This window comes from Candidatus Bathyarchaeota archaeon (genome assembly GCA_026014725.1).
In the GTDB taxonomy this organism is placed as follows: Archaea; Thermoproteota; Bathyarchaeia; order Bathyarchaeales; family Bathycorpusculaceae; genus Bathycorpusculum.
This window is the reverse complement of record JAOZHV010000029.1, coordinates 114,674-166,710: the sequence shown is the minus strand read 5'-3', so window position 1 is coordinate 166,710 and position 52,037 is coordinate 114,674. Positions and strand designations below refer to the sequence as shown.

53 protein-coding genes and 1 pseudogene (1 of these 54 cut by a window edge) are annotated in these 52,037 nt (G+C 43.8%); 26 read left to right on the top strand and 28 right to left on the bottom strand.

Annotated elements, in window-relative coordinates:
- The coding region (locus NWE95_06890; protein ID MCW4003619.1) for a hypothetical protein at positions 1 to 693 on the bottom strand (693 nt) is incomplete at its 3' end.
- Between the two features lie 263 nt (positions 694 to 956).
- On the opposite strand from NWE95_06890, the gene NWE95_06885 reads away from it, so the two are divergent.
- The 7 genes from NWE95_06885 to NWE95_06855 all read left to right on the top strand — a co-directional run bounded on the left by NWE95_06885 (position 957) and on the right by NWE95_06855 (position 5,496).
- On the top strand, positions 957 to 1,652 hold the full coding sequence (locus NWE95_06885) for a DUF4386 domain-containing protein (protein MCW4003618.1): 696 nt from the start codon (positions 957 to 959) through the stop codon (positions 1,650 to 1,652).
- 1 nt (position 1,653) lies between these two features.
- Positions 1,654 to 2,145, top strand: coding sequence for a hypothetical protein (locus tag NWE95_06880; GenBank protein ID MCW4003617.1), 492 nt, complete (start codon positions 1,654 to 1,656; stop codon positions 2,143 to 2,145).
- Positions 2,142 to 2,606 carry a hypothetical protein gene (locus NWE95_06875; GenBank protein ID MCW4003616.1) on the top strand — a complete coding sequence of 155 codons (465 nt, stop codon included), beginning with the start codon at positions 2,142 to 2,144 and terminating at the stop codon, positions 2,604 to 2,606. Before NWE95_06880 ends, NWE95_06875 begins: the two co-directional genes overlap by 4 nt.
- Positions 2,603 to 3,007: a hypothetical protein gene (locus tag NWE95_06870; GenBank protein ID MCW4003615.1), complete on the top strand. Its 405-nt coding sequence runs from the start codon at positions 2,603 to 2,605 to the stop codon at positions 3,005 to 3,007. The genes NWE95_06875 and NWE95_06870 overlap by 4 nt, the downstream gene beginning before the upstream one ends.
- Positions 2,997 to 3,953: an NAD(P)-dependent alcohol dehydrogenase gene (locus NWE95_06865; protein MCW4003614.1), complete on the top strand. Its 957-nt coding sequence runs from the start codon at positions 2,997 to 2,999 to the stop codon at positions 3,951 to 3,953. Before NWE95_06870 ends, NWE95_06865 begins: the two co-directional genes overlap by 11 nt.
- Before the next feature lie 90 nt (positions 3,954 to 4,043).
- Positions 4,044 to 4,454 (top strand): DUF6326 family protein, encoded by a 411-nt coding sequence (locus NWE95_06860; protein MCW4003613.1) that lies wholly within the window; start codon positions 4,044 to 4,046, stop codon positions 4,452 to 4,454.
- A 61-nt stretch (positions 4,455 to 4,515) separates the two neighbouring features.
- Positions 4,516 to 5,496 (top strand): NAD(P)-dependent alcohol dehydrogenase, encoded by a 981-nt coding sequence (locus NWE95_06855; GenBank protein MCW4003612.1) that lies wholly within the window; start codon positions 4,516 to 4,518, stop codon positions 5,494 to 5,496.
- A gap of 369 nt (positions 5,497 to 5,865) precedes the next feature.
- Here the strand turns inward: NWE95_06855 and NWE95_06850 are convergent, their stop codons facing one another.
- From NWE95_06850 to NWE95_06805, 10 genes are all read right to left on the bottom strand, one after another.
- Entirely contained in the window at positions 5,866 to 6,819 is a 954-nt protein-coding gene (locus NWE95_06850) for a hypothetical protein (GenBank protein MCW4003611.1), read from the bottom strand.
- 142 nt (positions 6,820 to 6,961) lie between these two features.
- Positions 6,962 to 7,165, bottom strand: a complete 204-nt coding sequence (locus NWE95_06845; protein MCW4003610.1) for a hypothetical protein — start codon at positions 7,163 to 7,165, stop codon at positions 6,962 to 6,964.
- 165 nt (positions 7,166 to 7,330) lie between these two features.
- Positions 7,331 to 7,456, bottom strand: coding sequence for a hypothetical protein (locus NWE95_06840; protein ID MCW4003609.1), 126 nt, complete (start codon positions 7,454 to 7,456; stop codon positions 7,331 to 7,333).
- A gap of 555 nt (positions 7,457 to 8,011) precedes the next feature.
- Positions 8,012 to 8,560 carry a hypothetical protein gene (locus NWE95_06835; GenBank protein MCW4003608.1) on the bottom strand — a complete coding sequence of 183 codons (549 nt, stop codon included), beginning with the start codon at positions 8,558 to 8,560 and terminating at the stop codon, positions 8,012 to 8,014.
- A gap of 218 nt (positions 8,561 to 8,778) precedes the next feature.
- Positions 8,779 to 9,084, bottom strand: coding sequence for a translation initiation factor eIF-1A (gene eif1A / locus NWE95_06830; protein MCW4003607.1), 306 nt, complete (start codon positions 9,082 to 9,084; stop codon positions 8,779 to 8,781).
- A 776-nt stretch (positions 9,085 to 9,860) separates the two neighbouring features.
- The gene (locus tag NWE95_06825) at positions 9,861 to 10,976 is read right to left on the bottom strand and encodes a LamG domain-containing protein (GenBank protein ID MCW4003606.1); all 1,116 of its coding nucleotides are present in this window, start codon (positions 10,974 to 10,976) and stop codon (positions 9,861 to 9,863) included.
- A 323-nt stretch (positions 10,977 to 11,299) separates the two neighbouring features.
- Positions 11,300 to 11,575, bottom strand: coding sequence for a hypothetical protein (locus NWE95_06820; GenBank protein ID MCW4003605.1), 276 nt, complete (start codon positions 11,573 to 11,575; stop codon positions 11,300 to 11,302).
- Between the two features lie 223 nt (positions 11,576 to 11,798).
- A complete protein-coding gene (gene mgtA, locus NWE95_06815) occupies positions 11,799 to 14,825 on the bottom strand; it encodes a magnesium-translocating P-type ATPase (protein ID MCW4003604.1) in 3,027 nt (1,008 codons plus the stop codon).
- Positions 14,826 to 14,930: 105 nt separating this feature from the next.
- Positions 14,931 to 15,677, bottom strand: a complete 747-nt coding sequence (locus NWE95_06810) for an ABC transporter permease subunit (GenBank protein MCW4003603.1) — start codon at positions 15,675 to 15,677, stop codon at positions 14,931 to 14,933.
- Positions 15,677 to 16,603: an ABC transporter ATP-binding protein gene (locus tag NWE95_06805; protein MCW4003602.1), complete on the bottom strand. Its 927-nt coding sequence runs from the start codon at positions 16,601 to 16,603 to the stop codon at positions 15,677 to 15,679. The genes NWE95_06810 and NWE95_06805 overlap by 1 nt, the downstream gene beginning before the upstream one ends.
- An 84-nt stretch (positions 16,604 to 16,687) precedes the next feature.
- Here NWE95_06805 and NWE95_06800 point away from each other — a divergent pair, with 84 nt between their 5' ends.
- Positions 16,688 to 17,203: a helix-turn-helix domain-containing protein gene (locus NWE95_06800; GenBank protein ID MCW4003601.1), complete on the top strand. Its 516-nt coding sequence runs from the start codon at positions 16,688 to 16,690 to the stop codon at positions 17,201 to 17,203.
- Positions 17,204 to 17,217: 14 nt separating this feature from the next.
- Here the strand turns inward: NWE95_06800 and NWE95_06795 are convergent, their stop codons facing one another.
- The 5 genes from NWE95_06795 to NWE95_06775 all read right to left on the bottom strand — a co-directional run bounded on the left by NWE95_06795 (position 17,218) and on the right by NWE95_06775 (position 22,611).
- Complete coding sequence (locus NWE95_06795) at positions 17,218 to 17,481, bottom strand: hypothetical protein (protein ID MCW4003600.1); 264 nt, start codon at positions 17,479 to 17,481, stop codon at positions 17,218 to 17,220.
- A 602-nt stretch (positions 17,482 to 18,083) separates the two neighbouring features.
- Positions 18,084 to 20,084 (bottom strand): beta-propeller domain-containing protein, encoded by a 2,001-nt coding sequence (locus NWE95_06790; GenBank protein ID MCW4003599.1) that lies wholly within the window; start codon positions 20,082 to 20,084, stop codon positions 18,084 to 18,086.
- Between the two features lie 74 nt (positions 20,085 to 20,158).
- A complete protein-coding gene (locus tag NWE95_06785; GenBank protein MCW4003598.1) occupies positions 20,159 to 20,605 on the bottom strand; it encodes a hypothetical protein in 447 nt (148 codons plus the stop codon).
- A gap of 124 nt (positions 20,606 to 20,729) precedes the next feature.
- Complete coding sequence (locus NWE95_06780; protein MCW4003597.1) at positions 20,730 to 21,440, bottom strand: Snf7 family protein; 711 nt, start codon at positions 21,438 to 21,440, stop codon at positions 20,730 to 20,732.
- A gap of 355 nt (positions 21,441 to 21,795) precedes the next feature.
- On the bottom strand, positions 21,796 to 22,611 hold the full coding sequence (locus NWE95_06775) for a hypothetical protein (GenBank protein MCW4003596.1): 816 nt from the start codon (positions 22,609 to 22,611) through the stop codon (positions 21,796 to 21,798).
- A 352-nt stretch (positions 22,612 to 22,963) separates the two neighbouring features.
- On the opposite strand from NWE95_06775, the gene NWE95_06770 reads away from it, so the two are divergent.
- The 4 genes from NWE95_06770 (at position 22,964) to NWE95_06755 (ending at position 27,086) form a co-directional block, all read left to right on the top strand.
- On the top strand, positions 22,964 to 25,423 hold the full coding sequence (locus NWE95_06770; GenBank protein ID MCW4003595.1) for a hypothetical protein: 2,460 nt from the start codon (positions 22,964 to 22,966) through the stop codon (positions 25,421 to 25,423).
- The gene (locus tag NWE95_06765; GenBank protein MCW4003594.1) at positions 25,416 to 25,607 is read left to right on the top strand and encodes a hypothetical protein; all 192 of its coding nucleotides are present in this window, start codon (positions 25,416 to 25,418) and stop codon (positions 25,605 to 25,607) included. Before NWE95_06770 ends, NWE95_06765 begins: the two co-directional genes overlap by 8 nt.
- A 114-nt stretch (positions 25,608 to 25,721) precedes the next feature.
- Entirely contained in the window at positions 25,722 to 26,780 is a 1,059-nt protein-coding gene (locus NWE95_06760; protein MCW4003593.1) for a zinc-ribbon domain-containing protein, read from the top strand.
- Between the two features lie 57 nt (positions 26,781 to 26,837).
- On the top strand, positions 26,838 to 27,086 hold the full coding sequence (locus tag NWE95_06755) for a cytochrome B5 (protein MCW4003592.1): 249 nt from the start codon (positions 26,838 to 26,840) through the stop codon (positions 27,084 to 27,086).
- Here NWE95_06755 and NWE95_06750 read toward each other — a convergent pair.
- Positions 27,083 to 28,321, bottom strand: coding sequence for a class I tRNA ligase family protein (locus tag NWE95_06750; protein MCW4003591.1), 1,239 nt, complete (start codon positions 28,319 to 28,321; stop codon positions 27,083 to 27,085). The genes NWE95_06755 and NWE95_06750 overlap by 4 nt on opposite strands.
- Before the next feature lie 15 nt (positions 28,322 to 28,336).
- Positions 28,337 to 28,813 carry a peroxiredoxin gene (locus NWE95_06745; GenBank protein MCW4003590.1) on the bottom strand — a complete coding sequence of 159 codons (477 nt, stop codon included), beginning with the start codon at positions 28,811 to 28,813 and terminating at the stop codon, positions 28,337 to 28,339.
- 114 nt (positions 28,814 to 28,927) lie between these two features.
- On the opposite strand from NWE95_06745, the gene NWE95_06740 reads away from it, so the two are divergent.
- Positions 28,928 to 29,533 carry an alpha/beta hydrolase gene (locus tag NWE95_06740; protein MCW4003589.1) on the top strand — a complete coding sequence of 202 codons (606 nt, stop codon included), beginning with the start codon at positions 28,928 to 28,930 and terminating at the stop codon, positions 29,531 to 29,533.
- Here the strand turns inward: NWE95_06740 and NWE95_06735 are convergent.
- From NWE95_06735 to NWE95_06720, 4 genes are read right to left on the bottom strand one after another with little or no spacing between them, the layout of a single operon-like run.
- Positions 29,530 to 30,087 (bottom strand): class I SAM-dependent methyltransferase, encoded by a 558-nt coding sequence (locus NWE95_06735; protein ID MCW4003588.1) that lies wholly within the window; start codon positions 30,085 to 30,087, stop codon positions 29,530 to 29,532. The two genes, NWE95_06740 and NWE95_06735, sit on opposite strands and share 4 nt — an antisense overlap.
- 2 nt (positions 30,088 to 30,089) lie before the next feature.
- Positions 30,090 to 30,404 (bottom strand): hypothetical protein, encoded by a 315-nt coding sequence (locus tag NWE95_06730; GenBank protein MCW4003587.1) that lies wholly within the window; start codon positions 30,402 to 30,404, stop codon positions 30,090 to 30,092.
- Positions 30,405 to 30,462: 58 nt separating this feature from the next.
- The gene (locus tag NWE95_06725; GenBank protein ID MCW4003586.1) at positions 30,463 to 30,618 is read right to left on the bottom strand and encodes a hypothetical protein; all 156 of its coding nucleotides are present in this window, start codon (positions 30,616 to 30,618) and stop codon (positions 30,463 to 30,465) included.
- Positions 30,611 to 30,913 (bottom strand): hypothetical protein, encoded by a 303-nt coding sequence (locus tag NWE95_06720; protein ID MCW4003585.1) that lies wholly within the window; start codon positions 30,911 to 30,913, stop codon positions 30,611 to 30,613. Before NWE95_06720 ends, NWE95_06725 begins: the two co-directional genes overlap by 8 nt.
- Before the next feature lie 129 nt (positions 30,914 to 31,042).
- Between NWE95_06720 and NWE95_06715 the strand changes: the two genes are divergently transcribed.
- The 3 genes from NWE95_06715 to NWE95_06705 all read left to right on the top strand — a co-directional run bounded on the left by NWE95_06715 (position 31,043) and on the right by NWE95_06705 (position 33,190).
- The gene (locus tag NWE95_06715; GenBank protein MCW4003584.1) at positions 31,043 to 31,546 is read left to right on the top strand and encodes a uracil-DNA glycosylase; all 504 of its coding nucleotides are present in this window, start codon (positions 31,043 to 31,045) and stop codon (positions 31,544 to 31,546) included.
- A 127-nt stretch (positions 31,547 to 31,673) separates the two neighbouring features.
- Complete coding sequence (radA, locus tag NWE95_06710; protein ID MCW4003583.1) at positions 31,674 to 32,729, top strand: DNA repair and recombination protein RadA; 1,056 nt, start codon at positions 31,674 to 31,676, stop codon at positions 32,727 to 32,729.
- Between the two features lie 2 nt (positions 32,730 to 32,731).
- Positions 32,732 to 33,190 carry a hypothetical protein gene (locus NWE95_06705; protein ID MCW4003582.1) on the top strand — a complete coding sequence of 153 codons (459 nt, stop codon included), beginning with the start codon at positions 32,732 to 32,734 and terminating at the stop codon, positions 33,188 to 33,190.
- Between the two features lie 8 nt (positions 33,191 to 33,198).
- On the opposite strand, the gene NWE95_06700 is transcribed toward NWE95_06705, so the two are convergent.
- Positions 33,199 to 33,510, bottom strand: a complete 312-nt coding sequence (locus NWE95_06700) for a hypothetical protein (GenBank protein ID MCW4003581.1) — start codon at positions 33,508 to 33,510, stop codon at positions 33,199 to 33,201.
- 112 nt (positions 33,511 to 33,622) lie between these two features.
- On the opposite strand from NWE95_06700, the gene rqcH reads away from it, so the two are divergent.
- The 4 genes and pseudogenes from rqcH (at position 33,623) to NWE95_06680 (ending at position 39,309) form a co-directional block, all read left to right on the top strand.
- Positions 33,623 to 35,731, top strand: coding sequence for a ribosome rescue protein RqcH (rqcH, locus tag NWE95_06695; GenBank protein MCW4003580.1), 2,109 nt, complete (start codon positions 33,623 to 33,625; stop codon positions 35,729 to 35,731).
- Between the two features lie 195 nt (positions 35,732 to 35,926).
- Positions 35,927 to 36,862: a 4Fe-4S dicluster domain-containing protein gene (locus NWE95_06690; GenBank protein MCW4003579.1), complete on the top strand. Its 936-nt coding sequence runs from the start codon at positions 35,927 to 35,929 to the stop codon at positions 36,860 to 36,862.
- A pseudogene (locus tag NWE95_06685) lies at positions 36,859 to 38,868 on the top strand (CoB--CoM heterodisulfide reductase iron-sulfur subunit A family protein). Before NWE95_06690 ends, NWE95_06685 begins: the two are co-directional and overlap by 4 nt.
- Positions 38,869 to 39,309 (top strand): hydrogenase iron-sulfur subunit, encoded by a 441-nt coding sequence (locus NWE95_06680; protein MCW4003578.1) that lies wholly within the window; start codon positions 38,869 to 38,871, stop codon positions 39,307 to 39,309.
- A 549-nt stretch (positions 39,310 to 39,858) separates the two neighbouring features.
- Here the strand turns inward: NWE95_06680 and NWE95_06675 are convergent.
- The 3 genes from NWE95_06675 to NWE95_06665 all read right to left on the bottom strand — a co-directional run bounded on the left by NWE95_06675 (position 39,859) and on the right by NWE95_06665 (position 41,067).
- On the bottom strand, positions 39,859 to 40,035 hold the full coding sequence (locus NWE95_06675) for a hypothetical protein (protein ID MCW4003577.1): 177 nt from the start codon (positions 40,033 to 40,035) through the stop codon (positions 39,859 to 39,861).
- Positions 40,036 to 40,186: 151 nt separating this feature from the next.
- Positions 40,187 to 40,468: a 60S ribosomal protein L22 gene (locus tag NWE95_06670; protein ID MCW4003576.1), complete on the bottom strand. Its 282-nt coding sequence runs from the start codon at positions 40,466 to 40,468 to the stop codon at positions 40,187 to 40,189.
- A 113-nt stretch (positions 40,469 to 40,581) separates the two neighbouring features.
- Positions 40,582 to 41,067 carry a hypothetical protein gene (locus tag NWE95_06665; GenBank protein ID MCW4003575.1) on the bottom strand — a complete coding sequence of 162 codons (486 nt, stop codon included), beginning with the start codon at positions 41,065 to 41,067 and terminating at the stop codon, positions 40,582 to 40,584.
- 802 nt (positions 41,068 to 41,869) lie between these two features.
- Here NWE95_06665 and NWE95_06660 point away from each other — a divergent pair.
- Entirely contained in the window at positions 41,870 to 43,813 is a 1,944-nt protein-coding gene (locus NWE95_06660) for a matrixin family metalloprotease (protein ID MCW4003574.1), read from the top strand.
- Positions 43,814 to 44,241: 428 nt separating this feature from the next.
- Here NWE95_06660 and NWE95_06655 read toward each other — a convergent pair whose 3' ends face one another.
- Positions 44,242 to 46,671 carry a PQQ-binding-like beta-propeller repeat protein gene (locus NWE95_06655; GenBank protein MCW4003573.1) on the bottom strand — a complete coding sequence of 810 codons (2,430 nt, stop codon included), beginning with the start codon at positions 46,669 to 46,671 and terminating at the stop codon, positions 44,242 to 44,244.
- Positions 46,672 to 46,872: 201 nt separating this feature from the next.
- Between NWE95_06655 and NWE95_06650 the strand changes: the two genes are divergently transcribed.
- From NWE95_06650 to NWE95_06635, 4 genes are all read left to right on the top strand, one after another.
- On the top strand, positions 46,873 to 47,721 hold the full coding sequence (locus tag NWE95_06650; protein ID MCW4003572.1) for a hypothetical protein: 849 nt from the start codon (positions 46,873 to 46,875) through the stop codon (positions 47,719 to 47,721).
- Positions 47,722 to 47,855: 134 nt separating this feature from the next.
- On the top strand, positions 47,856 to 49,052 hold the full coding sequence (locus NWE95_06645) for an MFS transporter (GenBank protein MCW4003571.1): 1,197 nt from the start codon (positions 47,856 to 47,858) through the stop codon (positions 49,050 to 49,052).
- A 189-nt stretch (positions 49,053 to 49,241) separates the two neighbouring features.
- Positions 49,242 to 49,763: a nitroreductase family protein gene (locus NWE95_06640; protein MCW4003570.1), complete on the top strand. Its 522-nt coding sequence runs from the start codon at positions 49,242 to 49,244 to the stop codon at positions 49,761 to 49,763.
- 273 nt (positions 49,764 to 50,036) lie between these two features.
- On the top strand, positions 50,037 to 50,162 hold the full coding sequence (locus NWE95_06635) for a hypothetical protein (protein ID MCW4003569.1): 126 nt from the start codon (positions 50,037 to 50,039) through the stop codon (positions 50,160 to 50,162).
- Between the two features lie 41 nt (positions 50,163 to 50,203).
- On the opposite strand, the gene NWE95_06630 is transcribed toward NWE95_06635, so the two are convergent.
- Positions 50,204 to 50,617: a flavodoxin family protein gene (locus tag NWE95_06630; protein ID MCW4003568.1), complete on the bottom strand. Its 414-nt coding sequence runs from the start codon at positions 50,615 to 50,617 to the stop codon at positions 50,204 to 50,206.
- A gap of 110 nt (positions 50,618 to 50,727) precedes the next feature.
- Here NWE95_06630 and NWE95_06625 point away from each other — a divergent pair, with 110 nt between their 5' ends.
- On the top strand, positions 50,728 to 52,037 hold the 5' portion of the coding sequence (locus tag NWE95_06625; GenBank protein ID MCW4003567.1) for an ATP-dependent DNA ligase. Its footprint extends 463 nt past the window's final position; only the first 1,310 of its 1,773 coding nucleotides appear in the window; its start codon is at positions 50,728 to 50,730; its stop codon lies off the right edge, out of view.

Here is a 52,037-nt window from a genome sequence, read left to right as displayed (position 1 = left end):
CTTCTTGAGCGCTTGAGTTTTCGCCTCAGCAGAAATTTCCGTCTGATCCAGTCGTGCCAAAGCGTTTCGAACATGGTCAGCGTCCAGGTTGCCTTGAGCATTCTTGTATGGCAGGTGCCTTAGGCTTCTGGGTGTAGTTTTGCCTTGGTCGTCTTTTTGCCCGCCCGCCTCAATATACGCAAAGCAGTCGTCGGGCAGGTTGTTGATGTACTCAGTGTCCCACTCTGCCTCTTGCACGCCCGCTTTCCTTAGTGATTCCAAAACTTGCACGTTGGTCTCGGGAATACCTGGCACAGCCACAAGGCTCAACTCAGCATTATGCAAACCATGCGGCACTTTGCCGTCCACGACATCGACGGCTTCGTAGTCTGCGCCGACGCTGACGTGCTGGATTAGACCTTTGCGGATTTTCTCAGCCGTCTCGTCATCATAAATTTCCGCCTCATACCACAGGTTATGCCCATCCCAATCGGTCTTAGTTACTTTGCCGACAGCGTTGGGCACAGCAACGTGCTCAATGTAGACAGGAGCGCTAGCCAATTTGCTAGTGAAGGCCTGCAACTCCTCAGAAGTGTAGATGTTGAGATTGCGGCTCATGCCCGAGCACATGGCTACGCCGCGAATGCGCAAGGGCTTATCTGTCATAGCCTCAAGAATCTTGAAAGGCAAGAGTGAAGCTACATGCTCCCTCACACGCTTACAATCTTTACAGTCAGAGCTAACCTGTAACATCATAGTCGCCAAGAAACAATCCTCAGACTGAACATTAATGGCTTGAGAGCCTAAACACGATAATATCAAAAACAGGATAATGTAACATTTTGCGTTAAATTAACTGACACTTCGAATTTACACACATGCTCTGACACTAGGTTTACTGGTGTTTGATTTGATACATAAGCTTATATGCGTATTGAAGCAACTAACAGACGGTAAATACTTTTGGGGAAAAAGAGATGACAAATCAAGTTGCGGATTTATCGCCGCGTAAGACCGCAAGAATGGCGGGGCTTTTTTATCTCATTTTTATTTTAACTACTGTCTTAGCCACATATATCCGCGATAATATTATTGTATCCGGAGATGCAGCAGCAACAGCCAACAATATACTTTCTTCTCAGGGGTTATTCCGAGTTGGTTTTATAACCGAATTAGTCTCAGCAACTTTTTTCGTTTTAGCAGCATGGGCGCTTTATGTGTTGTTAAAACCTGTTAACAAAAACCTAGCTTTGCTGTTCTTGTTATTAAACTTGGGCGGCGTTGCCATAGAGTGCCTTAATGCGCTAAATCTATTTGCAGCCCTTCAGTTTTTGAGCGGCGCTAACTACTTAAGCGTATTTCAAACAGGTCAACTGCAAGCCCTGGCAATGTCCTCTCTCGATTTATACACAAATGGTTTTCTACTCACACAGATATTTTTTAGCGCTTGGCTACTTCCCCTTGGCTACTTAGTTTACAAATCGCGCTTCCTTCCTAAATGGTTAGGCTTACTGATAATCCTCGATTTCTTCGGTAATATGAGTTGGTTTTTACAGGGTTTCCTTCTCCCCAACTATGAAATATTACGGTATCCAGGAAATGCAATCAGCTTCATTGCCGAAATTGCTCTCACAGCATGGCTTTTGATTATGGCTGTCAAGGAACAGAAATAAGATGACAACCCCCACTGAAGGGAAGCGCCAAATGTCATCTGGGATTTACAGGAAGACGCTAACATTAGCTCTCGCGGGCGGCTTAGCCTTCTGGGCAGCCACCCTCGCAATTTCTTTAACTCCCACCGCTGCCGATTACAGAGTTGCAGAGTCAATTGCCAGCATCCAATTAGTCTGGATTGGTGGACTTATCATTGGCTTGATTATGGCAGGCATCATCAGCTATATCTTGGTCCGATTTTACTGCAAGATTCCAACAAAGAATCCGATCTTGAAATCGTTAATCCTTAGCTTCATCGCACTTGTAATTCTGCTACTCGTAATCGAGGTTCCCGCAGCATTAAGAACAAGCGACGCCTCGTATTACTTCCTCGTTGGAGTACTGCTTAACGTGCCAAGGTTTCTCGTTTTTGGAATAGTTGTTGGTTATCTATACAAAAAACTGTTCGGATCAGCTGAAAATGTCAGAACAAGAATTGGTGTTGTGACATGAGGGGAAGAGTATATGAAAGATATGCATGGGTGATATTACTAGCTGTTGGGATGCTATGGTTGGTTGTTGGAATCGTTGCTGTATTCCAGCCCGAAGGAATATTTGAGGCGGATGCCCAAGCTGTCACGAATCTGCCTTGGAGTGACCTTAAGGCTTCGAGCCCTGAGGCGTCTAACTTTGTCATCTTCGTCTATGGGCAAATGGGGCTGCTCAAGATAAGTTGGTCACTGTTCATATTAGCTATAACTCTGACGGGTTATCGTAGGGGAGAAAAATGGGCTTGGTACATGATGTTACTAGCTCCTATCCTTCTGGTAAGCGATGCAATTTTCAGCGTTGTCTTCATTGGCGACATCAACCAAGTACTTCAGTTTATCCCAATTACAACCATAACGATGATTGGGCTTCTTCTGCCCTACAGGATGTTCTTCCCAAAGAAACCATCGGATGTGCAACAATGAACATAAAACTGGTATTAAGTGTAGCGTTTGCAGTTGTTGCTTACTTTTTAGGCATCGTAGCCGACGCGAATCATAACGGAAATACACTGCTTTATCCCGCCGCATGTTTCTCTAAAATATTCCTTTTCTTGGCAGCCATTCCGCTTGCTAACTCTGCTGGCAAAAGCATTAGAAAACAGTCTAACGCAACTGGAATTCCTGGTTTAAGGTTCACAAGCTGGATCCTTTATGGTGTTGCAATAGTTCATTTTGCGTTTTTCTTTATGTGGCCCACTATTGCAAGCGGAAACACTCAGCTCCCAGACGGAACGATAACGGTAGATGCCACGGTTTTCCTTATGGCGTCAATGTTCATGATTGCTGACGCTTATAATTCAATTAAAACTAAAACTGGAGTGTAAAAAAGAAACGAAAGTAGCCGTTTACGAGAAATATGGACCACCCGAAGTTCTAAGCCTTAGAAATGTGGAAAAACCAGTTCCAAAAGACAACGAAGTACTAATAAAAATTCACGCTACAACTGTTGCAGCGGGAGACATACGTATGCGAGGATTCAAAGTCCCAACGAAGTTTTGGCTCCCTATGCGGTTCGCTTTAGGTTTAACAGGGCCAAAAAATAAAGTCCTTGGGATGGAAGTTTCTGGGGTAGTCGAGTCAATTGGTAAAAATGTGGACAGATTTAGGGTTGGAGATGAGGTTTTAGCTGCAACTGGCTTTGGCGGGGGATATGCAGAGTATATTTGTCTTCCAGATACAGATGTGGTGGGAAGAGTAGTTATAGAGGTTGCAAAGAAACCAGCAAATTTGACTTTTGAGGAGGCTGCTGCTGTTCCCATTGGCGGTATGACTGCGCTGGGTTTTCTTAGGAAGGCAAACGTAAAGAACGGACAGAAGGTCCTTGTGTATGGCGCTTCGGGAAGCGTTGGCACCTTCGCCGTTCAGCTTGCTAAAAATAACGGGGCACAAGTTACTGGCGTATGCAGCACCGCTAATTTGGAGTTAGTCAAGTCTTTGGGGGCGGATATTGTGATTGATTACGTCAAAGAAGACTTTACCAAAAATGGTCAGAGGTATGATTTGGTTTTTGATGCAGTGGGCAAAATATCGATTTCACAGGCAAAGGGGTCGCTGACAGAAACCGGGGTCTTTCTCTCAACTTGGGGGAACCCAGGCATGGAGCCAAATGATTTGTCAACACTTGGCGGTCTAATTGAAGCTGGCAAATTAAAAGCAGTCATCGATAGAACGTATCCCTTGGAGCAAATTGTCACGGCTCACCAGTATGTTGAAGCTGGACACAAGAAGGGAAATGTAGTCATAACTATCGAACATAATAACCGACCTTAACATGCCTCATCCTCCGAGCTTGCGCTAACCGTTCCATAAGTCTTAAATAAAAAACGACAGCATACTCGTCATCTAACCAACACCGGGGGAATTAAGACTATTCTTGAAGACGTTAAGATAAATGTTAAGTTTAAGCTTTCAGCATTATGGGTAGCTTTAATGTTTTTCTATTTATATAACGATGTTTTCGGATTCTATAGGCAGGATATAGTAGAGAACGTACTATCAGGAGAAATAGCGCTTAATCAAGTGTTTTTGTTTGGAGCTGCAATATTAATGGCAATTCCGATTTTTATGATTTTCTTGTCCCTGGCATTGCCAGCTAAAGTGAATCGTTGGGTAAACATCATTGTGGGTATAGTCTATGCTGTTGTTTTGGTTCCTGCACTTCTTGTACCAGGAGAGACTTGGGCTTATTATGTATTTTATGAGATTTTGGAAGTTGTATTTATTGTACTAATTGTTTGGCATGCATGGAAGTGGCCTAAACAGGAAGGTTAGCCTTCTCCATCTTTTTTCGTATCTATATATGACTCAAATAAAATATTATTGAATGGTTGAAATGAAGGCAATAGTCTGCACAAAATATGGATCTCCAGATGTTCTTCAACTTAAAGACATAGAAAAACCAACTCCAAATAACAATGAAGTACTAATAAAAATATATGCGGCTTCTCTAAATGTAGAAGACCTGGATTTCCTTAGAGGAAGGGCATGGTCTGCTCGTTTCTTGGGTCCTCTAAAACCAAAATACAAAGTACTCGGATTTGACATAGCCGGTCGAGTTGAAGCGGTTGGTACAAACGTAAAGCAATTCCGTCCGGGTGATGAGGTATTTGGGGACTTATTCAATTATGGGTTTGGCGCTTTTGCTGAGTTTGTATGCGCCCCTGAAAAAGCTTTAGCATTGAAACCAGTTAGTTTGTCATTCGAAGAAGCAGCAACAATACCCTCAAGAGCAATAATTGCCCTCCAAGGTCTTCGCAATAAAAGACGGATTCAGCCAGGACAAAAGGTTCTGATTAATGGCGCTGGCGGTGGCGTAGGTCCATTTGCAGTCCAAATTGCGAAGTACTTTGGAGCTGAAGTAACTAGTGTGGACAATGCAAAAAAGTTGGACATGCTGCGTTCGATTGGTGCAGACCATGTTATCGATTACACTCAGGAAGATTTCACAAAAAATGGGCAACATTATGACCTGATTCTTGATATTGCAGGATATCATTCGATTTTCGATTATAGGCATTCATTAAGTTCCAATGGAATTTACTCTTTAGTTGGGGGCTCCAGATTTACAATTTTCCAAACTTTGTTTCTAGGTCCATTAATTTCATTGGTTGGTAGTAAGAAGATGAGTCTTATGGCTTGGAAACCGAATAATAAAGAAGATTTGGATTTTATAAAAGAGCTTATTGAATCTGGCAAATTAGTTCCGATCATAGATAGACATTACCCGTTAAATGAGGTTGCTGAAGCTTTCCGGTATTTTGAAGAAGGACACCCACGAGGAAAAATTGTAATAACTATGGAACATATTAACTGAACCTGACAAAGCAAACTTGTAAGAAAGCGGGTCTGCCAGATTCAAGTTGTTGGCTATCTATAAAAAAGGCTGCACGGATTAGAATTCGCTAAGAAATAGAGTTAGAAAAGGATTTTCGTACTGAAGCGTTTGGTCTTCAGCCATTACGCTCCTTACGAACCTATTTTCTTTTGAGGTTATCAACAAACGACAAATCTGCCCTTGCTCGATCAAGCTTTCTGAGCGCAGTCTTCCGTGCACGATAAACATTAGGTGTTTCTATCTTTAACTTCTTGGCAATTTGATAATCATTCAAGCCCTCGGCATATAGCTGTAAAATCTTTCGCTCCCGTTCAGTCAACGCCAATCCTAAAACCTCCCACTGCAATTCTAAGAGACATAGCCTTTTCCTCCATCAACTGAAGCCTTAGAAACATCTGGATTGTCCTCAGAATCCGCAAGCTTGCACAGAACCTCAGCAACCTTTGCTAAGTCGTAACCCATCTTGTCTAGCTTAGCTATGCTGCCTGCAATTTTCTCCAAATCGTATAAGACATTACCCATTTGTCCCTCCAGCTTTTTCAGCCGCTCAGGCATCAACAAATACTCAACCGCAGCATCCCGACCAAGATGATCAAGTTCACCCTCATCTTCTCCTAGACTGTCATCAATAACCCTTTTAGGAGTGCTCACGGTGAAGTAGCGGTTTAGCAAATTCGCAACTGGGTCATCGATGCCCAACTCGTGGCGCTTGTTAATCTGCCCCTCACCCAACACGCAGCCGTACTTGCTGGACAACCCTTTTGCGACTCGGTCAGCCAAATTTTTAGCCAAAGTCACAAGCTCCCCCGGACTGCGACCGTACAACGTTTCAACGTGCACAATCCAAGACGTCGCCGTATGCCTAACTTTGACGCCCTGCTCCAAACCTAAAAGCGCCGTCCAATTCTGCATTTCAACCCGCCGAAAATCACCCAACGGATAAACGCCCTCACGCAAAATCGGAAACTTGAAAAAACACCGATGCAAGCGGAAGATGCCGCTGCTAAAGAGGACGCCCTCACATGATACGAGAAAATTTTGACCCCGCTCCGTCAACTCGTAGTCCACGAAGCTGCTGCGTTTCAACCGGCGGATTAAGCCTGCCTTCTCCAGCTTGCCCACATAGTAGGCTACGTGCTGTTTGCTCCATCCACGGGTGCGCCCAATCTTTGCAGGATACATTTTCACCTCTATACCCTTGAGGATTGGCAGGACTCGGCTGCGTACGGTATTGAAGTCAAATTTGACTTTTGACTTTGAAAACGCAAAATTTTGACTTCTACCAACAGGTTCCTCCGCCACCTTACTCAGCTCCCTACAAAGTTCTCGCAAACAGTCGACAATGCTAGACGGTTGATTGTGTTCTTGCCATTCATGGTTGGTTCGGTGCAGCGGCCACACCAAAAAACACAGTCGACACAGGCGGACGGCTCTAGCACGGTGGTCATGGTGTTTCCTCCAACAAAGCCTCTGAAGGAAGATACTTCACCAAAACAGGCGAAGCGTTCTTTGTGCCCCGAATAACTTTCACACAGTTAAAAGAATTCACCTCAACCGTGCCAATGTGGAGTTGCCCCCGATAAAGCCAAACATAAAGCTGCCCGTCGTCCCCACGGCGATAAACAACACTCAAAGAGTAATCTTTCAATCAGAAACCTCCTTAACAAATGAAAAAAAGGGAGAGTTGCCACGAAGAAACGATATATTGGGTGGGTTCACAAGACGACTAGGGTAGGAACAAATCCCAGCGGCCCCACCACTTCTGTTTGTTGCTGGATAAAATTGGGAGAAAAAATGTGGGGGGGGAAGTATTTTAGTTGTGTAGTTTGTTTCGTCTGCTAAGGGCTATTGGGATAGCGCTTGCAGTGATAAGCAGTAGCATGGTTGTTAGTGTGTACACTTCAGGTATCACCATGCCCTCTATGCTTGAATCTACCAAGGCGCGCCTCATGATATAGGAGCAAGGTTTGGTTGAGGCCTAGAGTGAGAGTAGTGGTTTTTGTTTTTTTAGTTGTTGTTGAGTGGTGTTGTTGTGTACAACATCAAGTGGCGGGTTATGTAGCGGGTTGTGTTTTGGTTTTTGGGTTTGTTTTGGGCGCTGTGTTGGTTGTGGACGCCCCACAAGCAGTATAGGCAGTCGAAAGTGTTGAAAAAAGGTTTTTGACTGTTTAACAACCAAAATTCTCTTGTTGGATAAGGTGATTTATAGTTAGGAATTAATTGACGGCTTATTTTGCCTTTTGCGCAGTACCTGTTGTTTAGTAAGCTTATAGTTTCCCCTTACCCTGCAAATTTTGCCCTGCGTATTTTTGTAAAACTTTTTTCCTTTAGTTTTCAGTTTCTCTTTTCTCTTCACACATCAAACCCCCTACGTTCTTCTAACCGCACTTTGGCTGCCATAATAGCGCACGCTACTACCCTCATTGTACGTATTAAACATGTTACATCAAAATAATAAGCGGTTGTATGTTTTGTTTTATTGATGAATAGGTTGCTAACTTAAACTTGGTTTATGTTTTAATGCCAAAGCAAGTTTGAGGTCATTTTTCAGCAATCCAGACCATCCGTGTTCAAAGTGAAAAGAGGCATTATCTGACAAAGACCTTATCTCACAAGAATCAGAGCCCTTCTTTACTTGGCAATCCGATTTTGTTAACGGAACTTTGCCGCACTTTCCTAGGCATTGAGCATCAACGCAAGTAAATATCGCTCGATATAGATTCTCAACATTGTAAAGTGGCATATACTCGTCAGAAACACGTTGAATTTTTTCTTTGATCATCTCCTGAACTGCGCTGTCATTAAACCGTTTTCCAATTAAAATTGCAATGTCATATGCTTCACGTTTGATAACCCGCACCATAGCCTTAACATCGTTTACATCTATACTTTCGTTTCCTTGAGTCTCCAAAGAACGCAAAAGCACTTTCTTGTCAGAGGCATCAGAGGCTGTAACATCTGTACAGTTAGCATTTGTTCTTGTTTTGATGACCTTGTAACCTCGAATAGCAACCATAAAGTCACTTTTTTCTAAAGCACTCATACTTTATTCTCACCTCAATTATTGTTATTAATTCAGAGTTCGCCAAGATCTATCTCTTCAAACATGAAATCTTTAAGGCGTAACTTTCCATCTTTAATTTCCACTTTATAGCTTGCCTCACAAACTGGGCAGCTAACCAATTCGCCGTCTGTTAAGCCTTTTTTTATGAATGTGTTGCCGCATTCAGTGCATTTCAGGATAATTTCTCTTTTCCCCTTTTACATAGTTAGATAATTGTGGTTTCTAAGCCAATCCGACTGGTTTCTTCTATACCGCCAGAAAATGTCTCCCCGACTTTCACTTTGGAAATCCCAAGGAGAAACCAACACAATGTCGCCCTCTCGTATCCAAACGCGCCTTTTCAGTTTCCCTCGGACTCGACAAAGTCGCTCTTTTCCATCCTGACATTTAACCATAATTCTGTCGGCACCAAGCATTTTCACTGCTATGCCTAAAACGTCATTAGGGGTGGGCAAAATCATATTATCGAGACTGCCCTCATTTGTTACTTTTCTTTTACCCATTCTTACACCAATTTGGCTCAAGCCAATTTAAATAATCAGAATAATCAGGAGAAAAGTAAACTGCGGTAGCGGTACTCTTCCTCTTAAGAATTCCAACTCTCTATAAAATATGTTAAGCCCTATATTAGGGTATGCATATGAAAAAACCGTTTTATGCTTAAAATTGCCAAAGAATTCAAAATCACGTTTTTTTCGTAAAAAAATAACATGTTCTTTTTCCTTTAAAAAAGGAATTTCATTTTAAGCTTTATTAGTTAGGAAAATGTAATGGTTAGGCTGAAGAGTTTCTCTTATCCAATTGGTAAACTAATCGAATAACTGATTCTTTTCTAAACTCAAGAGAGGTAAAACGCTATGTGTATGTTACGGGCAGGTTTAGTTAAAAATTGTCGGAGATGTAAATCATCAGTTCGACTCAATTGTATCTACCGAAAAAAGTCCAGTAAGAAAACTTATACAAATACTATTAAAAAGAAAGACTCTAAGCAATAGCACCCTGCATTTTTTAGGGGTGAGCCATTTTGAGCAGACCTAACCAAAAACGGTTTGAAAGGACAGAATGCAAAAGCTGCATGTACAAAGATAGCCCTTACTGCTGGCACCATTGCCCATACAACCTGTGGAAAACGTAATAAAAAGCATCACTTCTCAATGCCGATATTACTGATTGCTCACAGTAATCCTGTTTTCAGGAAGATGCACAACCCCTTGTTATACCTATCTTCTTGCTCAATCCTGATAAAGTATCATAATTGCCGCTGTCGCTATCAGTATGGTTACGGAGAGGTGTTCTGGAAGAAAGAGACCATACGTAACCGGCACCGAGGTAATTTATCCAAAAGAAGAATCGGTTCCACAAATGCCAGGCTTAGACGTTGAGATACTCCGACACTGCGTGAGATACGAGATATTCTGAGAAACAAAAAAGCAACCCTTGACGGTTTTTTACATTTTATTTTTTGCATGATTTTTCTCTTGAGTCCGAGCGCACTAACCAATAATGTTGCAATTACTAACAATATGATAGTAAATGCTGGGAATTCTGGGATATCGGGGGTAGCGGAAGGGCTTGCACTTGGAGAAGCCGTAGGTGTTGGTGTTGCAGGCGGGTCAGGCGTTGCCGTTTTAGTAGGTAAGGGGTGTGAAGGCGTTAATGTTGGACTAGACGAAGGTTGGGGGTCTGCGTCTGAAATTTCTAGTACCACGTTAGCTATTGCAACTTCTTGTTGCCCTGAGCCGTCACTCCACCAGTTCTCGCCTATCCCTGAAATTAGGCTGATGTGGTGTGTTTTATCGGTGAATTGCTGTTGACTGGCACTAATCACCACAACATCATTAACTGTTAACGCTACTTTGCATGCTGAATTGTCAATCGTTAAAGCAATATGATACCATGTATTGCTAACTGGGGTGGAATCTTCTGTTTGGAATAAGTATGTGTAGGTGAGGCTTCCGCCTATCCATAAAGACCAGACGCTTGAACCATCGATTCCAACGCAAAAGTTACCACTATTGCCGCTCATGTCTGAAGAATCACAAACATAAAGGAAAAACAGTGCGCCATTCCCTTGTGGGCACCCATTAGGAATTTTTGAAAAGTAGACGTATAGTGTGGCAGTTATTGTACTATTGACTGTGGAAACAAATGCTTCCGTTTTAACGAATGAAAAAGTGTAAGTACCAGCCACAGGAGTCGGAACAGTAAAACGCGCTATGCCATTGCTGACCGCTTGGCTTGAGTCAGGGCTGACGTAAGTCTCTGACCATTTAGCGAAGTTTCCTGTTGAGAAATCATCAGAAAACACGGTTGTGGCGGTTGCAAGCCGTGAATAGGCAAAGAATAGGAAAGCGATGAGCAATAAGGCAAGAAGCACTATAGCTATCTTATTCATTCGCTCTTACCTTCCAATTTGGTTGATAACTAACTTTGGTTTTGCACCAGAGCAATAACCGCCATATAGAATAACAACCACTCCAGAGAGCCAAAAGCCCTATCACATGTTACCTCCAGAAAAAAGGACAAGAAATTAAAAGTGCAACAATGATTTAAACAAAATGCCAAGTTAACCCTTGACTTAGAAAGGAGGCAGTTGTATGCTTCGCCGCAGTTTATGGAAAGATGGATTATGCTTGCTTTTATGGAAAGGATGAGGCGTTCCGTAACTGGGTTAAAGAGTTGTTTCTCTATTTCTGGGAGAAAGCAAAAAAGCCAAAGTTACTCATTTGCTTGTTCCAAAACTGTTTTGCTGTATATTATATTGCTTATTCTATTCTCTTCTTCGCTGGGCTCAAAGTTTCGGCACTTGGTTTTCTTGATTTCTAATTTAAGTTTACATTCATGAATCAACTTGACACTAACTATCTTTATGGTTCCCTCAGACCTAAACCACACTGTGCATTGTCCATTCTTTTCTTTAACAACAGCCACTATGCTTGACTGGAAATCGCCTGTTTTATGGATGTATTCCTTGATGGTACGGTTTTTCGGCACCAAAATCTTCATTTTTAAAGTGCTATGCTTGCAGTCCCAACAAGTATGTGACAAATTTGACCTACCAATTCCCCGTTAATCCACAGCGGCAAATAATGGTTTTTGAGAACACTAATTTGCTCGCTTGTTAAACGCAGTTGACAAAAAAGAGCGCTGTTTTGTTAAGTGTACTTGCGTGAAACGTTTTTTGCTTCACACACAATAGCTGTAGCGTGCGCCCTTATCATGTTGTCAGTGGTTCTTGGTATTCTTCGTTTACTTCTCCGTGCTTATTTAGGAGCGTAGCTCTTATTTTTCGCCAATCTTCTAGTAGCGTCGCCCACATGGGTCCTTCGATAATGCTTGTCTTAACGTATTCTCTGAGTGATTTTTCACGCTTAATTGTACGTTTGTTCCAGTCAACATTGATTAATCCAGAACGCCTCAGGTACTGGAGGTTTCTTGCCATTTGATTTGAGTTAATCGGAGAGGGCAAGGCGCTGTTCAAATCGTCAGTTAAGGATTCGATTGAGAATTCATCCTCTGAGCGCAAGCTTATGGCTGCAATCATCTCCTGCATCAACTTTGCCGTTCGTGTGATATAGAAAGCCCTCTTTGGCACCAGAACTTGTTCAAGGCGGTATGAGTGCCTCTTGTAGAACCAGCCTTTCACAATTTCGGCTACTAACAAGTATGCACCCAGCAGAAGGGCTAAAGCAGCGTAGAATAGCGGTGGAGGCGCCACAAAACTGAACACTTCGCCAAGCGGAGTGAAGGGTACCAATAAAGCGAATGTAATAATGGCGATGCTGCCGATTACTAGGTATTTGCTTGGGCGGCTTCTCCAGAATGGTCGCCTTGTTCTAATGACAAAAACCACTAGGGTTTGTGACACCAATGATTCAATGAACCATGCGGTTTGGAATAAGCGCTCAGGATAGGTTGGGTCGGATAAGAGGGCAACTGGTATGATGGGTAGAAATGCAAAAAGCATCATAAAGAAGGTCAAGAAATCAAACAGTGAACTGACTGGACCTAGCGATATCATGAATTTACGTATGAAAGTGATGTCCCAACGTTTAGGGCGCTCGACGTATTCTTCATCCACTTTGTCCGTGGTGATTGTGGATTGTGAGAAATCGTAGAGTAAGTTGTTTAGCAGAATCTGCACTGGGAGCATGGGCAAGAAAGGCAAGAATAAAGCGGCGCCTGCAACGCTGAACATGTTACCGAAGTTAGAGCTAACTCCAATCATGATGTACTTCATGGTGTTGCCAAAGGTTTTGCGTCCTTCCAAAACTCCCTCTGCCAGCACGGTTAAGTCGTTTCTGGAGAGGATGATGTCAGCGGATTCTCGTGCCACATCAACCGCATTGTCCACTGATATACCGACGTCGCTGGTTTTCAGTGAAGGAGCATCATTAATGCCGTCGCCCATGTAACCGACAACGTGACCGTTTCTCTTAAGCAGAGTAATTATGCGGTCTTTTTGGACAGGGTTGACGCGGCAGAAAATGTTTGCTTCTTCAACCACTGCCATCAAAGCTTCGTCTGGCATGTTGGCTATGTCGGTTCCAAGAGCCATACCCTTAACTTCAAAGCCCAGTTCCTCACAGACTTTTCGTGTAACCAATTCGTTGTCTCCTGTGAGAATTTTAAGTTCGATTCCTGCTTTGGTTAGAAGTTGGATTGATTGTTTGGCGGTTTCTTTGGGCGGGTCAAGGAAAGCTACAAAGCCCAAGAACACCATATCGGTTTCGTCATTTATTGAGTAGACGGCTTTTTCTTCTCTGAGGCGCTTGTAAGCGACACCTAAAACCCTGAGTCCATCAGCGCTGTAGTCGTGATATTTCTGCTCAATACGCTTCCGCACTTCTTCAGTTAGGTCTGCAACTACTTTGTTTAGCTCGTAGTAAGAGCAGACTTTGAGAATCTCTTCAGGAGCGCCTTTGGCAATGAAATATCTTTGCTGATGGCGCTCCACAACGACCGAGACGCGTCTTCTTATAAAATCAAACGGAACCTCATCTATCTTTACATATTTCGATGTGTCAATTTCTTTATGTTTTAGGATAGCCTCGTCCAGTGGGCTTTTGAGTCCTGTTTGGAAGTGGCTGTTTAGAAACGAATAGAGGAAGACTTTCTCATCCTCTTTTCCTTCCATGTCCACGTTTAGGATAAGTTTGATGCGGTTCTCCGTAAGCGTGCCAGTCTTATCGGTGCACAGAACGTTCATGCTACCGAAATTTTCTATGGATGCAAGACGTTTCACGATGACGCCTTTCTTAGACATAGCCATGGCGCCTTTGGAAAGGTTAATCGTTATAATCATGGGCAAAAGCTCAGGCGTTAACCCAACAGCCAAAGCCACTGCGAAAAGCAGAGCCTGCACTACTCCAGTTTCGGTGGGGTCACGAAGTGAAATTGTGAGGAAGACAAAGATGACTAAAAGGAAGGTTATTTGCATGATGAGGAAACCAAAGCTTTTGATGCCGCGCTCAAACTCGGTTTCTGGCGGTTTCTCGATGAGTTTTTTAGCGATTTTTCCATACTCGGTTGAACTGCCCGTTTTAACGACAACCGCTGTGGCTGTTCCGCTGACCACGGAGGTACCCATAAAACAGTAGTTGCCCCAGTCAACAACCCCGCCTTCCTTGCTCTTGACTGCGCCAGCAATTTTCTCTACAGGGAACGATTCACCTGTTAACGCTGACTGATTAACGAACAAATCTTTAGCGGTTATGACGCGAGCGTCTGCGGGAGCAATATCTCCTGCTGAGAGGTAAATTATGTCTCCGGGGACGATTTCAGGGAATTTTATTTCTTGTTTAACATTGTCCCTTAGTACTGTGGCAGTTGTGGTGACTTTCTGTTTCAGAAGTTCAGCGGCTTTTTCAGCCTTGCTCTCCTGATAATAATCAAGGATGACACTGATGAAAATGATAGTTAACACAATAATCATGTTAGCGTATTCCTGAAGTAAACCCGAGATTATGCCTGCAATCAAGAGAATTATAACAAGAGGACTTTTGAAGTGCAAAAGAAACTCTTTGATGCCTGAATGTTTGTGCGCACGCGCAAGTTCATTTCGACCGTAAATTTCAAGGCGTTCCTCTGCCTGTTCAGAGCTAAGTCCCTGGTGGGATGTGCCAAGGCGTGTCATGATTTCTTCTGTTGAAAGGCTCAACAGTTCTTCAGAGGTCAAGGTAGGCTTCAGAGTGGCGACTGCCGTGCTGTTTGAATTGTTGCCGTTTTGTGTCGCTTTCGCCATTAGCCCTGCCCTCTTAAATCGTAGCTAAATCCCAGCTTCCTTAAAGGGATTTCTCAGCTTAGATGCCTAGAAGCCTGAAAAGTGTATTTTAAATTTTAGAGGGGGTTATTTCCATTTAGTGAGGATTTCTTCTCTTCTAAACGTTGCCTTGCTTAAGTAAAATAATGCTATGTCTGCGACTGCTAATGCTACCGTGACGCCTATGGCAAGCAACAGCGATGTTGAAACTATTGAGCCGAGGAGCACCACAAAGATTAGCGGTAAAACTACTATGCCGCCTAATTGTTGAGCTGCTCGGATGTCGCTGACTTTTGAGGATACTATGATGTTGGCTTCTACACTCATGATGCAAGCTAAGGGCGTTATAACAAACATCATGAGTGCCCAGTACAAGTTTGGTATTAGGATAATTCCAAGCGTGCTATACGACCAGAAGTCAATTATGGGCACGAAAATCGCGGCCGCTAAGTACGTTACTGCCATGCAAGGCACAAAAGAAGCTAAGCTTTTTCCTAGCAATAGTTCGCCGTCTGTTGTCGGTGTTGCCAGTAGGGGTTCTAGGCTTTTTTCTATTTTTTCGCCTACGATGCTGTAGGAAGCGATTATCGAGGGCAAAATAGCGGGTATGAGAACAAAATACATGGTACCAAGATTCGCGATTTGATATGCTGTCTGCAAAAGTTCTTCATGTGCAAGTTGTTCAGCTCCAGCACCTATGGCAAATATGAAAACTGTCGGTAAAACTACTCCTAGCACTAAAGGCATAGCTATTAGCGAGTAGAAGACATACTTGTTTCGCCTAATCACGCTCAAGTCTTTTTTAGTTACAATCCATGATTTCCAAAAACGCATTACGCTGAAACCTCCTTAATCAACTTTAAGTAAACATCCTCAAGCGAGGAACGAAGCTCCGTCACATATTGAACATTGCCGCCTGCTGCCACCACCGCTTTGACCACTGCAGGATTATCCCGTTCAGGGTCATCCATATCCAAAATCAACTTGTTATCTGAAACGCGAGCCGCCTTAACTACATTCAAACGTTGCACAGCGGCTAAAACTGCATCGGTCATATTTTGTAAGTGAACAATCGTTTTCCGACTATACAGGCTAAGCGACAAGTTTCTTGGGGAATCTACGGCGATTAGTTTGCCTTTTAGAATTGCTATGCGGTCGCAAAGTCGCTCTGCCTCGCTAAGGTTGTGGGTATTGATGAAAATTGTACGTTTCTCTTTCTTGAGTTCTAATATGAAATCCCGAACAGTTTTTGCTGCCTCAGGGTCTAGGTTGGCTGTAGGTTCGTCCAAAAACAGCAACTGCGGGTCATGGATCAGTGCACGTGCAATAGCAATTTTCTGTTTCATACCCTTACTAAAAGTTCCCACGGTGTCTTCTCTGCGCTCCCAAATGCCCAGCAACCGCAGTAACCGCTCAATATTGCCTTTTCGCGTTTCTTCTGGAACCTCATAGAGTTGCCCGTAAAAATCAAGGTTCCTATAAGCGCTTAAACTGTCGTATAAGCCAACATTTTCTGGCAGGAACCCAACCATTTTTCTGATTTTCATGCAGTCTTCTTCATTGCTGATGTTGTAGCCGCTGATTGTGGCTTCACCGCTGGTTTTGCTGATTAGGCAACATAGCATGCGTATGGTCGTGGTTTTTCCTGCACCGTTAGGTCCAAGGAAACCGAAAACCTCGCCTTTTTCAACATGAAAGGTTACGTTGTCTACGGCTGTTAGGTTGCCGAATGTTCGGGTTAGGTTTTTGGTTTCAATCATGCTGTTCACTGCCTGTTGGCTCTTTTGTTCTTGTGGATTAAACTGCGAATAACTATTTAAGTTAGTTGATAACGCTTTCATTTTATGAAACTGGTTAAATTCCTAGACCAAAAAGGCACAATACTTGTTCTTGACCCGCTCAACCAAACACTTCTAAAAAACCTCGTTATGTCAGAATCATCTATTTCTGAACTTGCAACGAAGCTCAACTTGCCCACCCTCAAACTTTGGAGAAGAATGCAAAAACTGCTAAAAGCCAACTTGATTGAAGTAGTTAGAACCGAAAAAGTCGGCAACATCGAAAAAAAATTCTTCCGTGCCACAGCCACAGGATATATTCCTCAACATCAGTTCCTCGAGTTTAAACCTAAAGACGCAAACCTGCAAGAAGCCTTTCGAATTTACACTGAGATTCAAAACAAAATTGCCCTGAAGATTTCAGCGCTGGGCGAAGTGCCAAATGGCGTTGACCCAATCGACTTTGCCCTCTTTGCAAGCATACAGGCATTTGCCCAAATCTGCACTGAACCGACAACACGGATAGCGATATCAAAAATAGAGGAGAATCTGAGAAATTTCAAAAATAAGGCAATAGCTTGAAAAACGGAATCCGTTTAAGGTTTCTCGTATTTGGATTCTTCGATTCGTTTCCGTTCAAGCTCTTCCTCAGTTAGTTCGAGCGCAACTGCTTCTTGTTGCCGTTCTTGCGGAGGCCAAGTAATGGGTTCTTTTACTGACGAGTAAAAGTTGGCAAAGCTTCTCTTTCCGCAAGCGGGACATTTCACATAATGATACGGACCAACATGTGGTGAAATTAATGCGTCACCGAACCCTCTCTCGTAAACGTTTTGGCATTTCTTACATTTAATCCTGACCATATTTGTGCCATCCAATTTAGTTTAAGCTAAATATGGTAAAGGCAAATAAGTATTTTAATTTAATTGAAACCGTTTTCACTTAGTGAAAATAAAAGGCACGACAAAACAACCAACCAAAAAGCGTATCAGGAAAAGGTGCCGTTTGGCAAACTACCCCTAACAGCCGTAAAGGATGCCCAAATATACAAATTTGGGAGCCTAAGCCCCATAGTGCATAACTGGGAACAGAGCCTTGAAACGACTGCAGGTTTGCTTGCCAAACAGCTCTTTTTTCCGGCAATTTAAGCTAATTGGTTTTGTGAAAAATAAGAATTTGTGGTAGTATAAGAACAATCACAGCAGAATCATAGATTGAGAAGTCAGGGCTTCTTGCATTTTTCAGATTTGAATATTTGCATCCTGATAGTCAGCCTATGCAGAAAACCCATAGGGAGTCAGGTGCGCCGAGCCTATTTGCTGCCTATTAGAAACTCATTGCAGAAACCTATAGGGGATAGGTGCTATTGGCGCTTTTTCAAGCCAAAAGTAACCTACGGTTGGTTGAAGAAAAAATAACGTTAGGAGTAAGTAAACCGTTTACAACCAAATAAAAGAAAGAAGGGTTAATTTAGGTTGATTGTTGTAATTTCTGTGAGGTTAGTTAAGCTGTTGAGTTTTACTTGAGCATTAGATATCGTGTAAAGCGTGTTGCCGATGTAGAGTGCTCTTTCCACCTGTAGGTTGTAGTCGTAGAGGTAGATTGTACTTGCGTTTGTGTTAGTTATGTGCGTGATTCCGCCTCTATACTCAAAACCGCCTGACGCCGTCAACCTAAAGACGTACGCGCCTTGCCAGTAGGAACCCTGCGAATAGTCGTATACTTCTTTGCCGCCTAGGCTGCTACCAGAGTCGATTACACCATATTTTGTAATGGAGACTGGGATGACGAGCAGTTCCTTTTGCTTGTTAAACAGGAATGCTTTAGGTTCGTAGAGTGCTTGCGAGTCGGTGTAATCACCCTCTATTATGTATTTTGCGATTTCAGTAGGTTGGTTAACGTTTGATACGTCAAAGAGCGATAGCTTCACTGTATTGTTTTCTTTGCCTAAGCCAATCATGTAGTTTTCATCGTACGGATGTAGGTAGCTTGAGTATCCTGGGATTTTAAGCTCCCCTGCAACCTTCGGGCTAGCTGGATTTGAGAGGTCTATGACGAAGAAAGGGTCTACTTGCCTGAAGGTTACAAGGTAAGCTTTGTCTCCGATGAACCTTGAGCTGAAGATACGCTCATCTTTTGCAAGGTTTTCTAGACGACCGACGATGCTAAGGTTCATGTTTAGGACGTAGATGTTGTTCATTGATGTTGGTTCTTCTGCAAGTGGTCCTTTAAACGGTCCACCTGTAGAACCCCACGTTGTAGCTACCCTGAAATATCCTTGGTATTCATCCATGGAGTACTGATTAAGAAGGTATCCTGGAACGTTACCTTGAGTTTCGAACGTTAATTGGCTTCCATTGATGCGCACTCGGTAGACAGAAGTGTACTGTCCTCCAGGGGTATAAGTTGGGTAAGTTACGTAGATGTTTTGTGTAGAAACGTACATTGTGCTGGTTCCGCCCATCAGGATAGTCATGTTTGTTGGCTGCTGTGTGGCGTCCATGATGTTTAAACCCACAAAAGTCGTGAAAGTGAAATAGTTATCAACTGTGTCCTCGGCGTAACGCACGCTTGTAGGTTCAATAGGTGAAGTAACGGTTTTTTCGCAGACAACTGGAAGTGTCACAGAATTATTCGTTACATATGCGGGTTGGCTTACGACGGTGTAGACGTAGTTGTTTATCATTCTGGAGTTGAAGTAGCTTCCGCTCATGGTGAAGTTGCGGAATAGAATGGGGTTAGCCTTGTTTGAAATGTCATAAACGTTGATGAACGTGAACACATCGCTTTGGTACGGCATGAGCATTGCGCCAGTGGAGCGCTCGGTGTCATAAGTGTAAATTTGGTATTTGCTGGCTAAAACCACCAGTTTGGTGCTGTCTTGGCTAAGGAACATGCCCGCTGGCTGCGTATTGTTTGCAAGGGTTATTTTTGAGACAACTTTAGCGTTTTGCGGATCAGCATTTATTATGTAAATTGAATTGCCTGTTTGCCCCGCAGAATCCTGTGTCATGTAAAAGCCAAAGTTTTGAGCGTTAGATATCGCGTAGATGTATTTGCCGTCTGTTTTTACGGTGTCTGCTTCGTCGACTCCTTGGACTTGGATGTTAGTTGTTGAATAAGAAGAATCAACCGCGTAGGTTGGAGCTGACTCCAAGTTTTTACCGCCTGTTACACCAGGAGCACCTTGAATATGAGCAGGAACTGGGCCTCTTTCACCGAAGAATTGACTATCCAATGGTCCGCCTACATAGGATTGCTGTCCCTGCGTTTTAGCTGACAGAAAAGTTGTCAGCGCCTCAAGAGATGAGAAAGTTTTCATGCCCAAAACAGGGGGTGTTTCTGAGGGGGGGAAGACTTGGGGCACTGAACCCATAACGTAAATCATTGATATTAGCACTAAGGCTGAGAGTACGGCTACTGTTCCGTAGATTTTGGTTTTCTTTTTGACTTCTTTTTGTACCATGCTTTTTTCTCCTGCTATAGGGTTACTGTGGCTGTTTATTTTATGCTAAGCACGCGAACAGACTGTTCTACTAGTTAGAATGGTCTCATTGCCCAAACTCGATAGGCTTCGTACCAGAAGATTGCGCAAACGATTGCTCCGAATGTGAGTATGAATAGGTTATCGCGGGTGAAACCGCTGAATAATACCAGTAAATATGCGGCGTAAAACACTGTTGAGAACAGGGCATAGAAGAAGAATCGTGGAAACAGCAGTTTACCTAACTTTACATAGTGCCGCAAGACGCCAATCTTTACTTCGCTGACAAGGCTATAGTGTCCGCCGATATCTTGCTTTTCAACCAGCCCAAGTTCACGTAGTTGTTCTAGATGGTGAAAGGCTATGCTTGGGCTGCTAAAGTGCAGGGCACGTTGGACTTCGCGGACGCCTGCGGGGTTGCCGTTTTTTAGTAGGAACCAGTAGACTTTCCAAGCTTTGCCTCGTAGTGCGTATTCGAGTTCTGTTTCGCTGTTCGCGTTCAACCAGTATGTCCCTGTGGACACATAGCATCGTATGAAGCATATAAGTCCAACTTTTAGAACAGCCTGCTCGCTTCGTTTTTGTGTTAAAGAAAGGAAAAAAGAAGGTGGAAAAGAGAAGGGTTGTTTAGGTTTGTGTCTTGTTGCTTGCTGTGCCTGTTGCCATGCCCGCTGGCAGGTCTGGGAAGTTTGCGCTGACTCTTTGTTCGGCTACTGTTGCGGCTTCGGCTAGGATTTTTGAGGCGTCTTCGTTTACGTTTTCGAAGTTTAGTGACATGCCGCTTGATGTGCCTGCTTCAAACATTAAGCCGCTTAGCATGTTGCCGATGTCTCCTAGTTCGCCTTCTGCTTCTGGGAGTACGCCGCCTATGCCGTTGCTGATGCTGCGGAGTACGCCGATGCATGGTCCGAGTGTTGTGACTACGTCGCCTAGTTCTTGTACGGTTTTGATTCTTAGTGAGACTTGGTCTAGTGCGAGGCGTGCGTTCATGATGAGTTTGCTCATTTTTCGGAGTTCAGCTAGTTCTGTGGCGTATATGTTGGCGTGTGCTTGGTCGTGTTGTGTGTAGGCGTCGACTAGTTTGGCGAATAGTGTGCGGTCTTTTTGTTGGAAGCGTTCGTTTGTTTGGTCTAGTTTGTTGATTTGCAGGTCTAGTTTTCTGACTGCTGCGTCTAGGCGTGGTTTTAGTGGTGGTGGGGGTTGGACGGTGTCTTTTATTGTGTTTAGTATGTTGTTTTCTTCTCTTTTTGTTTCCCATTTTTTAGCGAATCGTTCAGACATGTTAGTATCCTCTTTGATTGCGTTACGGTGGATTTGGTACTTAATTGTTGCTAACATGCTGGTATATACGTTGAAGTTTTTTTCTAGTAGTAGTTGATGAAGGTGGGTCTTAGTACAACATCAACCTATAGGTTGCAGAGAACGTTGCTTTTTGGTGTCTGGATTTAGTCTGGGTTGCTTTTTGGTTGTGGACGTTGCACAAGCAGTGCTGGGCGGCTTGGACGTTTGTTTGTGTGTGAAGGCTCAGCGAGGAGGGGGTAGGCGCTGTATATACGGTTTGTATATACGTTTGTATATACGCAAGAAACCTGCTGATTTTGGAGAAAGAAGGAATAATCATAAACGAGTACCGCGTGAAGGTGAGGCATGGTAAAGTTCGGGTTTTGCGGCTAAACAGGAATAATCCCAAAACTCAGCTTCTGATTAAAGCCCTAAAGATGCTAGATTCTTGATCGAGTGCGGTCTTTATGCTTCTCTTACGCAGATAAAGCACTACAAAAACCAGCAAAACAGCAATAACACCTAACAAGACAACGGTTGTAACCTGCATCCAATCCAAATCTGACTGAGCTACGCTTGGAGAATCAGATGGACTGGGGGTTGTAGTTGGATTTTGTGAGGTAATTGGTGTTGGCGCTGTCTCGGTGATGGTCAAGGTTTGGGTGTTAGTCCAGCCGCTTTTTTCACCAAAGAAGTACCATGGAGCCATGCCACCTTCAACAACTCGATGTGTATATCCTATCATTGCTTCCACTTGGAAGTCTACTTCGGCTCTTGGAGGAAGCGTTATATACATTCCCCGTGAAGTCAGCTTCAAACCAGCACTAGAAGAGTATTCTCCTTGATTGGAATAAACGGTTTCAGAACCTTCATCTCTTGGCAGGAAACCGTTTGATGGACTATAGATTTCATGCCAGTCTTGCTCATAGTGGCCCTTCCAACGAATGTTATAAAAGAAATAGGCGGTCCAATTTGATGTTCCCTCTGTTACTGGAAAGGGTGTGAAGGGCTCGTTTTTTATCCTAATCTCTATAGTTTTAGCTTCCACATGCGAGCCTGCATAAGTTATTGTTCGTCCTGTGAAGGGGTCAATGGTGCTAATTGGCAGTATGTCATAGGAAGAATCAAAAAGTTTTACAGTGAATTCCGGAACAGAAGGCTTGGTAATTTCTGAATTTATAGGTCTAATAAATATGAGACTTGACAGAGTTAATATAGCGATAGGCATTAGACCAACAATATACTTTCGCATGCTTTATTTTATGAAAGCTTCGCAAATAAATAAGTTACTGCAAAGCGCTGTAAACTACTGTTAATGAGTATTTTGTCTATTAAAAGCATATTCTAAAAAACTTTTTAATTAATGCTTTTTTAAAAAATACATTTTTAAATGCTATTTAAAACCACAAAATTGTTTAAATTACAAAAATACAAGTGATTAGTTGATGATCAAAAATGTTAGAAAACAAATCAGAACCAAACAACGGCTGGGACAACCATATGGCTCAGCCTTTAAACAAAGGAAATTTTTTTAGAGCATTCCCCTTTGAATCAGAATTAAGCGAAAGCGAGGTGAGAACATGGTAGATGGCGGTCCTTGGGATAATGCGACAATTAACAATTTGCTACACATGATAGCACCAAATAGCGCTGACGAGGTTTTACTCAAAGCAAGTTATTTGCCATATCCTACTGCAAGCGGCATACTCATGATAAACAGAGGAGTCGGGGCAATTAAAGATGTTTCATGCCTTGGAAATCTAAGTTCTGAAAGCCCAACAGTACTCCATTTTGCTAGCGACAACTACACTTTTTGCATTAATACCGATATTGGAAAACCAGTGAAAGTAAACGATGTTGAATTACCTCATACGGTTTTATTTGATTACGATAATGATGCTAGAAAATGGTGGCTCAGTAGACCATACGACAATATTAGCAATGGCTCAACGCTAACCCTCGGTGGCACTCCAGCTGGCACTGGCTCAGGTATCGTAGATCAGACTGTTATGAACACAGGCGGTGGTGCTGTTATGATCGGTCGCTCTTATGAACAGTATAGTGATCCACCTAGAATTTGCCTAACAAATGGCGATACCCTCTATATAACTGCTGGATCTTCAATTCCAAATGGTATAGATGCTGTAACTGCTAATTTAAAAGTTAAGGATTTGACTACCACAGGCAATGTAAGTGTTCACGGTGACCTAAATGTTGAGAGTGAAATTGGTCCTTTAACGCTTGCTGATGATAATTCAATCAAGCCAAACACTGACGGGCACTCAAGTCTCGGTGAGTCGACAAAAATGTGGGGCAATGTTTTCACTCGCAGCATTGTTGTAGGCAACTATACTGCGCATCCGACGAATTACATGACGTTTTACGATGATGGTACTGGCTTAAACTTGGTTATGACGACAAGCCAATCTACAGGCGGCATATTGCCTGCATCGGGAAAGCAGTTAAATCTCGGTTCATCAAACCAAAAGTGGAATGCCGTCTACTGCTCAAGCCTCACAGCAAGCAGTATTACTGCAGTGACAAGCCCCCTCACAATAAATAGTGGGGTAACAATTAGCGGCAACGCAAACATCTCTGGGTACGCACAATTCAATAATAATGCTAGATTGACTTGGGTAGACAGCACTACCTTAGCTGTAACAGACGTAAACGGTGTCACAGCGAACGCTGGTTTGGATGTCGGATCAGTATTCGTCAATAACCTTCAGCCATTAAACAGTGGAAGCCCAGCAGGCATAAACATTAACTGTCCACTAAATATTGGTGGAAGCAGAGGCTCTTCAGGACAGGTTCTAACAAGCAATGGTTCAAGCTCAAGTCCAACTTGGCAAAACATGCCAGCACAACAGTGGACAGCCGGTACAGTATCGAGCGTAACTACACCATTAACCATATCAAGCAATGCACTAAGTCTACCTCAGGCCAATGGCTCAACAAATGGCTACCTTAGCTCAGGTGACTGGAACACCTTCAACAACAAATACGGGTCGGGCTCAACCCCCACATTCAACGGCATAAGCATGAACGGCAACATCATCCCAACAGTTGCAGGCTCACCCTCAGCAGGATACTATTGCGGCTCAAGCTCGTATCCATGGAAGATGGTGGACACCTACTACTTATACGCCAACACAATCAACGCGCTTTCAGGCAGCATCGTAAACATGGCATGCACACTGGCTTTCGGCAACAACCCATTCACAATAACAAGCACCAGCACCATAACGAATCTCTGCGCAGACCTGCTTGATGGGCAACACGCTTCATACTACCTGAACGCTTCAAATCTAAATGCAGGCACAGTCCCAACAGCACGCATTCCAACGATTACCTCTGGCATGACCAACTTTGCTAATCAAACTGTGACTACAACAAGCGATCCAGAATTCAACTCAGTTAAAGGCAATTATAGTGGTGGAGCAGTTAAAGCAGGAAACTATATCACGCTGAGTTGGGATGCAACATATTCAAACATAACAGCCCATAACAGACACTTATTGCTAAACACCGATTCAGGCAAATACGTAAAAGTTTCCCGTGACTTACAAGTTGGCAGCACACTTTCCACAGGCAGCTACGCGGTCATCGGTGGAAACATAACACCTTCAACTGGAAATTCTTATGATTGTGGCAATGCAACTTATTATTGGGCTAAGTCGTATGCTTGGACAGTTTACGGTCACCAGTCGGGTTATTTTGATGCGTATGATGACTTGGCAATCGTGAAGCAATGGGGAGAGAAAAACCCAACAATCGGTAATGACTATGCAACTGATAAAATAAAACCGCCTACAACCGACCCCTTCTCAATTTTAAAGGGAGCATATGACGAAGTGGGTGGAACAGGCGAGTTTTTCAACTATGGCAAAATGCACAGCTTCACTTTAGGCTGCGTTAAAACGCTTGCGAAAAAACAGGATGAAAACGAAGCAAGATTCCTTGCCTTGCTAAACGAGGTTGAGGCGCTCAAAAAGGAGATCTCCGTGTTGAAGTGCGGCGAGGTGAGTGTGGATGACTGAAAAACAAAGTCAGGTTTTACCTTCGCATGAGTTGCAGCAACAGGTTGGCATGCTGAACCTGCGCATCAACGACATGATGACCCAGCTCAACGTTGTCATTAAGCTGATGATGGACGAGAATTCAGCTTTAAAGAAAGAGAATGCAGAGCTGAAAACTAAACAGGAAAAAACAAGCAAGTCCTAAACTTGCTTTTACCCCTTTTTTATTTTACAATTTTTAATTCCTGTGCCAGTCTTGCAAGGTTTGGTAAGACTTAAATTCCAAAGCAACCATACCCCTAATTTGAGGATTAACATTTTGCCTTACTGCCACAAGTGCGGAGCAAAACTCCAAGAGGATGCACATTTCTGCCACAGATGCGGAACCCCCGTCATGGCTACGCCAACTGCAGCGCCTGCACCAGTGAAGCCCTTGCGGAAAGACCCCGTTATGCTAGGAGCCATAGTGCTTATCGCCATACTGTTGACGGCGGTAATCGTTATCGCCGTTGCGGCAGTACCGTTTTCTAGGTTTGATTTCAATCAAACAAACCACGACAGCCACCCAAACATCAGAACGTTAAACCTTGACTTCTACGCTGACGTTGGAGAAGTGAACGTTGCAACCCAAAACATCAACGACTACAACATCCTAATCCATGTCTCAGCAAACGGCTCAAGGAGCCTCTTACGCAGTTCAAACATAGAAGTCACCTTTACAAACGAAACCGTCGGCGACGTGTTAACTATAACATCAAAGGTAACGGTCGAAGGCGGTTTTCTCTCAAATACAGATGTTGACTGCGTCATCTATGTTAATCCAGCGTTAAACCTCAACCTCAACGTTACCTCGCGCCTAGGGCAAGTCAGCCTAACCGCTCAAGAAAACGCAACACTCCAGTCCGTTAATCTTAATTCTAACGCAGGCACCGTTCAAGCGAACCTGCAAGAAAACGTAACCGTCGCAGGCGACATATCACTCGAAACCAACATGGGCACAGTGCACTATCGCATGAGCGAAACAACCGTTGAAGGCAACTGCACCGTTAACCTGCAATCAAACATGGGCTCAGTAAACATGGACATAACTCAAACAACAACGCTATCAGGGAACCTCAAGGTTAATGCTGACACCTCGATGGGGTCAGTAAACGTTGGTCTGAAAATTGACGGCGATGTAGGAGCAAAAATCACTTCAGAAACAAACCTTGGCAACATAGACACTGATGTGCGAAACTTTTCAGGTGACAAGTCTCCGCTGCAATCAAACAATTATCCAGCCGCAAGCAACATTGAGATAGACAACCACACAAACTTGGGCAGCATCAACATTAACGCGGCTTACCAGTCATCCACAGTTCCCATCGTGAGAGCCTAAAGCCAGCAAGCGCTAAACCTTTAAAGGCACGCTCGAACTTTAACAAGTAACAAGGAAGTGAACTTTTTGGCGCAACAAAAAAAGATAACCCTCCAAGAACTCCAGCAAAATGATGGAAGAAACGGCAAACCAGCATGGATTGCTTACCAAGGCAAAGTCTACGATGTAACAGACAGCAGTTTCTGGATGGATGGAGACCACCTTGGTTCACATAACGCTGGAAAAGACCTAACCAACGAATTAGAGCTAGCTCCTCATGGAGCAGAAAACCTGGCGAGAGCAAAACTCGTAGGCGAATTAGTCTAAACTAAACCGCATCGCAGTACACTGTCGACCCTGCGCAAGCCATCCAGCACATTCTTTACATCCTCTGTACCTAACGACGGAGACACTGAACTTAGTTCTTCAACTGTCTCATATGCGCTGTCAAAAGCGCCTTTCACGTCTAAATCATTGTTCATGTGACGCTCAAAATCAGCCGTAATTCTGCCAGTCAGCGCCTGTTGCCTTTCAGCTTGACTTGATGGTTTAACCCTCTGCAACTCAACTATCATGCTCTTGAGTGAACCCAGCCTCCGACTGGTTTCGGTTAGCTTTTGAAAAGTAAAGTCACGTTTTTCCCTGTAATGCCCATAAATTAGAAAGAAACGCAACTGTTCACCGCTAAACCCTTTTTCAAGAATATCGCTTGGGCAATACACGTTGCCCACACTCTTTGACATTTTCTTTCCAGCCACAAGCAGGTGCGCGCCATGTAGCCAAAACCTAGAAAACTGTTTTCCAGAAACTGCCTCAGCGATGGCAAGGGTGTAATCGTGGTGCCTAACCAAATTGTCTACTCCACCGCACGCCACATCAATAGTGAAGCCCAAATGCTTAGTCACTATAGCCGCGTCTTGAATGTTCCACGCTGGACGACCACAACCAATAGGAGTTTCATAGCAGACATCGCCTGGCTTGCAACCATGCCAAAGCACAAAATCCCCCATGTTCCACGGCGTGCCAGGATACGTGTCCTTGTGAAAGCGTCGCTGTTTTTTGGGCCACTTGCTTGTGTCTAAATGGGCGAGTTTGCCGAAGCCCTTGAATTTTAAGGGCTCAAAATAAGCGTTTTTTGCACCTTTATGTGTGTACCAATAAGCATAGCCGTTTTCTACCAGATTAGTAATCAAGTTTACTGTTTGGTCAACTGCTGTGGAAGCACGTATTGGGTAGTCGGGTTTTTTGATGTGCAAACGCTCAAAATCTTTGAAAAAAATCGCTTCGTTTTTGCTGGTTAGCTCTTCTATGGTGAGGTTTTCTTTTTTTGCTTGCTCTACCGCCTTGTCTTCCACGTCAGTTAACGTCATAAGTCTTGTGACCTTATAGCCCAAGTATTCCAAGTAACGTTGAAGAACATCTTCATAAAGGAAAGTGCGGTAGTTGCCGATGTGCGCGCGCTGATAAGTTGATGGACCGCAAGTGTACATCTTCACCTGCGCGTCCTTTAGGGGTTTAAACGGTTGAGTCTCTCGCGTTAGCGTATTGTATAGTGCAAGCAACTGCTGTTTCTCCGTTTAAGTGGCGGTTTGCTCTTCTTCTAGTTGCCGTAGTGTATTCTTTGCTTCGTCTACATGGCGTTGCACTTGTGTTTGGGAAGAAAAAATGTGCCTGACTATGCCTTTCTTGTCTATGATGTACGTAACACGTCCTGGCAGTAGCCCCATGGTTGAGGGAACGCCATAGAGTTCTCGGACTTTGTTGCCCACGTCGCTTAGGAGAAGAAACGGTAAACCATGATGAGTTGCAAAGAACTTATGCGATTGCACACTTTGCCCGCTCACACCAAGAACTTCAGCACCTAAATTGGTTAGTTCTTCGTAGCTGTCGCGAAAACTGCAGGCTTGTCGGGTGCAACCTGGCGATTCGTCTTTTGGATAGAAGTAGAGGACGATGTTTTTCTTGCCAAAATACTCTGAGAGCGTCACGTTGTCGCCCATTTGAGAGGGAAGCGTAAAATCAGGAGCTTTATCGCCAACTTTAACTGCTGCCAAAACATCACCATACAGTAAACTTTCAAGAACCAAGCTATTATTTCTTGTGTAAATTTAACACGGATAAAAATGTTATAAGACGCAGTGTGAAAATAGCAGAATGGTGGAACTAGGTTGGAGAAAACATTAAACGTTGCTGGCTACAAGTGCCAAGCCCTACATTACAATGCTGCAGGGTTCCCGATTGTTTTCCTGCATGGGTTATCATACACCATTGAAGTTTGGCAACGCATAAAAATAACTGAAATTTTAACGGAAAAACATGTTCCTTTTTTGGCTTTAGACATGCCTTACGGAATAAAGAGTCAATGTCAACCAAAAACCCGTGACCCTCAAAAGAATCTGGCGTTTGTAAATGAGGCGGTCAGAACCATTTTTGATTCTGAGACCCCTGTTCTTGTCGGTGCCAGCATAGGCGGAAACATAGCACTGCACTATGCCATCAAGTTCCCCGTGAAAGGGTTACTGCTGATTGCGCCAGCCAGAGCCCTAGAAAAGAACTTGGTGCAAGCTTACAGCCGCTTTAGGTTTCCAGTTACGATAATTTGGGGTTCAGAAGACAACATCATCGCAGGCGAAGAAATGCGCACCTTAGCCGAAAAACTGCCAAAAGCAAAACTAATCGTTTATGAAGGCGCAAGCCACTCAGCCTACAAAGACCAGCCTGAAAAATTCAAACATGATTTGCTGGAGCTTTACGCTAAGGCTGAGCAAGCCTAACTTGGTTTTGCCACAACTACATAATGGTAACGCCCAACATCACGTTTTTCAGTCACAGCGAAACCTGCAGAGCGCATCAATTCAGCAACGTATTCTTCGCTAAACTTTATAGCTAAGGGTGGTCCATGCGGCAGTTCGATTTTTTTCCAGTCTAAATCAACCACGATGCCATCGGGTTTTATCATTTGGCGAGCATTTTGCAAAACTTTAGCGGCGTCGTCAAAGTCGTGGAGGTTCATGCTGTAGAGTATGAAGTCAGCGCATTGCTTGCAAAAAACGGTTCCTTCAGCCTTGCCCACCGTTGCGGTGATGTTGTTTAAGCCTTCGGCTTTTGCTTTGCTTTGGAGTTTTTCGATGGCTGAATGGTCAACGTCTAAGGCGTAAACATGCCCTTTCTCGCCTACTTTCTTTGCCGCTAAAATCGTGAAGAAGCCGTCGCCGCAACCAATATCCATAGCCGTCATGCCCAAACGCAAATCTTGCAGTATCGCCTCTGGGTTATACCATGAACGCCTTGTTGCTTCATCGAGGCTGAATCCGCCGTGACACGCCATAACTACATACCTAAATCGCTAGGTTGCAGTAGCTCTCTTATCTGTTTCTCATGCGTCTGCCGAGTAGTCAGCGGATAGATTTCGCGGTCACACTCAAAAAAGAGCGGGTCTTGACCGATTACTCTTGATAGCTGCTCATCCGAATCCACGTTGACTATACACATGCTACCCTGATGCCCAATCAGGTGATAGTAGACTTCCAGTGTCTTCTCTTTTTCCAAGCGTTCAAAGTACTTGAATTCCAGCGGAAGCGTCTTTGCCCACTTATCCAGTGGAATTTCGCGCTTAACTTTTTGAATTATTAAAAATTTCAACATTTATCCCTCGATAGTTTAACCTAAAATAGAAACAAGAAAGGAAAAGGCTGAGGAAGTATTATTGTTTGCCTTGTCCACCTCTCCTCATCATCTCTGGAATACTTGACGAAGCCTTAGCCATAGTTTCCTTAACCACATCCATAAGCGCCTCGTTAATTTCCAGCTCTATTGTCACTTTCATGTGTCCCTTCTTTTCTGTTGCCATCTCAGTCATGGAACCACCTCCTGTACCTGCTTAACTGCTTGGGAAACAAGTTACCGAGAAGATGAACGGCTTGCATGCCTGTCAAATCCAAATCAAGCAGGATGCGGTAATGGTACTTCCCTAAGCGCCTAGTTCTGGTTTTGTAGTCTCCGATTGCTCCGGCCTCTCGGAACCTGCGCAACTGCTGATTCATCAAAACAGTTATGGCAGCGGGCGCTAAGGGTTCGAAAGCAAAAGAAACCCTCAAAAGCACACGCATAACACTACTGAGGAGTGATTCTGAAACAGATTCAGTTCGAGCCATAATAATTTCTCGTTAAAACTTTAGCCGCTAAACGCGTTTTTCTAGCGGACAAGAACTTGATAAAAATACAGCGCGAGTTTTTTTAAGCTTGTGTGACTGTCAATACCCAACAACAAAACAGGTGTGCGCATGGCGATGGAAGAGCTAAACTATCAAATCTACGCTTGCAGAAAATGCCGCCTCTGGCAAGGCGCAAAACACGCTGTGCCAGGGGAAGGACCACCAAACGCCACAGTTATGATAGTTGGGCAGAACCCAGGCGCTGAAGAAGACGAATGCGGCAGACCTTTTGTGGGCAGAGCAGGCAAATACCTAACCAAAACCCTTGCCGAATACGGCATAAAACGCGAAGACGTGTTCATAACTAACATCGTTAAACACACTTCCCCAAATAACCGCAAACCCTACCCCGACGAAGTCGCCGCATGCCTACCCTACTTGATGACGCAAATCCGAATGATTAAGCCAAAAATCATCGTGCTCTTAGGCGCTTCCGCCAAAGAAACCCCCAGAGTGGACGGCATAGAATACGTTGAGGTTATTCATCCGTCGGCTGCCATGCGGTTTACAAAGATGAGGGAACGGTTTAGGATGCAAATCGCTGAATTAGCCAAGAAGATTGAACAAAACTAACGGCTTTCAAAACTTTCTCTAACATGATTTTCACTTTAACTTACCCCTCCACTGCACCAAAAACACTAGTTTTCGCGTGTTTTAAATAGCCCAAACCATTACATCATCCTGAAAGCGTGAAAAAACAATGTCTGAAGCCGCTGAGAACCAAACGCAAGAAAACAACAAGAAAAAAGAGGAAGAAGCAGCAACAACAGCGCCTCAAAAAAAATACGAGTTCATAGAAGACCTGCCAGGAGTTGGACCAGCAACAGCGCAAAAACTCCGCGACCTCGGCTACCACACGGTGGAATCCTTAGCCATGGCAACAGCCCGAGAGCTGGAACCAGTCGGAGTAAGCGAGAAAAAAGCCTTCCAAATCATCGAAGCTGCGCGCTCCTCAATCGGCATATCCTTCATCCGAGCAGACGAACTCTTCAAAATGCGCCAAAATGTCTTGCGGTTAAGCACAAGCAGCAAAGCCCTCGACAAAATCCTTGACGGCGGCTTAGAAACCCAAACCATCACCGAATTCTACGGGGAATACGGCAGTGGAAAAAGCCAGATTTGCCACCAGTTGTGCGTTAACGTTCAGTTGCCTCCTGAAAGAGGCGGACTATTCGGCGCTGCACTCTATATTGATACAGAGAACACGTTTAGGCTTGAACGCATAGTGCAAATGGCTAAGCACTTGGGGCTTGACCCGCAACAAGTGGTCAAAAACATAATTTACGCGGAAGCCTACACTTCAGACCACCAAATGTTCCTTTTGGAAAATGCAGATGAAATAATCAAGCAAAACAACATCAAACTAATCATCGTCGACTCACTAACAGCGCATTTCCGCAGCGAATACATCGGCAGAGAAATGCTTGCCTCAAGACAACAAAAACTGAACAAGCATATGCACAAACTCATCGGGTTAGCCAGAGCATTCAACGCTGTGGCAGTTGTAACTAACCAAGTCATGGCAAAACCCGACCAATTCTTCGGAGACGCCATCCACCCAATCGGCGGAAACATCGTCGGCCACACCAGCCACACGCGCGTTTACCTGAGACGTGCTTCACATGGGCCAATACGCATCGCAAGGCTAGTTTCAAGCCCATATTTGCCTGAAGGAGAGGAAATCCTTAAAGTCACCGAAAACGGAATAGAAGATGTCTCTGAAGAAGAGAAAGCAACCAAATCACGTGGACGCTAAACATGCCAATCTCACATGCGCTAGTTACAAGATACTTCCAACTCATAGTCAACAGACAATTCACCGAAGCAGTCCGCGAGTTGGAACGAATTAAACAGAAAATGCAAAAAACCGAGTGGAACCGAGGATACTTCCGAGCATTATACGGAATGTACCTCTCACGAAAAAACAGCGCCACCGACGGCTACGCATTTTTCGCAAAACTAGACGTCACCGACAAAGAAGCCCTGCACACTTACCGAAAAGAATTCCTCGAACACATGCGAAGTAGCTTGCACGGCGATTTTGACCGCGGATACTTTTCCGCTTGGGCAGATTGCATGCGCATCATAACACGCATGGACATCCCAGCCGCGCAAAACGATAGGCCATCTGGAGAAAAGATTGAGACGCTAAGAAGCGACAAGAGTCAAGCAACAATTGCGAATTTTCTGCAAAAAACCGAAGACAAAAACCAGTAGGCTGTTACTCAAACAGCAGTTCCAGTTGTCACCTTGATAATCGTGTAGAATAGCACTAAGAAGGCTATCCAAGCGAAAAAGTACATGCCTATTCCTGTGCTTAGGATTTTTGATTGTTTTGCAATCTTGTTTTTGTAAGCTGCTTTGAGCACATAGTAAGACAGGAAGTAAACGATTAAGGCAATACTTATGCAGTTGAAAAGCACACTAATGCCTGCTTCATTGCCGATAATGCCAAAAGCAGCCAAAACCGCAGTTAACGCGCCTGCAATTATGCCTAATACGACTCGTAACCAGTAGAGCTGAACTGTCGGTGTCATGACTATTTCAAATCCTTTTGCTGATTATACATTGTTCTTACTTAAAAAACATGCCTAAATATTAATCGTTTCTGCCGCCAACAAACACAAAACACTAAGATGTAAGATTTAGGTGAAATGGTTATTTTATAGTCAACGACAATATAGTTTCACAGCAGGACGATTTGCCGTGCGCAAAAAAGAGTTCACAAGCTTTGACATCTCAGCAATAATCAAAGAACTAAAACCCGCAATAGCTGATTCGCGAGTGAACAACATTTACCAGTTCGGCGACAAAACTCTGATCTTTAAGCTCCACAAAGCCGATGCGCCGCCGATACGGCTGGTTATGGAGGCAGGCAGAAGAATCCACACAACTGTTTACGCTGATGAAAGCCCACTGAATCCGCCTGCGTTCTGCATGGCTATGAGGAAGTACCTGCGTGGTGCATGGGTAGCTGGCATTGAGCAGGTGGAGTTTGAAAGAATCGTTACGGTTAGTTTTAGGACGAAAACTGGTTTACTTAGGCTTGTTTTGGAGCTTTTTGGTGACGGCAACATCATACTAACAAATGAGCAGGGCACAATAATTCAGGCTTTAATTTTCAAGCGCATGCGAGACCGCAACATACTGCGCAACGAGACGTTAGTGTTTCCGCCTTCAAGCAGCAAAAACCCATGCAAAGTGACACAGACCGAGTTGACTGAAGCATTGAAAGTTACAGGCGAAGTTGAGGTTGTTAGGGCTTTAGCGCGGTTCTTAGGCATCGGTGGATTGTATGCTGAAGAAGTCTTGCTTAGGGCTAACGTGGAAAAAACAACACCGTGCAACACGGTTACGAGCGATGAAGTTGAGCGGGTTTTTGAGGCTCTTCAGGGTATCCTCTCAACTGTTTTTGGCGGAAGACTTGAGCCGAGGATTATTTTGGATGAAGATGAGAGCTATTTGGATGTTGTGCCCATATCGCTCAAACGTTATGAAGCCTGTAAAACTAAGACTTTTGGCACTTTCAGCGAGGCGCTCGACGAGTTTTATTTGCGGGTTACTGCGGCTGAGAAGGCTGGAGCCAGTGTTGAAGTTGACAAGCTAAAGCAAGAAGCAGAACGCCTAAAGCGCATGGTTGCGGAACAGGAAAAATCGATAAGCGAGGACAAGAAGAAAGCTGACCGCGACAAGCTCATTGGCGATGCCATTTATGCTCACTTCAACGAGTTGCAGACTTTCAGAGACAAGCTTCTTAACGAAAACATGCAGGGAAAAGATTGGAAAACTCTCATTGCCGAAGCAATGGCGGCTAAAAAGGCTGGGCAAATTCCTCAAGTCTATATTGAATCGTTTGACGGCAAAAACCTTGCTTTGAACCTTTGCGTGGATAACTTGCGTTTTAGTCTTAACTTGCGCAGGACACTTTTTGAGAATGCTTCCGAGTATTATGAGCGGGGAAAGAGGGCTAAATTGAAAGCTGCTGGAGCATCGGCGGCTTTAGAAGACACTAAGCGTAAACTGGCTAAAATCGAGCAAGAACTGCGTGAAGCAGAAGAACTCAAGAGTCTAAAACCAGCAGAAATCATTGAAGCGCTCTCTAAGCGTAAAGTGCAGAGCAAAGAGTGGTACGAGAAGTTCCGATGGTTCATTTCCTCAGATGGGTTCTTGGTTGTTGCAGGCAAAGATGTGGTCAGCAACGAAGTGCTCATCAAAAAGTATACGACGATGGATGATGTGGTTTTTCACGCTGAAATCACAGGTGCACCATTCGTAGTGGTTAAATCGGAGGGCAAAGAGGTTAGTGAGCAGACGCTTCGTGAGGCGGGTGAATTTGCCGCTTCGTTTTCGCGTGCTTGGCGTGAAAATGCTGGTTCCGCTGATGTTTACTGGGTTAGAGTTGACCAGCTGAGCAAAAGTGGTCCTTCTGGCGAGTCAGTTCCGCATGGCGCCTTCTTTGTTGTAGGCAAACGCAACTGGATGCGAAATACACCGCTCAAAGTTGCAATAGGCATAATCGTCGACGAGGAGACAAGTTTTGTGGGTGGTGCAGTGGATGCGGTGAAGGCCAAAACCAAAGCTTACGTTGTCATTGTTCCAGGCGATTATACGGGTAAGGAGTTGCTAACCCAGATTTTGCGTTCCCTCATGCTGAAGCTTCCTAAAGAGCAGCGGGAAATAGCCGGCAAAACATCCATTGAGCAGATTCGAGAGTTTCTCCCTTACACAAAAGGAACGATAAGCCAAAAAGTAACCTGAACGTTCCTAACGTATGATTTTTTTCTCAGTAACCTATTCTTTGTGCTTATTTTTTTATCAGTATTGTTCCGTGGAAGTCACATGTTTTTCCAAGCAATATTTATATCGAAAGTACTGCATTGAAACAGTCTAACAATCTATCAGGCGTTGGACGAGTTTGTACCGCGCATATGAAAACCTCTTGGTGGAAAATAAATGCCGTTAAAAACTGTAAAGAAGGATGCGGCAGATACCTTAACGTTAGAGTGGATTCTGCACGTTAAGAATTACAAGTTAACCCTTGATAAAAATCGCTGTGTCGGTTGCCAAATATGCACACTTGCATGTCCCAAAGAAGCGATAAAAACAGAGAAGCAACCGAAAACTCAAGGAGAAAAAGCAAAAAAAGCCAAAGTAGACATTGACCTATCAAAATGCAATTTTTGCGGGATTTGCGATGTCACATGCCCGTATGGCGCAATAAAAGTTACCCTAAACGGTGTGCACGACCTTTCAATCTTGGCAAAAGATAGTTATCCACAATTAATACGTGACATACAAGTGGACACAAGTAAATGCCAAAAGGAATGCGTAGAATGCGAAAACGCATGCCCGCTCTCGCTTATTAAAATTTCAAGAATCGGCTTCGATGGCAAACCAGTGGAGAACGTAGAAGCCCTCTCGCCAACCATGAAGAAACGTGTTCAAATAAACGTTGACATTGATAAAGAACACTGCCCCACATGCAGAGTATGCGAATTCAAATGTTCTCCAGACGCGATAAAAGTCAAAAAAGCCATCGAAGGAACAATCAGCATAAACCAAGAAAAATGCCCAGACGGATGCACTGATTGCCTTGATGTCTGCCCAATCGAAGGAGCACTTGTGCTTGGCGAGGACAAAAAGGTGCACGTTAACGAGGTATTCTGCACTTATTGCGGTGCATGCAAGAACGTTTGCCCCGTAGATGAAGCGTTAACTGTTAAGCGCACCAAAATACTTCACACGCCCATTCATTCAGGAACATGGAACAAAACCCTAGAAAGACTTACATCACCAGCAGACGCTGCCAAAGAATTAAGAACCGTTGCTGGTGAAAACAGGCGTAAAGTAGTGAGCAAAAGATTCGTTTTAGAGGAGAACGTTAAATGAGCGCCCCACAAACACCACCACCCAAACAAACAGAAACACAGAAACCTGAAGAACTCCGAGTTGGCGTTTTCGTCTGCCACTGCGGGTTAAACATCGCAGGCACAGTAGACGTTCACGCAGTAGCTGAATACGCGAAAACCATACCTGACGTAGTTTTCGTTAAAGAAAATCGCTACACCTGCGCAGACCCAGGACAAGAAGAAATTCGCAAAGCAATCCGCGAAAACAAACTTAACCGCGTTGTCGTAGCAGCATGCTCGCCACGCATGCACGAACCAACTTTCAGGCGCACAGTCGCCGAAGCAGGCTTAAACAGTTTCCTCTTTGAAATGGCAAACATCCGAGAATTCTCGTCATGGTGCCACCAAAGCGACCCCGCTGGAGCAACTGAACGCGCCAAAGACACCGTGCGTATGGCAGTTGCAAAGGTACGCTTAATGCAGCCGTTGCAAACCATCGAAGTCCCAGTTACGAACAAAGCTCTCATAATCGGCGGTGGCATTGCAGGCATGAACGCTGCTTTAGACCTTGCGGAACAGGGCTTCAAAGTGTACATGCTTGAAAACACTCAAAGCATCGGCGGACACATGGCAGCACTTGACAAGACCTTCCCAACCCTTGACTGTAGTATCTGCATTGAAGGGCCAAAGATGGTGGATTGCGGTCGCCACCCAAACATCACAATCTTCGCCCATAGCGACCTTGTCAAGGTTGATGGTTACATTGGCAACTTTAAAGTGAAAATCCGCAAGAACCCACGCTACGTTATTCCAGAAAAATGCACAGGTTGCGGCGAATGCAAAGACGCTTGCCCAATCGAGTACCCGAACGAGTGGGACATGAACCTTGGCACTCGCAAAGCAATTTCGGTTCCGTTCGACCAGACGGTGCCGTTGATCTACGCCATTAACAAGGACTACTGCATCGAATGCTTCAAATGCACTGAAGTTTGCGGTGAACGCCAAGCTATCGACTTCAACCAGAAGCCTGAAGAAGTTGACATAGAAGTTGGCGCAATCATCGTTTCAACAGGCTTTGACGTTTACGAGCCTTATGACATGCCACTTTTAGGCTACGGCAAATATCCAAACGTCATCACCAGCATGGAGTTTGAGCGGCTCATTCTCGCGGCTGGTCCAACAGGCGGCAAAGTCATACGCCAATCAGACGGACAAAAACCTCACAGGATAGCATTCATTCAATGCGTCGGCAGCAGAGACAAAAACAAGTATCCTTACTGTAGCAACTTCTGTTGCATGTACACGCTAAAGCACGTAGTGCAAATCAAGGAGAAGTACAAGGAAGACGTGGAAGTCTACGTTTTCTACATGGACATACGCAGTCCCGGCAAAGGATACGAGGAATTCTATGACCGTGCTCGCGAGCGTGGCGTGAACTTTATCCGTGGCAGAGTCAGCCGCATTGATGAAGACCCAGTTACGCATAATTTAACGGTTCACTCTGAGGATTCTATTCTTGGTGCGCCCATAGAAGTCGAAGCAGACATGGTTGTATTGGCAACCGCTGCCATACCCAAAAAGGGGTCAGATGAGATTGCGCGGATACTTAATTTGTCGCGTGGTTCCGACGGCTTCTTTATGGAGGCGCATCCCAAACTCAAGCCCATGGATGCTCCAACTGACGGAGTATTCTATGCTGGCGCATGTGCTGGTCTGAAAGACATTCCGTTCAGCGTTTCTCAGGGTAGTGGTGCCGCGTCAAGAGCTGCAACGGTCATTAGCAAGCCTACGTGGAAGATTGAGCCGATTATATCTGTTGTTGATCCTGAGAAATGCAAGAGCTGTGGATTGTGTGTTGACAAGTGTCCTTACGGTGCAATCAGGCATGAGAAAGGCAAACCTGCCACCATTATCACTGCTAGCTGCCACGGTTGCGGAACATGCGTTGCTGAGTGCCCGCAACATGCGATTACTCAGATGCACTTCACTGATGCGCAGATACTAGCTCAGGTTCGTGCTGCACTTGAGGATAAGCCTGAAGATAAAATCTTAGCTATTCTTTGTAACTGGTGTAGTTATGCTGGTGCAGATTTGGCTGGAATAAGCCGCTTCGATTATCCGGCGAGCGTGCGTGCTATTCGTGTCATGTGCAGTGGAAGGGTTGCAAGGGAATTTGTGCTTGAGGCTCTTCGGCTTGGCGCTGGTATGGTGCTTGTTGGTGCGTGTCACTTGCCATACGACTGTCACTACATTAGCGGTAACTATAAGATGAAAGCGCGAACTGATGCATTAAAGAACATGCTCATTAAGCTGGGCATGAGCCCTGAGCGGTTCCGTGTGGAGTACGTTTCTGCTGCTGAAGGCATACACTACGCTGAAGTCATAAAAGAAATCGATGACCAGAGAAAAGCGTTGGGCAAAGAGAAAATTCAAGCTGAAAACGCGAAGCTAAAGCCGATTTTGGAGAACATGCTAAAGCGCAAATAGCCAACCATTTCTTTTCAACCTTCTTTTTTCGTGTTCTGTTGGAAATGCAATTTAGGTCTTTTTTGCTGTTTTCTAAGCCTTTTTAGGCTACTTGCATGTTTGCTTGCGATTTTTTTTCTGTAGCCCCCTATTATATAGGCGCTATTGGCAAGGTTTGTTGCTCTGCCATAGACCCCTATCCCCCTATAAAAAGGCAGTTTGGTTTTTTACTACGTGCATGGTTTGTTTGTGGCAGGGTTTACCACGTACATTGAGGCTCGGATTGTACGTGGTAAGAGGCAGCATTGGGATGTACGTAGTAATTTTAGCCTCAGTCGGTAAGCACAGTTTTAGTTTAGTCAAGAAAGCTTGACTAATTTTTCTGTTGTTAGTCAAGAAACCTTTACGAAAAACCATTTATCGACAGTTTGACCCATAGATTTTTGGTTAAGCATGAACTAAAAATAATAAACGCTATGCCGCTGTTTCTCCTCTCTTTTTGGGGTTCATGCTTAACCGTCCCCTACCCAAACTTGCGGGTCTGTTTTGCGAGAGAAAAGTATTGTTCGGTTAGGTTTTTGTTTTTTTGAACCATATCAACCCGATTAAGGCTACGGTTATTGCTGCTAGTGCGGCTGCTGGGTTGATGCTTTGGATTGCCGTATAGGCTGCTGTAAAAACTGTTAGTGTGGTTATCAGCAAAAACAGCACTAAGATGGCACTTATAGTAAGGGTTCTTCTGCTCAAGTCGTTAAGCCTCAACTATTCTAAAGGGCTTTTCTGATTTAATGCTAAGCCATAGAACAGCCTGTCCAGTGATTAGGACAGCAAGTTAGCTTTGAATGTTTATAAAACAAAAATTAGAAGAAGCGTTAATTAAAACGGGAAAAAATTTTACTTAGTCCTCTTCGTAAACTTTGCGCTCTCTAATCTTGAGTGTGTCCTCGTCTGAGCCAATAACCCTGAAAGAGTCAATTAGGTCGTGTTTATTTAGGAATTTTTTGAGAGTTACGCGCACGTACTTTTTGGAGAGTGCTTCGCCTTCGCCCTTTACAGTAACAATTTTTCCTTCAGTGGCTACTTCCCCGCCTGTTTTTTCCTTGAGGAAGTCAGCTAGCTTTTCGATTATTTTGGCGTCGTCGCCTTTGAGTTCTGAGGCATCGATTTTCATTTCAACCATCCTTTGTTCACCTCGATTGCTTCACGCTTGTTGTGTGATTTGCTGTCTTTTTCATGACGGCTGTATTGATAAGGTTTCCGCTCCAACCTCTGCGGGTTAGAAAGTTAAAGAGGTTATTCAGCCGGTTTGATTGTGACTGCGCAGTTTGCTTGAACAATATATGGGGCATCGATTAAGTATGTGAAAGTATAGTCTCCCGGTGGCGCCATAGTCGTTCTGTTGTCTATTGTTACTGTTTGATCCCAGATTGCTCGCCAAGCATTTCCATAATGCGCTGGGTAGGTGTTGTTTGACGGAGGAAAATCAACATGAAAACCGCCGCTTTCCCAAACGACGTTTCCTTGACTGTTACTTACCCAGTACCCATAAGCTGTAGGTTTGTATACTGCCCAATCTTGCGTGTTATTTTCATAAATAAGAAAAGTGACGTTTTCACCTTGGGCATAAGTGGTTTTTTCAGTAACTACTTCCAAGTTTACAGGTTCAGGACCGACAGGTGCTAAATTCCCGGGTATGTTGGAAAGAATAACATAACCCAAAATAACTAATCCTACTATCAAGACAACGATTGCCGCGTAAGCTCGCTTGAACTTTTTCACGCGCTTGGTATCCATTATCTTCACTGGTTTAAATTGATACCATAGGGTTTATAAAATCTTTGCAGGATTTTTTAATTTTTTCTAGAGTGCCATAGGCTATGTAGGTACTGAAAAGGTGTTGCAAGAGATTATGTTGATATTCTTTAAGAAAATGGTGTAAAATGTAAAATATTATAAGACACGATATTTGCCATATCTAGCAGTGTCTGTTTGTTAGGATTAATCTAAATTGGGCAGAAAAACGTCAAATAATACATTAAGTGGACGAACCTTGAGAATTTATCGATTTATGGTCAAAACTGGAAAACCGGTTGGAATACGCGAACTACAACGAGAACTTGCTCTTAGCAGTCCCTCAGTTGCGCAATACCATTTGACCTAGCTGGAACGAATACAATTAATCAAAAAGGAGTTTGGCGGTTATTCAATTAAACGTTTTGTATTAGAAAACCACGTTAAAATTTGCCGTTTACTTATCCCCAAGTATCTAATTTACAGTATAATAGCTGGATTAATTCTGTTCGCTGAACTGACATTTGTAAGACCAACAGTAATCTCTATAGGATATCTTTTCTTAACATCCTTAACAGTCACGCTTTTAGTCAGCCTATCATGTTAGGTAATAAAGACTGGCATTTCCTTTAAACAAAAATAGGCTTTATTTAAATCAACTTCTAAAAGGTTTTGAGTCGTACTAAGGATTAGGACAGTTGTCCTAAAGAGTAGAATTAAGTACCTTGTAAATGCGTTAACTAAATTCTGGCAACTTAAAAGTTGCACAAGAAATAAGGAGAAATTGAAAATGTCAAAGAAAACGTGCGCAGTTTTTCTCGCATTATTTCTATTTTCAACAATATGGCTATCGTTAGTATCGGCGCAGATATCTATTGCTAATCAAATGGTGGAAGAAACAAATAAGGCAAATGATCTTATAAATAGCAACAAGTTGTTAACCGGATGGAAGAATGAATCCACTCAAGTCGGCGTCGGCACAGTCCAAGAAACTACCACCAAACTAGAAGAGATAAGTGAGGGACAATTGATCTATACATATGCTAAAATTCAGGTTAAAGTTCCTTTAGTGGAAAACCTTCAGGCGGAACAGATAATAACAGCAAAATATCTTGGTGGGCAAACTGAAGATTTATCGCTCCGAGTAGACATAGAGTGGCATAATTTTGAGAACGATACAATACAACCTCCGACAACATTTAGCCTAAGCAAAGGAATGAGCATAATGTTTTTCATACAAGAGAGGACAAATAGTCTCACTGGTTATATCCCTTACGTGGTCGAGTCCGACAACAAAGGTGATGATAAGATAACACTATTTTCATTGGACCCTCAACCTACGGCAGAAGTTCCTGAAACAGACGGATACGGCTTTGAAGTGACCATGACTTCATGGGGTACCTTTATACCTTGGAGTAGTATGCCATGGACCTATGAAATAGATCCCGATGGCACTCCCGACATAAGCGGAACCGATGAGTTTACTGCAATTCATGCGGCTTTTTCCACATGGGAAAATGCTCCATTTTGCGGCGTTGATTTCTCATACGGGGGATTACATAACCCTGGCGATAACTGGCAAGCGTACGCAGTTAGGAATTACCATAATAACATTGGCTGGGTACCAGACTTCACTGGTTTCGCATATGCAGACGCCACGGGCTTTAGTTGGAACGCCGGCGGCTCAGGACCTATTCTAGAAACAAATGTAGTACTCAATGACATTTATGATTGGTGTTTAGATGCTGAAGCGACTCCTTTGATTCTTGACTACGATGCACAGAGCACTCTGACTCATGAAATTGGTCATGCAATAGGGTTGGATGGAGTAGACATTTCAGGTCAAACGATGCGTGACCAAGCTACTTGGGACAATAGCCGAAGAAGTCTGGAATGGGGAGACCTTAATGGAGCACACTATCTCTACCCTGAACATAATGACGCAACGACCAACGCTGATGCCCCAAATACTTTTACTGACGCCTACTTTGTCAATAGGGGAACGACGTACTATGGGCGCCTCTGTAATTTGCCGCTTCCACATGGAATAGATTCGCAAGATTGGTATAGATTCTATGCAGTCACAGATCAGGCTCTCTTGATAAATTTAGTCGTCCCAAGTAACGCAAACTTTGATCTGCAGCTATACGACCCAAGCGGCTCTTTGGCTGCCACAAGCGCAAGCACCACAACTGGTCAAGACGAGACAATCTATCGAGCACATATGGGTGCAAGCGGTTTTTGGAGACTTAAAATCTATACCACAGAGACGGACAGAATGAAAAGCAATGGCGCGTATGACTTTAGAATAAACGATATCAATACTGGTTATGCAATCACTGCGTCAGCGGTGACAATAAGCGGCAGTGGCATAGCAATTTATCCGACAGCCATTACAGGTAGCTCACCAGATGGGCAATGTGGAGGAATATCTGCACAAAACTACGGCGACGCTGCAGCCATAAACGGAGAGTTGTCTCGTACGATGAGCGGCACCTCTTATATTTACTTGTATGCTCGTTCTGGCGTTGGGTATAACAGCCACATACTCGTTTACGTATCGCAAGACAGCTCCAACTGGTACCTTGTAAGAGACTGGTATATTAGTAGTTCAACACTTGACACTATCTATGTCGCGTCAACAACAATTACCTATAAATACGTATGCATCGCAGGTTACAATAACGGAAACCCAACGTCACTCTATATCGATTGCGTAATCGCCACTAACTAAACAAATTCTAAATCCCTTTCTTTTTTGATGACGGGCTCAATAGTGATTTTGAATTTTGAACTTGAAAAAAATTGTAATAAACTTCTGGATATTGTCGATATTACCATTTTATTTAAAGTTCTAATCGAAATGCGCGATAGTTTATGATAAGTTTTCCGCTCCAACCATTTAGAAGTTGACTATGTAGAAACACAACGTTACCAAGTTTTTTGCAGGTATCATGGTGTATTAAATTTTTTGCTTCGTTTTTTGGGGAGTGTGGTTTGCTGAGGCTCCGACCAAATTAAGGAGAATATATGCTACAGCCACGACATATTGAGCAATCGAGCCGTGGAAACATTAACAGAGCCTACTCAGCCCACATCTTCTTCTCCCTTCACATTTTATGACTAAAAAAGGGGAAAGGTAATTTTTTTGGCAATATCAGCTTATGGTCGCTTCTTTACAATGGAAGCTAACATGATACCGACTATCGCAATTGCAATGATTATGGCGATTGTTGCTCCTGCAATGTACAGTTCAATTGGTGGCAATGGTGTCTCTGTTTCTGGTGCTGGAGTTTCTGGTGCTGGGTCTACAGCGATGGATGTTACAGCATGCGATGGCCAGTAGGATTTGCTGCCGTCGAAAGAGGCATAAATTGTGTATGTTCCTTCGATTTCCGGAGTCCAATTGAGTGCGTAGAAGCCGTCAACGGTTGTTGCGGTACCGATTTCACGGTAGTTACCGTTTGAATCAAGTACGCTCAACGTCACTGGAACACCTGTTACATTGGTTGGTTTTTGCTTTTGCATGTATACGTACTCCATGAACACGCCTTGGCTTTCGTCAGATACGCATGGCACACCGTTCGGGTACAATGCGGCTGGGCGCAGATTCTTGGTGCCAGGTGACGTGTCTGTTACCATGCCTTCTATGATTACGCTGGAACCGTGCACTGAAACCTTTGGCGACGCCGTAACTGAAGTGGCACTTGAACCTTTGTCGAAGCAGTACTGGATGCCGTCATAGTAGTTAGTGGCTATTAGTTTTCCGTCAGCGATGAGTCCTTGCATGTTAAAGCCTGGTGACCAGAATGTAATGTTCCATATTGTCTCTCCGGTATAAGCGTCAAGACACCACATTTTCTTTCCCTGATAGTATGGTGGGCCTTCACTGTGTTCGTCATTGCCAGCGTAGACTTTTCCGCCTGCAAGCGCAATCGATGAGAAGAATGGTTGATAACCGTATGGTGTTTGATAGCCCACTGGGTTATAGCCTCCCTTCCAGACAATTTTGCCTGTTGTAAGGTTGAATGCCCAGACGTGTCCTGTGTATGTTGGGTAGTATGCCATGCCGTAACCTGCTGCTTTAGAGTAGCTCCAGAAGCTACCCCAAGGATAATCAGTGACAGTGGTATTATGCAGAATCTTTCCTGTAGCGATATCAATTCCAATTACGGGTCTTAATCCTTGTTGATTAGGGTCACCGTAATAGAGCGGATAGAAGTGGACTCCATTAGAGATAACTCCGCCGCTTGAGAACATTGCTTCGTTGATAGTGTAGTTTTTCATCCACAGTATTTGCCCTGTTTCAATGTCAAAGGCTCCTGAAGGCGCAACAGTTTCAAATCCTACGCCAAAATAGTAACCTATCTTGCCATCTATTCCAGTGATTCCGTTCAGCGGGTATGTTACGTTGTATTCGATTCTGCTTGTGAAGTTAGTACTAGTGCCTTGTGTAGTCCATTTAATCAGTCGTCTGTTAGCGCCTGATCCCGATGTGCTATAAACGAATGTTTGCATACCGTAATTCTCTTTATAGTAGGGTGTTGGGTCGTAGGTTCCTGACAATCCAGTTGTATTAACGATTAAATTGCCAGTGTAAGCATCCCATTTACGAAATACTGTACCGATTTGCATCAAGTATGCATTATAGGAATCGATAGGTGGACCTTGGGCGCGTACAACATAGTTTTCAACAGTAGCAATGGTTGGAGTCCCTCCGTCTAATGTTTTAACCCATCGTTCTTGGCCCGTGCGTAGGTCTATGCAATGCCATCCACTAGAGTCGGGGTAGAAACCCATTCCAGCAACGGCAAATCGCATATATTTAGTAACGCCTAGCGTGTTTGTGCTAATTGGGTCGCCGCTGTAGATGCTATATGAGTATTGGTCGCCAACTATACCGCCTACACCGCTTTCAAGAGCCCATAGGATGTGCGCAGATTCAGGTCCTCCACCATATGGCTGAAAGTATGCGCTGTTAGGACCATTACCGCTCATAACCCAGTTTCCCATAAGTTGAGCCCATTCTCTGTTCTCGATTGATACTGGGCGTGCCCAATACTCTGTTGGAAGCGGAGTTGGTTGGTAGCCTGGAAGAGGGTCTTCTTGTACAACGAGTTCTGTTACTGGGCTTTCAGCACGATTAAAGATGTAGGTGTGTACTGTGTATTGGTTGAACGCTGAGGTAATTCCAGTGCCTTGGTAGGGTGTTCCTGGTGGAACTGTTTCGCCAGGATAAATGACTTTTATTTTGTATGTTCCAACAGTTTTTGGTGTCCATTCAGTCCACATGGATGTGTCTGCTTGTATGCTGTTGAATGGTCCTAGAGTTTCTTTATTTCCATTAGGGTGCGTGATTTCCACTGTATAGCCGTGTGCAATAATGCCTGGAAATGGCATGGGTGGTGTTATCCAAAAGTTAAGCAACAGAGGTTGATTGACGCCGATAGGGTTAGGTCTCATGGAAAGATATGCGAAGGTTTGATAGTTGAATGTGGTTTGGGCTTGGGCGGGTTGTGGCAAACTAGAGAAGATAGCTGTAATGCCGAGTATTAGAAGCAAAGCAATTGCTACAACATTATTTTTTTTCATTTTCTATTCTCCATTTTTTGTGGTTCTTCATTGTTATCAAAGAATTTTTAAGAAGTAGTGTATGTGACAAACACACACGAAGTTAAACCAAGTGCTTAAATGATACAGAGAATTTTGAATTTAAACAGACTTTTTTATTAAAAAGATATAAATTTGCAAGGTATAATTTTCCTAGATAATGGTAATGGAGGGCAGACCAACATGGGTTCTAATAAAGGGGCACATTTCTTGTCTCAAGAGCAAAAAATCCAAATTTTAACTCATGCAGGCCTGACTCTTTTGCAAGCAAAGATCTATCTTGCCCTTGTCATGAATGGAAGACAAACAGTTAAATCCTTATCGGAAATAGCAAAAGTTGATAGAGCGAACACTTATCGAGAGATTTTGAGCCTTCAAAAAATTGGGTTAATCATAAAAAAAGTAGATAGACCGAGCCTATTTGAGGCTCTTTCCCTTGACAACGCAATCCCGTTGCTGTTGGCTTACAAAAAAAGAGAGTATGAAGAGATACAAAAAGAAGCAGAAGATTTACTTAAGAAACACCAAGATTCGCCCGACAATCTTGGTTTAAAAACTGAGGAAGAATTCATCATAATTCCAAAGAAAAATGCTTTCAGAAAATCATCTTTAGGCAACATTAAAGGCGCGCAAATAAGTAACGATACCATCTCCAATTTAAAGCGATTAACTCAAGCATTGCCACATAGTTTTGAAAGCCACAAAAATGCCCTCGAAAATGGCGTTAGAACCCGTATAATAATCGAAAAGCCGCAAAACCAAAGAAGCCTTAGCAAATATATTTGGAAGTTGATGGCATATCCAAATTTCGAACTCAGATATACAGTGACGCCTCCAAATGTTTTGGGAGTTTGCTTTGATGACAAAACAGTCTGTATTCTCACTGATCCATCTGCGGATATTTGGAACTCTCCAGTTTTTATGACTAACCACAGGAGTTTTGTGACGCTATTTCAAAATTACTTTGATAGTCAATGGAATTCAGCAATACCTATTCAGAAGGATATGAGTATGGTTCAAACTAATGAATAAAAGCTATCTGTTTCCGTTGACTTAGAAAAATAAGCAATGTAAGACTTTTACGTTTTTTCAATTGGAAATTCTGCTCCAAGGAAAGCTGTAATTGAGGCAAAAGATAAAAGCTATTATTTAGATGACTGTACCTCATGACTGCGGTTGGTACTCAGGCATCAGGTTATCGTTGGCTAATTCTGCTGGTCTGTCTGGTTAGTTGTGGCATGTATTACTTCTCACGTGAGTCAATTCCGCCTTTAATAACAAAGATACAATCGGTGTTCAGCGTTAGTGCGGGAACAGCTGGGCTTCTAGTTTCAGCCATAGTAATTCCTGGTGTTTTAATGGCAATTCCAGCTGGTTTTCTCATAAATAAGTACGGTTTTCGGTTAATGGGTTCTTTAGCGATGGTTTGCGTCGCCTTAGGAAGCTTAGTTATTGTGCTCTCAACGAACTTCATCTCCATGCTTTGTGGTGGAGTGATCATGGGTCTAAGTAGCTGTTTCTTAACAATTGGAACAGCTGCGATAATTCCTCACTGGTTTAAGAGCCGAGAGCTAGGTTTTGCAATGGGGATTTACTCGATTGTGTATCCTCTTTCTACTATAATCGCGTTTACAGTGGGCCCCCTTATGCGCGAATTTATAAGTTGGCAGTCACCGTTTTACTTAAGTATAATTGGTGCCACTCTCTGCGGAATATTCTTCTTTGTACTAGTCAAAGATAGGGGCTTAATCATCAAATCAAATGTAAGCAGTAAATCCACTGCAGAAGAAATCGTGAAAAATACGGCGGCTTGGAAAGTAGGATTACTTTGGTTATTCTACAGTATGGCGTCTGGTGCTTTTGTGACGTGGTCGCCGACTTTGCTTTCAACCTTCAAGGACTTTAATATCCTTGGTGCAAGTTCTATCTCAAGCTTGTATATGGTTTCCACATTGCTCTTCATCCCTGTTTACGGATGGATCTCAGACAAAAGTGGGCACAGAAAACCGATTATGGTCGCAGGCTTGCTCGGGATGGCTTCTAGTATTCTTGCTCTAATTTACTTGAATGATTTACCCTTGATATTTATTATACTGCTTGTTGGTGCTTTTGCTTCAGCGGTACCTGCTTTAGCCTTCGCATCGATGGCTGAAACCATGCCCCCAGAAAAAAGCGGCTTAGGATTTGGAATGATGTCTTTTTGGAACCGTACAGCGACAGTAGTTGTAGCACCATTAGTTGGGTTCTTACTGGACACAACTCAATCAATTCACACCTTTGCTTGTATCGCTCTATTTGCTGTCTTGAGTGCCACTCTTGCTTTAACTTTAAGAAAAAAGCCCAAACCCGCCAGCAGTATCTAACATGAGAGTCTCAATGTGTCAGTTCGCCCGTCGAGTCATTATCACCGCACAAAGCTCTGTGACTCTAGTGCTCATCATCCAAAACACTACATCCACAACTAAACATAAGACTCTTACGCTCAAAGCCATTCTTCCACCGAAACCATTTTTATCTCTCTGTAAATTTTTTCTATTGGAGTTAAAAATAGCATGAGCGTCATAGATGCCATAAAAAACCGAAGAAGCATAAGAACCTACAAAAACAAAGAACTACCCCAAGGCACAATCGAAAAACTAATCGAAGCCGCAAGACAAGCGCCTTCAGCTGGAAACGTTCAGCCATGGGAATTCGTTGTTGTAAATGCACAAAAAGCCAAGCAAGAGCTTGCGCGAGCGGCTTATGGACAAAAATGGCTCGAAGAAGCGCCAGTTGTTATTGTTGTTTGTGCTGACGAGAACCGTGCCGAAGAAAGCTATGGAAGCCGTGGCAGAACACTCTATTGCCTTCAAGACACGGCAGCCGCCATACAAAACATGCTTTTAACAGCTTACTCAATGGGGTTGGGCACTTGCTGGATGGGCGCTTTCAGAGAGGACATGGTGCGAGAACTGATTAAAGCGCCAAGTAGAGTGCGCCCCATCGCTTTGATTACAGTTGGTTACCCAAACGAAGCGCCGCCAGCAAGAAAAAGAAGACCCATAAGCGAAATCATGCACAAAGAAACTTTTTAGGCTCTAACTTTCTTGGCATATGCAAGATTAGCGTTGATTTTCCAATTTTGCTGTGCATTTAGCGGCTAAAATCAATAAAAGAGCTTATTGCTTAGCTGAAAGTTACTCAGAATACATTTTTAAAGTCAATAAAGTTTAAAAGCGTCTTCTCTATCTCTGTGTGGCTCTATCAGAGGCACTAAACACATCTGTGAAGCGGTAGAACGCCGTTTATACGGAAAATGTGTTCGTTGCCTATCACAATAACAAAGTAGTAGGAGGAAAAGGAAACAAATGTTATCTCGCGATTGCGACGGATGCTCCCAAATGAGAGCGTGCGGTAGACGCTTCTATGTTGCCGAGAAAGGCGACCGAGTCTACTGCCCAGACGGAACAGCCCATCTAGTAGATGGACTATAAAACAAGCATACTATTTCTAAGTACAGCAATCCTTTTTTTGCTTAAGCCATTTTTTCTAGGGCTTTCTTTACTTCATCGAGAACTTTTGTGAAATCGGCTTCTTCTTCAGGCTTCATGCCCTTCTTTGAAACCTTCAAAACCGTCTTATACCCTTTATCAGCCAGCACTTTTTCTATGGTTTTCATGGTTCGCTCATTTCCAAATATTCGGTAAGTGGTGAATAAAATTGCCTTTTTTCCACTGGTTGCAGGGAGACTGTTGATGAAGGCGGCGGTTTCTTTGGCTGGGCTGGCACCTTCGACGGGTGTGCCGAGAATTAAAAGGTCACAGTTTTCGATGGCTGAGGCTGGAGCAGATGTTAAGTCGTAGATGGGCGCCTTTGCTAGGTCCGCTATTGCCTGTGCCAGTCGTTTGGTGTTTCCTGTTCTTGAAAAATACAATACACAAGTGTTCATGGTTTGAATTAGCGTCTACTTTGTTTAAATAACTTCTGGTGACGGACAGTCGGCAGTACGGCAGTGCTAAGTTTAAAAGTTCCACAAGTCAGTATTGATGTGAGACAAACATGGACTACGCTGTAATCGCCGACTCGTACGAGAAGATTGAAGCAACCACAAAACGGTTAGAAATGACCGATTACCTAGTGGAACTGCTAAAGAAAACCCCAAAAGCCGTCATCGGAAAAGTTGTCTATTTGACTCAGGGCAAACTGTACCCAGACTTCATGGGAATAGAAATGGGCGTCGCCGAAAAACTTGCCATAAAAGCCCTCGCACGCGCTTCAGGCCAAAGAGAAAGCGTAATCCTAGCCGAGCTGCAGAAGAGCGGCGACATCGGCGAAACCTCAGCAAACCAGCTAGCCAAACGCAAACAAGCAACCTTTTTCAAAAAAACACTCACAGTTGAGCGAGTCTACGAAACACTCGACAAACTGGCAAAATCCTCAGGCAGCGGCGCCGTGGACACTAAGATGGCGCTCCTCGCAGGGCTTCTAAGTGATGCAACACCAAAAGAGGCAAAATGGCTAATCCGAACCGTAACAGGCAACCTGCGATTAGGCATCGCTGATATGACAGTACTTGACGCATTGGCGATAGCGTACGGTGGCGGAAAAGAAGCACGCGAACTCATCGAACGAGCCTACAACATTTCCTCAGACTTAGGCAGAGTCGCCAGCGTCGTCGCCGAAAGCGGCTTAGATGGCATCAAAAAGTTCCAAGTCATGGTTTTTGAACCCATACGACCCATGCTCGCAGAGCGACTGGGTGTGCCAGAAGAAATCCTAGAAAAGTTCGGCGGAAAATGCGTAGTCGAGTACAAGTATGATGGCGAGCGGGTGCAAGCGCATAAGCAAGGCGACAACGTGGTGCTGTTTTCTAGACGGTTAGAGAACATTTCCAAGCAGTACCCCGATGTTGTCGAATTAATTAAAGAGCAAGTTAACGCAAAAGAAGCAATACTGGAAGCAGAATGCGTCGCGGTTGACCTAGAAACAGGCGATTTGCGCCCTTTCCAAGAACTTATGCATCGCAGACGCAAATACGGCGTGGAAGCAGCCATAGAACAGTACCCTATCTCGCTTTTTCCCTTTGATGCCCTCTACGTTGACGGCAAAGACCTGACCACTCAACCTTTCCCGCAAAGGCGCAAAGCACTAGAAAAAATCATAAGGCAAAACGAACGTATCAAACCAGCCACACAAAAACTCGTAAGCAACCCAAAAGAGCTCGAGGATTTCTTTGAAGAAGCCATCGAAGAAGGCTGCGAAGGCTTAATGTGCAAATCCATCGACAAAGACTCAATCTATCAAGCGGGAAACCGCGGATGGCTCTGGATAAAATACAAACGCGACTACCGAAGCGAAATGACCGACAC

Coding starts and splice junctions, on each gene's coding strand:
- NWE95_06885 (MCW4003618.1), top strand. CDS start 957: ATGACAAATCAAGTTGCGGATTTATCGCCGCGTAAGACCGCAAGAATG.
- NWE95_06880 (MCW4003617.1), top strand. CDS start 1,654: ATGACAACCCCCACTGAAGGGAAGCGCCAAATGTCATCTGGGATTTAC.
- NWE95_06875 (MCW4003616.1), top strand. CDS start 2,142: ATGAGGGGAAGAGTATATGAAAGATATGCATGGGTGATATTACTAGCT.
- NWE95_06870 (MCW4003615.1), top strand. CDS start 2,603: ATGAACATAAAACTGGTATTAAGTGTAGCGTTTGCAGTTGTTGCTTAC.
- NWE95_06855 (MCW4003612.1), top strand. CDS start 4,516: ATGAAGGCAATAGTCTGCACAAAATATGGATCTCCAGATGTTCTTCAA.
- NWE95_06835 (MCW4003608.1), bottom strand. CDS start 8,560: ATGAGTGCTTTAGAAAAAAGTGACTTTATGGTTGCTATTCGAGGTTAC.
- eif1A (MCW4003607.1), bottom strand. CDS start 9,084: ATGGGTAAAAGAAAAGTAACAAATGAGGGCAGTCTCGATAATATGATT.
- NWE95_06825 (MCW4003606.1), bottom strand. CDS start 10,976: ATGAATAAGATAGCTATAGTGCTTCTTGCCTTATTGCTCATCGCTTTC.
- mgtA (MCW4003604.1), bottom strand. CDS start 14,825: ATGGCGAAAGCGACACAAAACGGCAACAATTCAAACAGCACGGCAGTC.
- NWE95_06810 (MCW4003603.1), bottom strand. CDS start 15,677: ATGCGTTTTTGGAAATCATGGATTGTAACTAAAAAAGACTTGAGCGTG.
- NWE95_06805 (MCW4003602.1), bottom strand. CDS start 16,603: ATGATTGAAACCAAAAACCTAACCCGAACATTCGGCAACCTAACAGCC.
- NWE95_06800 (MCW4003601.1), top strand. CDS start 16,688: ATGAAACTGGTTAAATTCCTAGACCAAAAAGGCACAATACTTGTTCTT.
- NWE95_06795 (MCW4003600.1), bottom strand. CDS start 17,481: ATGGTCAGGATTAAATGTAAGAAATGCCAAAACGTTTACGAGAGAGGG.
- NWE95_06790 (MCW4003599.1), bottom strand. CDS start 20,084: ATGGTACAAAAAGAAGTCAAAAAGAAAACCAAAATCTACGGAACAGTA.
- NWE95_06780 (MCW4003597.1), bottom strand. CDS start 21,440: ATGTTAGCAACAATTAAGTACCAAATCCACCGTAACGCAATCAAAGAG.
- NWE95_06775 (MCW4003596.1), bottom strand. CDS start 22,611: ATGCCTATCGCTATATTAACTCTGTCAAGTCTCATATTTATTAGACCT.
- NWE95_06770 (MCW4003595.1), top strand. CDS start 22,964: ATGGTAGATGGCGGTCCTTGGGATAATGCGACAATTAACAATTTGCTA.
- NWE95_06765 (MCW4003594.1), top strand. CDS start 25,416: ATGACTGAAAAACAAAGTCAGGTTTTACCTTCGCATGAGTTGCAGCAA.
- NWE95_06735 (MCW4003588.1), bottom strand. CDS start 30,087: ATGGCGTGTCACGGCGGATTCAGCCTCGATGAAGCAACAAGGCGTTCA.
- NWE95_06730 (MCW4003587.1), bottom strand. CDS start 30,404: ATGTTGAAATTTTTAATAATTCAAAAAGTTAAGCGCGAAATTCCACTG.
- NWE95_06725 (MCW4003586.1), bottom strand. CDS start 30,618: ATGACTGAGATGGCAACAGAAAAGAAGGGACACATGAAAGTGACAATA.
- NWE95_06720 (MCW4003585.1), bottom strand. CDS start 30,913: ATGGCTCGAACTGAATCTGTTTCAGAATCACTCCTCAGTAGTGTTATG.
- NWE95_06715 (MCW4003584.1), top strand. CDS start 31,043: ATGGCGATGGAAGAGCTAAACTATCAAATCTACGCTTGCAGAAAATGC.
- radA (MCW4003583.1), top strand. CDS start 31,674: ATGTCTGAAGCCGCTGAGAACCAAACGCAAGAAAACAACAAGAAAAAA.
- NWE95_06705 (MCW4003582.1), top strand. CDS start 32,732: ATGCCAATCTCACATGCGCTAGTTACAAGATACTTCCAACTCATAGTC.
- NWE95_06700 (MCW4003581.1), bottom strand. CDS start 33,510: ATGACACCGACAGTTCAGCTCTACTGGTTACGAGTCGTATTAGGCATA.
- NWE95_06690 (MCW4003579.1), top strand. CDS start 35,927: ATGCCGTTAAAAACTGTAAAGAAGGATGCGGCAGATACCTTAACGTTA.
- NWE95_06670 (MCW4003576.1), bottom strand. CDS start 40,468: ATGGTTGAAATGAAAATCGATGCCTCAGAACTCAAAGGCGACGACGCC.
- NWE95_06660 (MCW4003574.1), top strand. CDS start 41,870: ATGTCAAAGAAAACGTGCGCAGTTTTTCTCGCATTATTTCTATTTTCA.
- NWE95_06655 (MCW4003573.1), bottom strand. CDS start 46,671: ATGAAAAAAAATAATGTTGTAGCAATTGCTTTGCTTCTAATACTCGGC.
- NWE95_06650 (MCW4003572.1), top strand. CDS start 46,873: ATGGGTTCTAATAAAGGGGCACATTTCTTGTCTCAAGAGCAAAAAATC.
- NWE95_06645 (MCW4003571.1), top strand. CDS start 47,856: ATGACTGCGGTTGGTACTCAGGCATCAGGTTATCGTTGGCTAATTCTG.
- NWE95_06640 (MCW4003570.1), top strand. CDS start 49,242: ATGAGCGTCATAGATGCCATAAAAAACCGAAGAAGCATAAGAACCTAC.
- NWE95_06635 (MCW4003569.1), top strand. CDS start 50,037: ATGTTATCTCGCGATTGCGACGGATGCTCCCAAATGAGAGCGTGCGGT.
- NWE95_06630 (MCW4003568.1), bottom strand. CDS start 50,617: ATGAACACTTGTGTATTGTATTTTTCAAGAACAGGAAACACCAAACGA.